Raw genomic sequence first — 54,669 nt, forward strand, 5'->3', positions numbered from 1 at the left:
CCGGCCTGAGCACGCGCGCCTCGCAGGCGGCGAACGGCGACGCGGTCCTGGCCGGGCAGTCGGTGAGCGCGACTGCGCCGACCAGGATCAGCAACACCGTCAGCCTCACGCCGGACTCCACGGCGGACGGGCTGCAGGGCTACGCCACCGGCGCCAACAACTCCGGGCTGTTCGGCCGCAACAACTCGACGGACGGCATTGGTGTCTCGGGGGCGGCCCCCAGCGGGACCGGTGTGTTCGGCGAGAGCAGCAACGGCTTCGGGGTCGGCGGCAAGTCCGACGCGAAGTACGGCGTCTACGGCAAGTCGAACAGCGCCGAGGGCGTCTACGCCGAGTCGACCTCCTCCACGGCTGCGCGGGGCGTCAGCACGAGCGGCGTTGGCGGCTCGTTCGCCGGCGGGCTCTCGGCCATCCGCCTGGTGCCAGCGGCCAGCGGCACGGGCGCGCCGACCGCGGGCGCGCACCTGCAAGGCGAACTGTACGTCGACAGCGCCGGGACGCTCTTCTACTGCACCACGGCAGGGACTCCCGGAACCTGGCAGCAAGTCGCCCTCGGGTCGGGTGGTGGGGGCGGGATGACCAACCCGATGACCACCCAGAACGACCTCATCATCGGGGGGACGTCCGGCGCGCCGGCCCGCCTGGCGAAGGGGTCGAACGGCCAGATCTTGACCGTCAACGGCTCCGGCAACGTCGCCTGGGCCACGCCGTCCGGCGGCGGATCGGGCGACAGCTTCATGGCGCCGCTCACCGCGCCCCCGTCCAGTGGCTGGTCCTGGCTCAATCAGGGATCGTCAACTACCTCACGGGTCAACAGCGCCGAGGTGATCGAGGCACCGGCAGCAACCAGCCACCAGATCCGTGAACGCTACCGCTCGCTTGCGTCGGGCACCTACACCCTGACAACCCTGATCGCGCCAACCATGCTCTATAAGAATTACGTCCTGGCCGGCATCTTCCTGCGCGAGTCGTCGAGCAGCAAGCTGATCTGCTTCGGCGCTGGCTACGCGACAGGGACCTTTGTCCAGGTGCTCAAATTCACCTCGGAGTCAGCGTTCAGCGCCAACTACGTGGCCCATGTCGCCGACGCCACGATCTGGTGGCTCCGCATCCAGGGCAACGGATCCAACCGGATCTGTTCGACAAGCAAGGACGGCCGGGCGTTCGTCGAGATCCACAGCGTCAGCCGGACCGACTTCATCACCCCCGATCAGGTCGGGTTCTTCGTCAACGCCTACAACCAGACCACCCCCAACATCCCGGCCGCTGTTTCCCTGATCTCCTGGAACGGCGTGTCCTGACGGTGCGCGTCCACTCTCATGCGCTTCCCACTTCAGCGGCGACAGCTTGTCCTGCCTCGTCGCCGTTTGCGTATGCCGATGTGCTGGGCCGACAGCCCCTCGACGACGACCTCTCGCCGGATCGCCGAGATTTCTCGCGGAGTCACGTGAGGAGTGAGTGCGCCGGCGCACTCACTCCTCACATCGGGTAGGTCGCGACGGCCACGGCGCAGCGGTCATTGCCGTACGCGCCGCGTGTGCGTGCGTCTCAACCCCAGCGCGGCATCAGGCCGGTACCGGCACCGCGATCTTCGAGCACTCCTCGCGCAGCCGCCGCGCCACGATCGACGCCTCATCGCCCCGCAGGTTGTGGGGATCGACCAGCAGCTTGCCCTGGAACGCCCGCGTGAGGATCGGCGGATCGCCGGCCCGCAGCCGCTCGACCACCTGATCGGGCGTGAGGCCGGTCTTCTCGTCAATCGAGACCAGGATCGTCGGCGTCGTCCAGATGGAGCTGTCCTCGTCGAGGACCGCTGAGATGCCGTGCAGCCCGTCGAGCGCGCCGACGATCTCCTTCGCCTCTTCGACGTGCTTCGCCCATTCGACCGTCCAATCGGTCTCCATGAACAGGTCGAACGCCGTCACCAGCCCGATGATGTCTTCCTTGGAGACCTTGGCCGGGCGGCCAATCGCCCCGTTCGGCGCGCCATTGAGGGCCACGGCTCGGATCAGATCCTTTCGGCCGATCAGCAGGCCGCTGCCCTGCGGACCACGGATGCCCTTGCCGCCGCTGTAGATCACCAGGTCGGCGCCCATGTCGGTCCAGCGGGTGAGGTGTGCGACGGGTGGGAGGGTCGAGGCGCCGTCGACGATGATCGGGAGGCCGTTGCGGTGCGCGATGTCGATGGCGGTCTCGACGGGCACGCCGTTGTCGCCGAGGTACGGCGAGACGATGTACATGATCGCCGCCGTGCGGTCGTCGATGCCGGCCTCCATCTGCTCGGGCGTACAGCCATCCTCGTCGCCGACCTCGATCAGGCGGGCGCCGGCCTGCCGCAGCGCCTGGTCGTAGCGGATGCGGCGGCACTTCTCGATAACGATGCCGTCCTTCAAGCCGGTCGTGTCGGGGAGTTGGACGATGGCGGCAGGATTGTCGCCGGCGATGACGGCAGCGGCAGAGAGGAGCAGTCCGCCGGCCGATCCCGACGTGACGTGCGCCGCCTCGACGCCGATGCGGGCGGCGATGTGCTCCCCCGCCTTCCGATTCAGCTCTTCCATGTCCACGAACGCCGTCGCGGCCTCGGCCATGGCGTCAAGCACCACCCGGGGCATCAGCGAACCACTCGCCATCGTGTTCATGCCGCGTGCGTTGATCACCGGTTGGACGCCGAGACGCTGGTAGACTCCCATGCGACACCTCCTGGCGGCCGATTGTAGCCGGGCAGGAGTGGCGAGTGTAAACAGTCTGCGAACCACCCTTCGGCCTGCCCTGCCGAGCCCGGCGATGCCCTCATACCCTGAACCCGGTTGACAAGCCCATCCTTCTGGAAGGAGCCGCAGATGTCCGCCTCCCTCGACGATTCCCCCGCTCCCGTCAGCGGCGGAATGCCCTCTGAAACGCACCCCCGTCTGAAGTGGATCAGCAAGCTCATCGCCCGCATCTACCTCAAGCTCGTGCACCAGTATGAGGTGCTCGGGCAGGAGCACCTGCCGCCGCAGCCGCCCGTCCTGGCCATCACCAATCACGTCAGCAATCTCGACGTGCCAGCCTTCGCCCTGGCAGACCCGTACCCCGGCTCGGCGCTGGTCGCCAAGGAGGAGTTGACGAAGCCGCCGATCCTCAGGCAGATCATGGCCTCCTGGGGCGCGATCCCGGTCTCGCGGGATGGCCGCGACTCGTCGGCCCTGCGCGAGGTGCTCCGCAAGCTCAAGGAGGGCCGGCTGGTCGCCATCGCGTCCGAGGGCACGCGCAACCTGACCGGCGGCCTGGGAGAGACGAACCCGGTCCTGGCCCGTCTGGCGATCCAGGCCTCGAACCAGGGGGTTCCGCTGGTGCCGGTGGCCGCGGTCGGCACCTACGAGTGCATGCCGAAGGGCGCGAAGTTTCCGAAGCCCGGCAAAGTCAAGGTGCTGATCGGCCCGCGGTTCGACCTGCACCACCTGAAGTCGTTGCCGAAGGACGAGGCCGTCAAAGAAGCGCAGCGGATTCTGCACGAGCGGCTCTGGGTGATGATGCAGTCGGGATTGCCCATCGCGCCGAAGCCGAGCGCGCCCGAGCCGGCCGGTGCGGCCCCCTCGAAGGCCTGAGGACGCGTTCGCCGCGCGAAAGCTGAGAAGCGTGCGGCCCAGAGAGATATCAAAAGGCTGAAAATCGCCATGCTTTCCGCAACGCCGTTCTGCTATCACTCGTCTCTTCATGAAGAGAGGGTGAAGAACCGCGCGTTCGGACCGACTCAGCGGATGGCGCGAGTCTTGCATGGCTCGATTCACGCAGCTGAGGCTTCTGTTCGCCGTTGGCGCTCGCAGCCTCTCGCTCTCAACGCAATCGTGCGGAGTCGGAGGATTCATGCGTATTGGACGGCTGGTGTTAGTCGTGGCGACCCTTGTCGCCATCCTGGTGTTCCCGCTGGTACTCAAAGACGCCGTGCAGGCACTCAAGCTCCCGTCTGCCTATGCAGCGCAGAGCATGGCCGATGCAGGAGGGCGGCTCTATCAGAACGGCAACAACAACGACAATGACGACGGCGACAACGACGATGGCGACAACGACGACGGCAACAACGACGGCGATGATGACAACGACAACAACAATGACGGCAGCGGCGACGGCGACGACAACGAGAGCAACGACAATGAAGGCGAAAGCGAAGACAACGACAACGCCGTCTGCTACGAGAGCCTGAACTCAAACGAAGAGGTCCCCTGCGACTTCGACGACAACGGCAACGACAACTACTACGCACCGGCTCCCGCCCCAGCCCCGGCAGCCCCGTCCGCGTCTGCGCCTGCGCCGCAGGCGAACAACCGCTGCTTCGCGGCTGGTGAGACTGGCAACGTGACCCTCAACCTGAGCGGCGGCGCGGTCGCCGTGCGGGTGGTTGGCCCGGGCCTGCCCCAGAGTTCGTGGATCGAGCTGACCAACGTGAACGACCTCGGCAGCATCCCGGCTCCGCCATCTGGCGCAACCTTGCTTGACACGATGGTCTGGAACATCAACAGCGGCGCTGGCTGCTCCAGTGGCGCGGCCGGTCAGATCTCGGGCGATGTGAACCTGGGCATCACCTACAGCGTCTCGGCGAACAAGTCGAAGTTGCAGATCGTGATGCTCCAGAACGGCCAGTGGATGGAAGTCCCGACCGTCCCGGATCCGGACGCGAACAACCCGTACATCTCGGCGACGATCCGCAACACCGGCACCTACGCGGTGATCCAGAAGCCGTAGCGGTTCCAGCGACCAGGAAGCAGGTCTTCCCTTCTGGGGCGGCCTGCTTCCTGCACACAGCAGGATCATGAGCGCAGCTGCCGCACCACCACGGCACGTCCTGACTCGGCCCGCGGTCATCCACCTGATGACGCGGGCCGAGCCGTTGCTCGCGCCGATCTGCGCCACGGCGCTGCTGCTGCATCCGACGCCGCTGACCTGGCCGGCAGCGCTGCTGGGGCTGGCCCCAACCGCCACGCGGCTCATCGTGACGCGCCGGCCCTGGCAGCCAACTCCCGTGGACGCCCCGCTCTTGCTGCTGATGCTCGGCGGCCTGCTTGGCTACGCCTTCGCGCTGGACTCGCTGACCGCTGGCATTCGCCTGACCGGGCTGCTCGCCGCCGCGATCGTCTTCGCCTGGGTCCGCGAGCAGGTACTGACGCCTGCCCGCGCCGAGCGCGCGACCGTGCTGGTGGTCGGCCTGCTGGTGTTGGCGACGGTGCTGCTGGTACACATCGCCCAGCCGTTTCTGCGGCTGGACCGTGTGCCGCCCCTCGGGTGGCTGGCTGCGTTCCTGGAGCCGTGGGGCCTCTACCGCGTGCTGGTCGCGGACCCGGGCGCGTTGCAGCGCTACCGCTGGTACGCGTCAGGCGCCGGCGCACTGGCGGCAGTCGGCATCGGGACGGTCACCGGACTCGGGCTGGCCGGACTCGGGCTGATCGGGCGGCGGCGCGATTGGCTCGTCGGTCTGGTGGCAGCCGGGTTGCTCTTTGCCGGCTTGCTGGTCGCCGCCGACAATCGCGGCTCGATGGTCGCCGCCGCCCTGACGGTGGGCCTGCTGATCGTCCTCTGGCGTCCGAAGCTTACGGTGGCCGCCCTGCTGGTCGTGTTCGGCGCGCTCGACCTGATCGCGCTCGGCGTCGTCCAGCGCGGCCTGAATCTCCGCACGGTGGTCGAGCGCCTCCAGTTCTGGGAGAACGGCCTGCGCCTCGCCTCCGAGGCCGTCTGGACCGGCGTCGGGTTGGGCACACGTTCTGTCGAACTGGCCTACCGCACGGCTTTTCAGCCGACCTATCCACCCTTCAGCCACACCCACAATATCTTCGTGCAGGGACTGCTGGAGCAGGGACTCCTGGGACTGCTCGGCCTGCTGTTCCTGGTGCCGGCCCTCGCCCGGCTGGCAGTGCGCGCCCGCCAGCTCCCCGACGAACGGCTGCGCACCACGGCGTTTGGGGCCATCGGGGCGATTCTGGCGCTGTTGCTGGCCGGCCTGACGGAGATCGTGGCGCTCACGACGCTGGGGGGCGTGCTGCTGTTCGCCCTGCTCGGCCTGCTGGTGGCCGCAACCGACGGCTCACCGCGGGCGGCCCCGTTGGGCCACCAGGGCGACCCGGTCCAGCACGGCTGGCACGCGAGCGTTCGTGTACGGGAGTGGCTCGCACGGGGGAGTCGACGCCCGTGGACCACCGGCCTGAGCGCCGGCGCGGTCGCGCTGATCCTCCTGCTGGCCGCCGGGGTGGCCCGGCCGCTCATCGCCTCGCCGTTCCTGAACGCCGGCTCCAGCGCACTCTATCGCGGCACGCTGGCCGGCGGCGTGTCGGCCGCCGAAAAGCGGTCCGCCCTGGCCGACGCCGACTACTGGCTCAACGTCGCGCAGGCCATCGATGCTGACAGCGTCGCGGCGGCGCGGAATCGGGCGCTGGCAGCGGCTGCCGCCGGCCAGCGTGACGCCGCCCGCACCCTGGCTGACCAGGCTCTTGCCCTGACGCCGCGCAGTGACCGTCATCAGCTGTTCGGCGTCGGGCGGGCCTTCGTCGCCAACGACGACTGGGATCACGCCATCACGGTCTGGGAACAGGCCGGCGCGGGTCCACAGTTGTATCGCCTGGGGCAGCGGCTGGTGGAGCGGCGGGACAACGCCGACCTGCAGCATGGACTCCGCGCCCTGGCGGCGGCTGCGCGGGCCGGCGCACCGGGCCGCATCGCGCAGGACACGATGGTGCAGGCACTGCTCGCACGAGGAGCGCCGCTGCCAGATGCGCTCGCGTCGATCTGGCCGCTGCTCTACTTCGGCGGCGACATCGAGTACCAGACTCGCCTGGAGATCGCGCGAATCTATCGCACCCAGGGCGACTTCGTACAGGCCGAAAGCTTCCTGACGTGGTTCAGCGACAGGCCGGCTGATTCACAACTGCCGCTCGAACGGGGTCTGCTCCTGCTGGCTCGCGGCGAGTCTGAGCGGGCAGAGACGCTCTTGCGGGAGGCCGTGGCCATGCGCGATCCGGCCCTGCCGCTCCCGGCGGGCGACGACCCCAGCTACTGGCTGGCGACGGCCCAGGCCCGTCTCGGGAAGCACCACGAGGCTGTCAGCACGGCCCGGGCGGGCCTGTCCGCCCTGCCGGCCGAGCAGGCGGACCTCGCCGGGCCGTTCCACCTGCTGATCGCCGACAGCCTCCTGGCCCTTGGCGATCCGTCCGAAGCCGTGCGCGTGCTCGAAGCGGGCCAGCGGGCCGCCCCCAACAACGCGGCAGTGCGGCAGGCGCTCGGCCGGGCGCGAGAGGCCGCGCGCAGCAAGTAGGCGCACGGACCGACACCGCAAGCGCCCTGCAGGGCGCTTGCACGCCGGGGCCGCAGCGCGTATCCTCTCTTTCAGTATGCTGAACAGTCATTCACCATGCTGAAAGATGAGTCGCCGGGCGCCCGGCGCTACCAGGACGAGGTGCCGGCCGTCGCGCGGGCTGTCCGGCTGCTCGAACGGCTGGCGTGCGATCCCCGGCCGCGTTCGCTCTCCGAGCTGGCGCGCGACCTGGAGGTCGGGCCAAGCTCGCTGTTGGCGATCCTTACGACCCTTCGCCACGCCGGACTGGTGGACCGCGATGGGGACGGTCAGTACTTCGTCGGCTCCGGGCTGGTGGCGCTCGGGAACGCCGCTGCCTGCCAGGTTCGGGCCTGCGAGCGTTTCGCCACGATCGCCGACCGGCTGGTCTCGACCGTTGGCGAGACCGCCCTGCTCTGGATGCGCCAGGGCGACAGCTTCGTGCTGGCGGCGGCCCGCGAAGGCACCCAGCCGCTCCGCTTCGTGCCGACGCCGGGGGTGCGCCTCTGCACGTCGGACACGGCCCTGAGCCTGCTGGCCGATGGCGTCGCGCCGCTGGTCGAAGAGGAACTGCTGCCGGGGGTCTGGACGGTCGGCGTGCCGCTCGCCACGAGCGTTGGCGAACACGCCTGCCTGGCGCTGGCTGGCCCGCGCGAGCGTCTCCAGCGGCCGGAGGTCCAGACGGCGCTGCTCGCCGTCGTCGGGCAGGACCCGGCCACCACCCGGCCGCCCCGCGCCGTCCCAGCGTCCCGCGAGGCCGCCACATCCGGCCCCATCGACGACGACGAGCTGAACGCGTTTCTGGCGCAGGGGCTGGTCGCCACGTTGAGCTACGTGGCCGACGATGGGTACCCGGCCACCGTCCCGCTCTGGTACGCCTGGGACGGCTCGGCGTTCTGGCTCACCTCGCGGCCCGGATCGGAGTGGGCCGAGCACGTGCTGCTGGATCCGCGCGTGTCGCTGGCCGTGAGCGAGTCGGCCCCGCCGCTCCGTCGCGTCCTCGTGCGCGGCGAGCTGACCGAGATCGCCGATCCCGCCGGCGAGCGCTGGCGTGAGATCGAGGCGCAACTGGCCGGGCGCTACGCCGGCTTCGACGCCTCGCGCGAGCCGGCAGCGGCCGGTCGCGGACGGCTCCTCAAGCTGACGCCTGGGCGGCTCATCGCCTGGCGCGGTCTCCTTCGCTACCCCAGACCCACGCCCGATCCGGAGCGGCCGGGCACGGCGAACTGGAGGCGCCTCGGATGAGTCGCTTTGTTGACGGACGCTTCCGCCGCCGCGTGTCCCGCGGCATCGGCCTCGTGGCGGCGGCGCTGCTGATCGCCCTGGCCGTCTCCGGGTGCGGTATCTCGTTCGGGCGGCCGGCCACGCCGATGCGGACCTTTCACTTCATGGCCGGCTACAAGCCGCAGGCGAACCTGCCTTTCGTCGGCGTCTACCTGGCGCAGGAGAAGGGCTACTTCGCCGAGCAGGGCCTGAACGTCGAGATCGCGCACTCGGCCGGCCAGGGCGAGCACCTGAAACTGCTGCTGCAGGGCTCGGTCGACGTGACCACGGCGGACGCCGACTCGGTGCTGTCGCGGCGATCCGAGGGCCTGCCGGTGGTGTCCATCGCGGTGCTCGGTCAGCGCGGCCAGCGGGCGTTCGCCGTGCAGGACGGCTCGGAGATCCGCCAGCTCAAAGACTTTGAAGGCAAGCTGGTCGGCTACAAGGTCTACCAGACGCCGGACTACCTGGCGATGCTGGCGATGGCGGGCGTGGACCGCTCGAGGATTCAGGAAGTCCCAGTCGGCTTCGATCCGCGCCTGCTGGCCGCCGGCAAGGTTGACGTCTACCCGGTCTTCGAGTCGAACGAACCTGAGATTCTCAACCGCCTCGGCGTGCCGACTCGCCTCTTCCGCCCCAGCGACTACGGCGTCCCAAACCTGGGCCTGACCTACATCTCGCGCCAGCAGCTGGTGGATTCCGATCCCGCGGCCCTGGAACGGTTCCTCAAGGCGACGCTGCGCGGCATCGAGGATGCGCGCCGCGATCCGGAGGCGGCTACCGACATCATCATGAAGTTCGCGCCGAACGAGGAGCGCGCGCAGCAGCTGTACATGCTGAAGGTCGAGCTGGACATGGCCAACGGTCCGGCCGCGCAGCAGGGCGGCGTCGGCTGGTCCACCACCGAGCAGTGGCAGGCGTTCCACGACTCGCTGCTGACGTACGGCGGCCTCAAGCAGGCGGTCCCCGTCGAGAGCGTCTTCACCAATACACTGCTGCAGGCCGTCTACAGGGACGGCAAGCTGGTCTGGCCGTGATCGCTCCGACGGTCGCGCGGCCGGTCGAGCCGCATGCGTCGCCCGCCGTGCCCGCAACGATGCTCGCGGTGCGGCAGATCTCCCACGTCTACCGGGGCCGGGACGGCACGCCGGTGCCCGCCGTCGACGGTGTCTCGCTCACCATCGGCGACGGCGAGCTGGTCGCGTTTCTGGGGCCGAGCGGCTGCGGCAAGTCCACCCTGTTACGAATCCTCAGCGGCCTGATCCACCCAACCGGCGGCACGGTGTCCGTGGCCGGCGCCCGGCCGGCAGATGCCCGCTCGTCACACGGGATCGGCTGGTTGGCCCAGGATGACGGCCTGCTGCCCTGGCTGACCGTCGCGCAGAACGTCGGGCTGGCCGGCAAGGTCGGGAAGCGGAAGGCCGTCTTACAGCCCGGCGCGGTCGAGGCGATGCTGGTGCAGGTCGGTCTTGCGGAGAGCGGTCGGCAGTATCCACACGAGCTGTCGGGCGGGATGCGGCAGCGCGCCGCCCTGGCCCGGGCGCTGGTCTCGGAGCCGGCCCTGCTGTTCCTGGACGAGCCGTTCGCAAGCCTCGACGAGCTGACCCGCGAGCGGCTCGGAGACCTTCTGCTGGACGTGCGAGCTGCCCGGCGCCCGACCACCGTGCTGGTGACGCACAGCGTCGTCGAGGCGGTGCGGCTGGCGGACCGGGTGATGGTGTTCTCGCCACGGCCGGCCCGCATCGTGGCAGACGTGGCGATCGGCGAGCCGCGCCCCCGCCCGTACGACAGTCCGACGTTCGGGCGGCTGGTGCAGCAGTTGAAAGACACGCTGGCCGACCGGTAGTCGATGCTGCCCGTCTCTCAGCTCCGGCAGGGTTTGCCGACCATCGCGCTGCTCGGGGCCGTCCTCCTGGTCTGGGAATCAGCCGTGCGCCTGCTCGGCGTACCGAGCTTTCTGCTGCCGGCACCGTCAGCCGTCGCCGCCCGGCTGCTCGGCGACCCGGTCTTCTTCGGGCGCGAGGGTTTGATCACCCTGGGCGAGGCGCTGGGCGGACTGCTCATCGGTGGTGTGTTGGCGTTCGGCGCGGGCCTGCTGATGGCCCGCTGGCGCTGGCTGGAACGGGCGCTGCTGCCCGTGGCCGTCGTGGCGAAGGTGACGCCCGTCGTGGTGGTCGCGCCGCTGTTCGTCCTCTGGTTCGGCTTCGGCGCGTGGCCCCGGTTGCTGATCGCCGCGCTGCTCGCCTTCTTCCCGATCCTGATCGGCGCGGTGGCCGGCCTGCGGGCCGTCCCGACTGCGGCCCAGGAAGTGCTGCTGACGCTGGACGCTTCGGCCGTCGAGGAGGCGTGGCTGCTGCGCGTGCCGGCCGCCCTGCCGCAGCTGTTCGCGGCCCTGAAGGTCGCGACGACCCTGGCGCTGCTCGGGGCGGTGGTGGCCGAATGGGTCGGTGGGGACCGTGGCCTCGGCCGTGCGATCCTGCTCGCAAACTCGAACCTCGATACCACCACGGCCCTGGCTGGCGTCGCGACCATCGCCGCCATCGGCATGGCCTTGATCGGCGCGATCACCCTGCTGGAGCGTCGGTACGCCTTCTGGCAGGCGCCGCTCGACCGCTCGTAGCATCTGGCCGCCCGGCGGCGAGCCTCGGCGGATGGATTCCAGACCGGTCTGAACGCCAGCCGAGTATCCTGACTGGAGTGGGATCGCTCGGGAGCGCCGACGCTCGGCCGAGGGGACGGCAGGCAGCCTGACCCGCTCGCCCGAACCTGGACGGCCGCGGCACCCCGAGCCGCATCGGGAGGTCACCTACGATGGCAGCCAGCAAGACGCCGTATCGCGCCGACCATGTGGGAAGCCTGCTCCGGCCGCCGGAGGTGCTGGCCGCGCACGCCGAGCACGCGGACGGCCGCATCTCCACCGAACGGCTCCGCGAGATCGAGGACCGTGCCATCCTCACCGTGCTCGACGTACAACGACAGGCCGGCATCGACGTGCTCAGCGACGGCGAGTACCGCCGCTCGAACTGGGCCGGCGACTTCTCGGCGGCGGTGGACGGCTACGTCTCGGCCACCATGCCGATCAGCTTCGCCTGGAAGTTCGACGCCGACGTCGAGAACGCCAGCGAGGAGGAGCTGGCCGCCTCCCTGGCGATCATGCCCCAGCAGGCCGGGCGGGTCATCGGCGCGCGGCTCAAGCAGCTCCAGCGGCTGACCGGCCACGAAGCACCGTTCCTCAAGGAGCAGGCCGGCGGTGCGTACAAGATCACGATGCCGGCGCCGTCCTACGTGGTGGCGCGCGGCTACAAGCCCGGCATCACCACCGAGGTCTACGGCTCGCGCGCCGAGCTGATGGACGAGGTCGCCGGCATCTATCGTGGCGAGGTCCAGTGGCTGCTCGGCCAGGGCGTGCCGTACATCCAGCTCGACAACCCACACTACCCTGACTATATCGAGGAGAGCCGCCGGCAGCAGTGGCGCGACATCGGGATCGACCCGGCCGCCGCGATCCTCGAGGATATCGCCGGCGACAACGCCTGCCTCAGCGGCATCGACCGCTCCAACGTGACCATCGCCACGCACATCTGCCGGGGCAACGGCCGAAGCGCCTGGCACACCCAGGGCGGCTACGAGCCGATTGCCGAGGCGGTCTTCGGGGGCCTCAACGTCGACACGTTCTTGCTGGAGTATGACTCCGAGCGCTCAGGCGGCTTCGAGCCGCTGCGATTCATCCCCCAGGGCAAGAACGTCGTGCTGGGCCTGATCACCACCAAGACCGGGGCGCTGGAGTCGCAGGACGCGCTGCTCAGGCGCATCGACGAGGCCTCGAAGTACGTGCCACTGGACCGGCTGGCCCTCAGCCCGCAGTGCGGCTTCGCCTCGGTGGACGCCGGCAACCTGCTCTCCTGGGACGAGCAGAAGCGCAAGCTGGAGCTGGTGGCGGAGACGGCCCGGAAGGTCTGGGGCTGAGCCAGGAACAGGCTCGCGGATAGGTGGCTGCCTGACAATTCTACGACTCCCCTTGTCGTCCTGAGCGCAGCGAAGGACCTCACCCGCTGACGCGAGCGTTGACGGTCAGCGGGTAGGGCGAGCGGTGACCATGACCGATACGGCGCGAGTTGACGGTCAGCGGGTGAGGTCCTTCACTGCGTTCAGGATGACAACCCGACATTGCAGGATGACAATTGGCAGTTGCAGAATGGCGTGGCACTGTTCGGGATGATCTGGTTTCTGCCGAGCGGCGCTCTGGCTCAGCACTCTGTTGCCACGTGGAGAGCGTCCGTTCGCGTCTTCGTACGGCGGTGCGGGGGCGGCCGTCCGCGACCTACGCCCGGCCGAGCACCCCGGCCATCCGCTCGATCCCCTCGCGGAGATCGTCGTCCGAGGCGGCGTAGCTGAACCGCACGTGGCCGTCGCCGGCATCGCCGAAGGCGTTGCCCGCCACCACCGCGATGCCCGCCTCCTCCAGCAGCAGCTCGCACAGCTCGGCGCTCGACTTGCCAGTGCCCGTGATGCTTGGGAAGGCGTAGAACGCCCCACGTGGCTCCGGGCAGGTGACCCCCTTGATACCGCGCAGCCCTTCGACCAGGATCTTCCGCCGCCGGTCGAACGAGGCCACCATGTCATCCACGACGCCCTGGTCGCCCGTGTACGCCTGGACCGCCCCGAACTGGGCGAAGGTCGTCGCGCCGGACACCGTGTACTGGTGCACCTTGACCATCAGGTCGCTGAGCGGCTTCGGCGCGGCGATGAACCCGAGCCGCCAGCCCGTCATCGAGTACGCCTTCGACAGCCCGTTGACCGTCATGGTCCGTTCCCACATGCCCGGCAGGCTGCCGAGACTCGTGTGGGTCGCGCCGCCGTAGACCATCCGCTCGTAGATCTCGTCTGAGAGCACCAGGAGATCGTGCTGCTGGGCCAGCTTCGCCAGCTCTTCGAGGACTGCCCTCGGGTAGACCGCGCCGGTCGGGTTGTTCGGCGTATTGATGACCAGCATCCGCGTCCGGGGCGTGATCAAGCTGGCGACCGTCGCCACGTCGGGCACGAACTCGTTCTCGGCGTAGCACGGCACCGGCACGACCGTCGCGCCACACAACTGCGCGCACCACCGATAGTGCAGCCAGGCCGGATCGGGCACCAGCACCTCGTCGCCGGGGTCGAGCAGGGCCAGGAACGCTGCGCCGACCGCCTCGTTCGCGCCGACCGTCACGATGACCTCGTCTTCGGGTCGGTAGTGGAGGCCGCTGTCTCGCTCCAGCTTCTCGGCGATGGCCGCCCGCAGCCGCGGGATGCCGTAGTTGGACGAGTAGTGCACCTGCCCGGCCCGCAGCGCATCGACGGCCGCCTCCTTGATCGGGGCCGGGGTGTCGAAGTCCGGACGCCCGATCTCGAAGTGCAGCACCTTCCGCCCGGCCTTCTCAAGCTGCGTCGCGCGCTCCAGCACCCGGCGAATGTCGGAGAACGGGATGCCGTTCATGCGCGTTGCGCCGCGCACGGACGGGGGATACTCGGGCATAGTGCCTCTCCTCCTGGGCGGAACGGCGCGGTGCGCCCGGCGCCGACCGATCATCATGCTCGCCGCGGCAATGGTAGGCGCGGACCGACAGGCCGCGCACAGCGTCACCGTGTATCGTTGGCAGGGCAGTGCGCCGTGATCCGCGCTGAAGGGAGTCGTGCAATGGTGGCGAAGCTGCTGACTGGCGTCTGGCCGATCCTGGTCACGCCGTTCACGGAGGACGGTCGCCTGGATCTCGCCAGCCTCAGGCGGCTGGTCGAAGGATCGCTGGGGGCGGGCGTCAACGGCGTCGTCGCGCTCGGCGTCAACGCCGAGGCCGCACGTCTCTCGGATGCCGAGCGCATTGTCATCGCGCAGACGGTGGCCGAGGTCTGCCGGGCGGCCAGCCGGCCGTTCCTGGTGACGGTCAGCCACCCGGGCACCGAGGTGGCGTGCCAGCGGGCCCGCGAGGCGGCCGACCTGGGAGCGGCCGGCGTCATGGCCGCCCCGCCCCCGTTCTCACGGTTCGGGCCGCCGATGCTGGCGCACTACGCCGCGCTGCGCGAGGTCGGGCTGCCCATCGTGGTGCAGGACTACCCGCCCGAGACCGCCGTGACTCTGACACCCGAACACCTGGCCGAGATCCTGGCCGTCTGCGGCCCCGGCGCCGGCATCAAGGTCGAAGACGCGCCAACGCCCCCGAAGATCGGACGGCTGCGCGCGCTGGTCGGGCCAGACGTCGGCCTGGTCGGCGGACTCGGCGCGATGTACCTGTTGAGCGAGCTGCGGCGCGGCGGTGACGGCGCGATGACCGGCTTCCCGATGCACGACGTGATGCTGACCATCTGCCGCGCAATGGCCGCCGGCGACGAGGCCACGGCCGAGATGGCCTACCGGCGCTGGCTGCCGCTGATGGTGCTCGGGGCGCAGCCGGGGGTGGGCCTGACCATCATGAAGGAGGTGCTGCGACGGCGCGGGCTGATCGCGCACGCTGGCCTGCGGAAGCCCGGCCCGGCCCTGGACGAGATCGGCCGGCGCGAGCTGGACCGAGTGCTGGCGGCGGCCTCGGAAGCCTGACCGAGCCGGAGGCGAAGCTCGCCACCGGCAAGGAAGGCCAGGAAAACACAAAGGCCGAGCGTCCTCAACAGGATGCTCGGCCTTCTCGCCGTTCGCGGCATGAGAGTTGCTCACTACCGCATGCGTGTGTGGCGGGCTCGAGGGGATTCGAACCCCCGGTCTCGGCCTTGACAGGGCCGCATGTTAGGCCACTACACCACGAGCCCATGCGCCGTACGGCGCAGCGAACGGGATTCTAGCACGCCCCGCGCTGCACAGACAATGCTTCACGAGGCCAATCTCGCCAGATTCGGGAAGACCGCCCGGGTCGGTCAGCACCCAACCTGACGATCCACACGCAAGATCGTGCGAATCTGATCCTGTCGAACCGACGCGCCTGACGGGCAGGCTTCGTTACACTAGAATGAGGACAGGAGGTACGTGTGACGCCGACGACGATCGCGCAGGACGAGCTTGAGGCATTTCTCCAGGTCACGCGCGACGTCTTCCGACGCGCTCAGGCGACATCTCCTCGGGGACGCGCCCTGCTGGCCACGCCGCTGACGGGCAAATACCCGTACGTGTACACGCGCGACCTCGCCATCACCATCGCGGCGCTCTGCGAGCTTGACTCCCTCGACCTCGCCCGCGAGTACTGCCGGTTCCTGCTGCGCGCCCAGGCGGCCGATGGATCCTGGGTGCAGCGCTACGATCCGGACGGACGGCCAGCCCAGGCGGCCGAGCAGCAGGACGCGACGGCCCTGGCCGTCTGGGCCTTGCTGACCTACGTCAAGGCCGCCAACGACGACACCCTGGTGGAGGTCGCGCGGGAGCCCATCGAGCGGGCGACGGCGTACACCATCAACTGCACGCTCAACTCGTATCTGTACCTGGTCGAGACGACCAGCTCCATCCACGAGTCGGATGTCAGCCAGGGATACGAGATCTGGAACAACTGCGCCCACGCGGCGGCGTTCGCCCTGGCGCACCGAGTCTACGGCGGCGAGCAGTACCGGCGGCTGGCCCTGATGATCCGTCGCGCCATCGGGCTGCTGATGGTGCAGGACAACCGCTTCCTGCGCCGACTCGATCCGCACGGCTACCCCGATCCGCGCCCCGACGTGACGATGATGGCCCCGTTCTACTTCGCGCTCTGGTCGCCCACCGAGCGGGCCGTGCTCAACTCGGCGGAGGTCATCGAGCGGGCGCTCTGGAACGTCGAGATCGGCGGATATATCCGTTACCTGCCGTACTCGCCGGCCGAACGGCTGGCGCTGCCGGGGCCGTACCCCCACTTCACCGCCTGGATGGCCCAGTACCACTACGCCATCGGCAACCAGGACCGCGCCGAGGCGATCATGCGCTGGCTCTTCGACAACTCGGAGCAGTACCGCCTGCCGGAGATCGTGGTGCCGGTCGCGTCGGTCCAGCGATTCAGCAGCGAACTGCGTCGGAACATCGACGAGGCGGCGCGGGCGTCACGGATGAGCCTCGGTCCGACCGAGGAGATTCGCACGCGCCGTCACGCCGAGCTTGACGGACTGGTCGCCGACGCCCGCGGCAACGAGGTGGTGCGGTCGAACCTGCCGTACGTGTGGGCGCACGTCGAGACGCTGCGCGCGCTGCGGCGCGGCGGCTACGTCGGACGGTGGGAAGTGGAGCCGAGCGCGCACCGGTCGCACTGACGAGGAGTCGGGAGTCGGGAGCGAGTGTACGGTCTGGCGGCTGCTGACCACCTGGCGCACCCCCGCAATCTCGGCAAGCTGTCCGATGCCGATGGCGTCGGTCACGTCGACTGCCCCGAGACGGACACCCAGGTCACCATCTACGTGCGGCTCGGCCACACTGACGACGGTGTACCGCTCCTGCGCGCGGCGCGGTTTCGGGCGTTCGGCTGCGGCGGCTGCATCATCGCGGCCAGCATCGCGACGGACATGGCGACCGGTCAGCCGTTCGAGCAGGTTCGCGCCCTGACGGCCAGGGCGATCCTCGCCGCGCTGGACGGCGGTCTACCGGCCGAGCAGCGCTACTGCGCCGATCTGGTGGTCGAGGCCCTGCGGCTCGCACTCGAGAGCGCCGCGCCAGCGGCCACCTGAACCTGGGGCGGTCCTACGTCGGCGATGTCAGGGGCGCGGGGCCAACGCCGCTCAGAGAGGACGCCATCCGCACCGCGAGCGTCAGCGAGTCGGACCTTCGCCACTCCGGTCCACACGCTCAGGGCGATTGCATGTTCGTTGGTGTTCCCGCAACGCCATGGCGCGAGAAAGTCGGGGGTTGAAACCCCCGTCTACAGTCATTCCGTCGCTGCGCGACGGACGCCGGAAGCAGCATCGACAGGTCAAACAGGGGCGTCGCGAAGCGACTGCAGGATGGTAGGCGGGGCTTTCAAGCCCCGACCACCCTGCACGACCCGCTCAACGCGCAATCGCCCTGTCCACGCGCTGACGCTCGTGGTGCGGAAGCGCGACGCCCTGATCGGCCGACCGCCCTACTTCTCGACCGGGTAGCCGTGGCCGCGCCAGGCGCTCATGCCGCCTTCGAGGTTGTAGAGGTTCTCGTAGCCCAGCGAGGCGGCCACCTCGGCGGCCACGCCGCTCCGCTGCCCGACCTCACAGACGAAGATCACATGATCGCTGGTGATCTGCGTCGGCGAGCCGATGATCCGGGCCAGCGGGATCAGCTTCGCGCCCGCGATATGGTCGCGCTCGTACTCCCACGGCTCGCGGACGTCGACCACAGTGACCTGGCCGCTCTCGATCAGCGACCGGGCCTCCTCTGGCTGAATGCGTCGAAACGGCTCGGCGAATGTCTGATCGTCGGCAGACATAGTCCCACCTCTGGCTCAAATTGACGAAGTTGACTGAGTTGACTCAGTAACGTCTGTTTCCTGGTCGAACGATACTGCCGCGCTCCGAACAGCGGCAATAGCCCGTCGAGCGTTGGGATGTCGGGCAAAGCGGTCGAGGCGCGGCGGCCGGGCGAGCGACGACCCGCGCGATGGTCCGTCAGCCTACCGACCGGCGGCCCGCTTGCGATTCTCCGCCTTGAGCTGCCCGCATGCCGCCGCGATGTCGCGGCCCCGGCTGGCCCGAATCGTGGCCAACAACCCAAGCTCGGCCAGCCGGTCGCGGAACGCGCGGGCCAGGGCGGGCGGCGTCGGCTGATACTCGGCGTCGGTGGCGTTGTACGGGATCAGGTTGACATGCGAGAGGCGGCGCGGCAACAGCTTCGCCAACTGCTCCGCGTGCGCGGGGCCGTCGTTGACGCCGCGCAGCAGGATGTACTCGAAGCTGACCCGCCGACCCGTTCGCTCGGCGTAGGCGCGGGCCGCCGCCATCAGGTCGCGCAGTGGGAACCGCTGGTTGACCGGCATCAGCGAGTTCCGAAGCTCGTCGTTCGGGGCGTGCAGCGAGATCGCCAGGGTGATCTCCAGGCCCTCGTCGGCGAGGCGGCGCATCTGCGGCACCAGTCCGCTGGTCGAGACGGTGATCCGCCGCTGGCTCAGGTTCATGCCTTCGGGATCGGACAGCCGGCGGACCGCCGCCACCGTCGCCGCGTAGTTGGCCAGCGGCTCGCCCATCCCCATGAAGACGACGTGCGTCGGGCGAGCGTCCGGCGCTTCCCGACCGAACCCGTACACCTGATCGACGATCTCGCCGGCGGTCAGGTTGCGGGCCAGTCCCATGCGGCCGGTGGCGCAGAAGGTGCAGGCCATCGCACAGCCGGCCTGCGTCGAGACGCACACCGAGAGCCGCTTCGCACCCTCCGGCGAGACGGCCGGAATGGCGACCGTCTCGATCTCCTGGCCCTCGGCCAGCCGGACCAGCCGCTTGCGGGTGCCGTCTTGCGAGACCGCCTGCACCACCAGCTCACCAGACTGCAGGCGATACTGTTCGGCCAGCGATGTCCGCAACCGAGCCGGCAGATCCGTGATCTCGTCCCACGAGCCGACCAGCCGACTGTGCAGCGCCTTGTACAACTGCTTCGCACGGAACGACTTCTCGCCCAGCTCGACGAGGGCTGCCTGAAGCGCGCCCTGATCGAGATCGAGGACGCACGGCAACGCCGACGAGGCCGCGCCAGGGATCTGGACGGCGTCCGGGGGCGTCGGGAGGAGCGGCAACGGCTGAGACATCAGGAGAAGTATGGGCGGGACCGTCAAGGTCACACCACAACGACGGCGCTGCCGCCGTGGTCTCGGGCGCGGAACGGTGGCCGGGAGTGAGGGCTTCGGTATCCTTTGGCGAGGGGGTGTGCAGTGGGATACGTCGAAGAGATGCGGCAGGCCATCGGCAGCCGTCCGATCATCCGCCCGGGCGTCCGCGCGATCATCCGCAACGAGGAGGGCAGCGTCCTGCTGCAGTTGCGGGGCGACTTCCACATCTGGGGTCTGCCAGCCGGCGGCATGGAGATCGGCGAGACGGTCGTCGAGGCAATGCGGCGCGAGGTCTTCGAGGAGACGGGCCTGACGGTGCTGCGCGCGCGGCCGTTCGGCATCTACTCGAACCCGGCCTACACCATCACCTACCCGAACGGCGATCAGGCCCAGCCCTACGCGACGGGCTTTCTGGTGGACGAGTGGACCGGCACGCTGACCGTCGACGGCGACGAAACCCTGGAGCTGCGCTGGTTCCCCCTGGACAGCCTGCCGCCGCCAGAGCAGATCCTTCCCGCCCACCGGCGCGTCTTTGGCGACCTACAGCGCTTCTTGAACAGCGGGGAGTTCACCGTCGATTAGGTCACGCCATCACGCCGGTTGCTGAGCGGCCGGTTGACGTTCTGCAAGTGGCGTCCCTACCATTCCCGTATAAGCCGGACAGGCTGGCGATCGCAGAACGATTTATGGATCGGCCCTGACTCGCCGTGATGGGGGCTGAGGCGCGTCTCAGCGTTGTTTGCGCCTCCCCGCAAGGCCCGTTCACCCCGTGAATCACGCGACCTTCCGCACCGCACGTATCAGGTCACGGTACGCTACGTCACGCAAGGAGCATTGTCCGCATGGTTGCTGCAAGCAACGGCTCGTCGTCTGCCGGCGGGTCTGGCGCCCATAAGTGGGTCTACCTCTTCGACGAGAGCAGCCCGGACTCTCGGAACCTGCTGGGTGGTAAGGGCGCAGGCTGCGCCAGCATGACCCAGGCCGGACTGCCGGTCCCTCCAGGCTTCACCATCACCACCGAGGCCTGCGTCTACTACTACAGCCACAGCAACGACTTCCCGGAGGGCCTCTGGGAGCAGACGCTCGCCGCCCTGGCGAACGTCGAGCAGAAGATGGGCAAGAAGCTCGGCGATCCGAACGACCCGCTGCTGGTCTCGGTGCGGTCCGGTGCGCGCGTCTCGATGCCGGGCATGATGGACACCGTCCTCAACCTCGGCCTGAACGATGTGAGCGTCGAGGGCCTGTCCAAGCTGACCAGCAACCCGCGCTTCGCGCTGGACGCCTACCGCCGCTTCATCAGCATGTTCGGCCGCATCGTCCAGGGCATCGACCCGCTCAAGTTCGACCACGTCCTGGACGAGGCGAAGGAGAAGGCCGGCGTCAAGACCGACCCTGAGCTGACCGCCGAGAACCTGCGCGGGGTCGTGGCCGAGTACAAGAAGATCGTCAAGGCCGAGACTGGCAAGGAGTTCCCGTCCGATCCGCTGGAACAGCTTCGGCTGGCGATCCAGGCCGTCTTCGGCTCCTGGATGGGCAAGCGTGCGGTGGACTACCGCCGCGCCGAGAAGCTGCCGGACGACTGGGGCACCGCCGTCAACGTCCAGACGATGGTCTACGGCAACATGGGCGACGACTCGGGCACCGGCGTGGCGTTCACCCGCGACCCGAACACCGGCGAGGCCGTCCTCTACGGCAACTTCCTGGCGAACGCCCAGGGCGAGGACGTGGTGGCGGGCATCCGCAACGCCGAGCCGATCACGGCGATGGAGGCCCACAACCCCGAGGTCTACCGCCAGTTCGTCCAGATCGCCGGGCAGCTTGAGACGACCTACCGCGACATGCAGGATCTGGAGTTCACCGTCGAGCGTGGCAAGCTCTTCATGCTCCAGACCCGCAACGGCAAGCGGACCGGTCGGGCGGCCGTCAAGATCGCCAAGGACATGGTCGAGGAGAAGCTGATCTCGACCGACGAGGCCCTCCTGCGGGTCGAGCCGCGCCACGTCGTGCAGCTGCTGCTGCCGCGCTTCGACGAGGCGGCCAAGGCCGCGGCCGACGCGGCCGGCAAGCTGATCGCGAACGGCGTCGCGGCCTCCCCGGGCGCGGCCGTTGGCGAGGTCGTGTTCGATCCGGACCGGGCCGAGCACCGGGCGCAGACCGGCGCGCGCGTGATCCTGGTTCGCCCCGAGACGGCCCCAGACGACTTCCACGGCATGATCGTGTCGCAGGGCATCCTGACCTGCCGTGGCGGCACGTCCAGCCACGCCGCCGTGGTGGCGCGCGGCCTGGGCAAGCCGTGCATCGTGAGCGCCGAGGCGATCCGGGTTGACCTGGACGGGCGGACGTTCACCGTCGGCGAGACGGTGGTCAAGGAAGGCGACGTGATCTCCATCGACGGCAGCACCGGCGAGGTGATGCTCGGCGAGGTGACGACGGTCCAGCCGAACTTCGCCGAGGACGAGGATCTCCGCACGGTCCTCGGGTGGGCCGACAAGCGCCGCCGGCTGGGCACCTGGGCCAACGCCGACCGCGAGCGCGAGGCGTTGCACGCTCGTGAGCTGGGCGCTGAGGGCATCGGCCTCTGCCGCACCGAGCACATGTTCGAGGAGGCCGAGCGCCTGCCGGTCGTGCGCCAGATGATCCTGAACGCCGCCAAGGCCCGCGCCGGCGAGGAAGGCCCGAAGGCGCTCTACCTGGAGGCTTTGGAGACGCTCCTCGGCTACCAGAAGGGCGACTTCAAGGGGCTGCTGCGGGCGATGGACGGCCTGCCGGTCATCATCCGCCTGCTGGATCCGCCGCTCCACGAGTTCCTGCCGAAGTACGAGGATCTGCTCGTCGACACCACCGAGATGCGGATGAAGGGCGAGACCGGCCCGGCCTACGACGAGAAGATGGAGCTGCTGCACGCGGTCGCCACGATGCGCGAGGCGAACCCGATGCTCGGTCTGCGGGGCTGCCGGCTCGGCCTGCTCTACCCGGAGATCAACGAGATGCAGGTCCGCGCCATCTTCGAGGCGGCCGTCGAGCTGAAGCAGGAGGGCAAGGACCCGCATCCGGAGATCATGATCCCGCTGGTGGGCGACGTCCGCGAGCTGCGTCGGGCCAAGGACCAGCTGGAAGAGGTCGCGCGGGAGGTCGTCGGGAAGGCCGGCGTCCAGCTCGACTACAAGTTCGGCACCATGATCGAGGTGCCGCGCGCGGCCCTGACGGCGGGCGCTATCGCCGGCGAGGCTGAGTTCTTCAGCTTCGGCACCAACGACCTGACCCAGACGACCTACGGCTTCTCCCGCGACGATGCTGAGGGCAAGTTCCTCGGCTTCTACCAGGATGCCAAGCTGCTCACCAACAACCCGTTCCAGGTCATCGACCCGGACGGCGTGGGCAAGCTGATCCGGATGGGCGTCGACGACGGCCGGGCCACCCGCCCGACGCTCGAAGTCGGGATCTGCGGCGAGCACGGCGGCGATCCGGAGTCGGTCGAGTTCTGCCACAACGCGGGGCTGAACTACGTCAGTTCGTCGCCGTTCCGGATCCCGGTGGCGCGGCTGGCGGCGGCCCAGGCGGCCATCCGCGACGCCGACGGCTCAGCCTCGCGGGTCAGCACCACGGCGTAGTCTCGCTCGGTCGCCATAGACAAAGCCCCCGCGCTTCCTCGTGAGCGCGGGGGCTGTTCTGGTTCCACCATGTGTGGCCATCAGGATCGCGTGGGATGCGTCGGCTGTCAGTCCTCGGTTCTGGGTACGGGCCGTGTCGACTCGACCCGCCGAAGAAGCTCCGCCAGGGATATGACGCCGACACCCTCATCGGCCAGATGCGCCATCAGGTCGGCATCTCGTTTGATGTGGTCGTCTCGCGTAACCAAGTAGTCGGCCCGTCCTCGTACAGCCGTCTCAAGGATGGCATCGTCATCTGGATCTCGGCAGATCCGAAGCATCCCATCGGTGACCACGTACACGGAACTGAACAGGATCTCGTGCAAGACAATGTCGATGTGGGACGGTTCCAGTTTGAGTCGGCGGAGGATACGCGGTCTCCGCACGACATCCTGAATCTCCTCGACAAGGTAGTCCGAGAGAACGAGCAGGATGGAGCGGTCACGGACCAGGGAGATCAGGCGCGCCGGCACGCCAACAGGGTTGATGAACGCCGAGATCCAGACGTTGGTGTCAATGACGACACGAAGCAGCGCGTCACCCACGTGTCATTCGGCGCGCCCGTATCGTTGTCGAACCCACTGCGAGCCTCGCTGTACAGATCGCGCGGCACGTCGTTCTCATTGTGCCATGCCGTCGGCCAGGCCGGTAGGCGAAGTCCGAAGCGCTCTTGCCTTCGAGTGGTACCCTTCTAACAGTACCTTGACGCTGCGTCCACGGGAGGTTCCGGTGCTCCACTTCACACCTCATCCCGAGGTCCGGTCCCGGCTTGAGGAACTGGAGGACCAGACCCTCTCCAGGTTCGCCGCGCGGAGCGTCGATGCCTCCGGCCGCCGCTGGCCCCAGGAGCCAGATCCGATCCGCGCGTCCTACCAGCGCGACCGCGACCGCGTCATCCACAGCAAGGCGTTCCGCCGGCTGAAGCACAAGACCCAGGTCTTCATCGCGCCCAAGGGCGACCACTACCGCACTCGGCTGACCCACACGATGGAGGTCACCCAGGTGGCCAGGACCATCGCGCGGGCGCTCCGGCTGAACGAGGATCTGACGGAGGCAACGGGCCTCGCGCATGACCTTGGGCACACGCCGTTCGGGCACGCCGGCGAGGACGCCATGGCCGAGATCCTCGGGCACTTCCGCCACAACGAGCAGAGCGTGCGGGTGGTCGAGTACCTGGAGCGGGAGGGGCGCGGCCTCAACCTCGCGGAGCAGGTCCGGGACGGCATCCTGCGGCACTCGAAGCTGCGCGAGAGCGTCGCCGCCGAAGGCTGGGGCGTCGCCAGTACCCTCGAAGGGCAGATCGTCAAGCTGGCCGACAGCATCGCCTACCTCGCCCACGACATCGACGACGCCATCCGAGCGGGCGTGATCACCACCGAGCGCATCCCGGTCGAGTTCCGTGAGGCGTTCGGCACGACCACCGGCGAGCGGATCGAGGCGCTCGTCAGCGACATCGTGGACTACAACTGGCGCGTCGCGACCGGCGACGGCGCAACCTGGCACGATGCCGTCGGGAACGGCGTCGCTATCGGGATCAGCCCATCAACGCTGCAGCTGTTCAACGGCCTGCGCGAGTTCATGTTCAGCACGGTCTACACGGCCTCCGACGCCAAGGCCGACAACCCGAAGACCGTCTTCGTGATCCACGCGCTGTTCGAGCACTTCTGTCGCCATCCCGAGCAGATGCCGGCCGAGTTCCGGGAGAACCCGCGCGACGAGCCGCTCGAGCGCCGCGTGGCCGACTACATCGCCGGCATGACCGACCGCTACGCCGTGAAGGTGTTCGAGCAGTTGTACGTGCCGCGCGAGTGGGCGGTCTTCTCCTGACGGCTGCCCACATCTGCCGACTGCCCACACCGCCGCGAATCCAGAATCCGACGAGAGGGAACCATGACCGGTGACGCGTTGAGGCCCTGGACTGAGCAGGCAGCCCTTGGGATGTTCCCGGCGCTGATCGAGGCGGCACGGCGCGGATCTGCTGACATCGGTCGATTGCTGACGGCGATCCTCGACGACGGCCTGAACGCGCCGCCGATGCTGCTGGCCCGATTCGGTCCCGTTGCCGTCTGGGGCCAGGAGTTCCTGTTCCTACTGGAAGCTGACCAATCAGCGGCGGTCGCCATCGACGGTGGCCCACCGCTCCCGATGGCGCGCATCGAGGGGACTCGGTTCTGGTACCGGCTGGAGACGCTCCGGCTCGGGACCACCCACAACCTCATGCCCATCGTCGATGGGCAGAGCCAGGGCGGCTTCGGCGGCTCGATGCCACGCTCGGTGGCCGGCTACAACCCGGAGAGCTATCCGCTGCCTGGCGCACCGCACGGCACGCTTTCGGACAAGCGCACGGTCACCAGCCGGATCTACGGCGGCGCGACAGCCGACTACTGGATCTACACCAATCCGGGCATCGACACGGCCCGAGGCGCGCCGGTCACGGTCTGGCTGGACGGCCGCAGCCACGTGGGCAGCTTCGGTCTGCTCGGGGTGCGGCTCCAGACGGTCACGGACAACCTCGTCCATCGCGGACTGATCCCGCCGATGGTTCACGTCCTCTTGCAGCCGGGGACCGGCGGCTCGCGCGTCCCATCGCGCCTGCTCGCCGGCCAGACGCCCGAGCATGCCCTGCGGAGCGTCCAGTTCGACACGGTCTCGGACGAGTTCGGGCGGCACGTACTCACCGAGGTGCTTCCGGACGTGGAGGCCGTCGTCAAGCTGCGCCAGGACGGCTACTCGCGGGCCATCGCTGGGGAGTCGTCGGGCGGGATCGCAGCCTTCAAGACCTGCTGGTTCGCGCCGGACCAGTTCAGCCGCGCCATCTCGACCATCGCCAGCTACACGGCGCTCCAGTGGCATCCCGACCAGCACCTGGACGGCGGCTACATCTTCCCGTTCCTGGTGCGCCGCGAGCCTCGGCGCAACATCCGCGTCTGGCTCTCGGACGGCATCGAGGACATCGACGTCGAGAGCAGCGTCGATCTGATGGGCGTCTACGAGGCCGGCAGCTGGCCGCTCTCGAACATCCAGATGGCGCAGTCGCTCAAGACCCGCCTCTACGACTTTCACTTCAGGTACGGGACGGCGTCGCACAACTCGGCGCAGTACGCGCTCGACCTGCCGGAGACGCTGCGGTGGCTCTGGCGGGGCTACGATCCGTCCACGACCTTCGAGACCTACGAGCAGGAGGCGTCCGAGCGCGCGAAGCCTCTGTACCGCGTCCAGATCGCCAACCGCGACGCCTGGTAAGGGCGTCTCCGAGTCGAGCCGACCATCAGGTCCACAACGATGCCCGACGCGTCTGTGATGGATGCGTGTTACCGTCAGGGCTGACAGGGGTTCCCTCCGTACCTTACGTCAGGGCATCATTCGGTCAAGCGAGGCCAGCCGATCTCGCCGATGTGACGCGCTGCACCCACCGACTACGAGGACGCCCGTGCCAGACTCGACGATTGACGAGATCAAGCGCCGCCTCGACGTGGTCGACGTCATCGGGCAGACCGTCCAGCTCAAGCGGGCTGGCAAGGGCTTCAAGGGCCTCTGCCCCTTCCACGGCGAGAAGACGCCGTCCTTCTGGGTCACGCCTGAGCGCGGCACCTGGCACTGCTTCGGCTGCGGCGAGGGCGGCGACATCTTCTCCTTCATCCAGAAGCGCGACAACCTCAGCTTCGTCGAGGCGCTGCGTTTTTTAGGCGAGCGAGCCGGCGTCGTAGTCGAGGAGCGGACCCGCCCTGACCCATCGGAGAAGCAGGAGCGCGAACGCCACTTCGCCATCCTCGACGCGATGGCCCTCTACTACCGGGGGGCGCTCACGGGCGAGGCCGGCGCGGCTGCTCGCGCGTACATCGAGAGTCGCGGCCTGACCGACCAGACCATCGACCGCTTCGGGCTGGGGTACGCCGACGCGCCAGGGCGCGGTCTCGAACGGCACCTGACCCGCAACGGCTACAGCATCGACGAGTGCGTGGCGGCCGGCGCGCTTGGCCGCTCCGAGGACGGCGCGCGCGTCTTCGACCGCTTCCGCGACCGCGTCATCTTCCCGATCCGCGACGTCGATGGCCACGTCATCGGTTTCGGCGGGCGCGCGATGCGCTCCGACCAGCAGCCGAAGTACCTCAACTCGCCCCAGACCGATATCTTCGACAAGGGCAGCCAGTTGTACGCCCTCGATGCCGCCCGCGACACGATCCGCAAGCAGGGCGCGGCCATCGTGGTCGAGGGGTACATGGACGCCCTGATGGCGCACCAGGCCGGCTTCTCGAACGTCGTGGCGACGCTGGGGACGGCCATCACCGAGCGCCACGTCCAGGCCCTGCGCCGCCAGAGCGCCCGCGAGATCATCCTCTGCCTCGACAACGACGCGGCTGGCCTGCGCGCCGCCCTGCGCGGCTCGGGCGTGGCCCACGACAGCACCCGCGACGAGGCCCCTCGCATCGACTTCAGCCTGCTGAACGGCTCGGAACGCTCGCGGGGCCGGGACGGCACGCCGGCCATCTTCGTCGAGCGCCGTACCATCCTCAAAGCGTTCTCGCTGACCGGCGGGAAAGACCCGGACGAGGTCATCAAGACCGATCCCGAAGCCTGGGTCCGCGAGTCCACCGCCGCGAAGCCGATTGTCGACTTCGTGTTCCAGAACCTGCCGCGCGTGTACGACCTCAGCACCACCGAGGGCCGCCGCGAGGCAGCGCGGGCGGCCGTCGGGCTGATCTACGACGTGTCCGACCCCATCGACCGCGACCAGTACCTGATGAAACTGGCGGGCATCATCGGCACCGGCGTCGATCTGCTGCGCGAGTTTGCGCGGCGCACCATGCACGTCGTGTCGCGGAACGAGGCGGCCCCGCAACGGCCAGCCAGCCCGCTGGGGCAGCCGACCGCTCCGACTGGGCCGGCGGCCCCCACCGCGCCGCCGACGCCTCCCGATCTGCCGACCTCGCTGGTCGATCCGGGCGAGCGGCTTCAAGACTTCGTGCTGGCGCTGCTGCTCAGGATCGGCATGGTCGAGATCTGGCCGGAGCCGAATGACTTCGAAACCGGCGTCCATCGGGCGATTCTCCAGCAGCTGCAAGACGGCCCGGCCTGGCCTGATCCTGAGACGGCACTGGCCCGACTCGAAGAGGCATTTGGGGAGGCGGCGGCTCCAACGCTCGATCGCGTGCGTTCTCGCGACGAACTCAACGCCGGAATCTCACTCGACGATCTGCGGCGGGAGTACGACGTACGCCGTCTGGAGTTGCGAAAGGGGCGTCTGTTCAGGCAACATGACGCACTCAAAGCGGCCCTGCTGGAGGAGGAATCGGGGCAGAGTGTTGCGGAACGGCAAGCGTCCATCGAATGGCTCAATCAGGTAGCCAGGAGCATTTACGAGACGTTCGCCGAACAGCGGCAGCTCGGGGTCGTGGGTACTGCGTCCTGGAGCATCCGGCGCGGGCAGGAGGTCCTTGGTGGTTGACGATCCGCACAACAGCCGAGTCTCGCGAGAGAGGTCGGCCACAGAGACGCTCCAGCCGTTTGAATCGGACCAACTCGCAACGCTCCACGCCGGGGCGACCACCCTCGAGCCGCTCACCGACATCGAGGACGCCGACGACCTCGAAGTCTCCGACCTGGGGCCGGACGGCCTCGGCCCGAACGGGCTGAGCGCTGACGACCTCGAAGCCGAGACGCTCGTCATCGCCGGCGACGATCCATCGGTGACCGACACGCCGGTGCTGATCGGACCTGTCGCAGCCGAGGACAACGTCACCGGCATCGGCTGGATCAACCCGACCGACGCCGATCTCCTCCTCGAAGAGAGCGAGGCCGATCCGGTCATCGCGCTGGCCCTGGCGAACCGCTCGCAGACCGATGGCGAATCGACCCCCGAAGCGGTGGTCCGGCCGGAGGAGACGGAGGGTCTTGAAGACCACGTCCGCATGTACCTCCGCGAGATCGGGCTGGTCCCGCTGCTGTCCTGGAGCGGCGAGAAGCGTCTCGCGCGACGGATGGAAGAGGGCGCGCTGCTCGAACGGCTGGCCGGCGACGTCGAGGAGATCGGCGTCGAGTCGGTGGCCGTGGAGCTGATGGCCGAGCTGGAGCGCCGCTTCGAGGCCCACTTCTCGCTGCTGGCGCACTGGTTCGCGGATCTCGTCCCAACCGGCTCCGGCTACCGCGCGGCGATGACCACCCTCAGCGAGACCGATGAGCTGCCCGCCGAGCGCTGCCAGGCGGTTGCACTGGTCTGCGGGCGTGCGGCGGACGAGCTGCGCGAGTCGCTGATCGAGCTGTCCACACTCTGCCGCATCCTGCCAGACGATCTCCTGGACTGGGTGGCCGAGCGCCGGGCGGCCGGCGAGACCCGCACGCTCTGCCCGATTGTCGGGCGGGTGCTGACCGTCGATTCGCGCTCGCTGGCCGACCATTTCGGCTGGATCCAGTTCGAGGCCGAGCGCGCCCGCGCCGCCCTCACCGAGGCCAACCTGCGCCTCGTGGTGAGCGTCGCCAAAAAGTACATCGGCCGGGGGATGTCGCTGCTGGACCTGATCCAGGAAGGCAACATCGGCCTGATTCGCGCGGTCGAGAAATTCGAGTATCGCAAGGGCTTCAAGTTCTCGACCTATGCGACGTGGTGGATTCGGCAGGCGATCACCCGTGCCATCGCGGACCAGGCCCGCACGATCCGCATCCCCGTCCATATGGTCGAGACGATCAATCGGCTCAGCCGGCTGACTCGCCGGCTGGTCCAGGATCTCGGGCGCGAGCCGACCTCCGAGGAGCTCGGCGCTGAGATGGAGATCTCGCCGGACCGCGTGCGGGACATCCTCAAGGTGGCGCAGGATCCGGTCTCGCTCGAGACGCCGATTGGCGAGGAAGAGGACAGCCACCTCGGGGACTTCATCGAGGATCAGGGCGCGATGGCCCCATCGGACGCGGCCTCGCACCAGCTGCTCAAGGAGCAAGTCGAGGACGTGCTCGACTCGCTGACTGGACGAGAGCGGCGGGTGCTGCAGCTGCGCTTCGGGCTGGACGACGGCCGCCAGCGGACGCTGGAGGAGGTCGGGCGCGAGTTCGGCGTCACGCGCGAGCGCATCCGGCAGATCGAGGCGAAGGCCCTGCGGAAACTGCGCCACCCGAGCCGCTCGAAGAAGCTGCGAGACTACCTCGAGTAGGCAATAGGCGTGCACGTCTGGTCTATCGCGTCCGGCAGCTCTGGCAACGCCTACCTGCTGCGCTCCGAGAACACCACCCTGCTGGTCGAGTGCGGTATCCCGCTCGGCCGGATCAGGGCGTTTCTCAAGCAGCAGGGCATCTCGCCGTACGATCTCGACGGCATCCTGCTCACCCACGATCACACCGACCACACCCGCTCGGCACGGCAACTGTCGGACGCATACCGCGTGCCGATCTACGCCACGGCCGGCACTTTTCGGCACACCCTTCTGAAGGACGCCGAGCATGCCCGGCCGCTGATCGCCGGCCGCACGCACGAGCTTGGCGACGTGGCCGTGTTGCCGTTCAGCGTGCCCCACGACGCCATCGAGCCGGTCGGCTTCAAGATCGCAGGGCACGCGGCCACCGTCACCGTCACCACCGATCTCGGACACGTCCCGGTCGAGGTGCAGCGTCAGCTATCGGACAACGATCTGCTGATCTTCGAGGCCAACCACGACGTGGACATGCTCCAGGCCGGACCGTACCCGTACTTCCTGAAGCGACGCGTCCTCGGCGAGCACGGCCACCTCAGCAACCGCGCCACCGCCGAGGCCCTGGCCTCCTGCAAGGACCGCATCGCCCCAGAGATCTGGCTGGCGCACCTGAGCCCCACCAACAACCTCCCGCACCTCGCGCAGGCCGTCATCTCCGAGCATCTCGCCAGCCGCGATCTCGGGCACGTGGCCGTGCGGGTCGCCGAGCGTCACCGGCCCAGCCTCTCCTGGGAAGCCACTCCGAGAGCCCGCCAGCTTATGATGTTCTGACGGGACGTTGACCCAGCTTTCGCCCAGCGAACATCCCTAGATCGCTACGCTGTCCGTTTTTCAGGTGGCTGCACGATCTGACCGTCGTGCGCAGGGCGGCAGAGAGGGCTGTATGTGGCGACAGGCGCAGGGCGATTCGCTTCGGCAGGCCATTGGCCTGTTCAGCGTGCTGCTCGGCGCGCTGCTGCTCGTTGCCCCGCATCAGTTCTCGGCGGCGGCCTTCGGCCTGCTTCGGCCGTACCATCCGCTGCTTGGCGCGTGGGTCATCGGCTCCGGCCTGCTGCTGATGGCGAGCACGTTCCTTCGCACGCCACGGTCGACGTTCGTCGCGACGCATCTGCTCGCCGCGGCTCCGCTGCTCGCCTTCGGGGCCGCCTTCGTGGCGTCTGGCAACTGGCACGGCGCGGTGATGTGTATCGTCACCGGCCTGACAACCGCCCTCCTCGCGAAGCTCCCCACGGACGAGTTTCCGGGGAGCGACCGGCCGATCACCGCACTGGCGCTCATGCTTGGCGCCGTCGCGATCGTCCTCGGCGGGGGCATGGCCATCAACGTGGCGATCGGCACTGCGCCGGCTCCGTTCCAGACACGCATCGGCTGGATGTCCGCGATCTTCCTGCTGACTGGCAGCATCACGCTCTTCACCCAGATCAGCCAGCCGATTGAGAACCCGGTTCGGAAGATCGCCAAAGCCGTCTTGGGCCTCGCGTTCCTCGCGCATGCCTGGCTGCTGGCCGGTCCCATCGGCGGCATGGTCGGCGCGCTCTACTTCCTGACGTTCGGGGCGACCCTCATCATCCTCCCGTGGGTGCGCCGCCATCGGTTCGTAAGCACGACGTCGCTCCAGGTACAGCTCGCCGTGGCGATGATCGCCATCACGGTCGTCGCCATCGCACTCACCGCTGGCATTCTCGGCGACCGCGAAGAGCGGAGCAGCGTCGCCGCCCAGCTCGAGGTGAACGCCCGGCTGGCCGATTCCCTGGCGTCAAGCGTGGACAGCTACCTTGCCATCCACAGCAGCACCATCGTCGCACTCGCCGCTGACCCCGCCCTGCGGTCCAGCTCGACAGACGGCCTGAACGCGATCCTTCGTTCGCACACGCGCGCGTTCGGCAGCGATGTCACCTACCTGATCTGGGACTACGACGGCCACCAGGTCGGTCGGGGCGACGACCGGCCGTTCACGTCGCTCGGCCCAGATGCCACAGGCCTCTCGCCAGCCGTCACCCAGCCGCTCATCAGTCACGGCATGTCCCGCCTCCGCAACCGCCCGATCATCTTCATCAGGACGCCGATCCGCGACGAGTCGGGCGCGTCCTCGATGTACCTGAACGCCACCATCGAATCGGCACAGCTTACGCGCCTGCTCCAGATCGCGAGCAGCGCCGACGCACAAGCGTACGTCATCGACGAGCTGGGCGAGCCGGTCGCTCACCCGGCCTTCGACCGAGAACCCGACGCCGCCCCCGGCGGACTCCGTCTCCGACCGGCGCTCCGGCCGGTCCTTGCGCGGCTGGAGCATGAGGGCGCGCTGGTGGACGACGCCCCTGTTGGGCAATCGCTGGTCGGCTATGCGCGGCTCGACACCGTGCCATGGACGGTCATCGTCGAGCGTCCGGCCGCCCAGGCCCTCGCGGAGGCCCACCGATCCCGCGAGCTGGCCTACGGATTCCTGGTGGCCGCCATCGCCGTGGCCGCCGCCGCCGGAGTCGTCGTGTCGCGGAGGATCACCCGGCCCCTCGCGCACCTGAGCCGAGTCGTCGAGCAGCTGGCCGATGGCGACTCACACGCACCGATTCCGTCCGAGGGCGCATCCGAGATCCAGACGCTCGGCGGCGCCTTTACGTCCATGCGGGACCGCCTGGCGGAGCGCACCGCCGAACGCGAGGCCGCGCTGCAAACGGCCCGTGCCACCGAGGAGCTGCTGCGCCGGTTCGTCGAGCAGGCTCCCGTAGCGGTGGCGATGCTCGACCGCGATCTGCGCTACCTCGTGGTGAGCCGTCGCTGGATCAGCGACTACGGGCTGGACGGGCAGCAGCTGATCGGTCGGGGGCACTACGAGGTCTTTCCCGAGGTTCCCGACGACTGGAAGGCCATCCACCGGCAGTGTCTTGCTGGGACGGTGATCTCACGCACTGAAGATCGGTTCGTGCGCTCGGATGGCTCGGAGCAGTGGTTGCACTGGGAGGTGCAGCCGTGGCGCAACGCCGACGGAGAGATCGGCGGGCTGGTCCTCTTCAGCGAGGTCGTAACCGACCGCGTGCGGACCCGCGAAGAGCGCCGGAGCTTGATGATGCGCGAGCGAGTCCTCCAGTGGCGCACCGCCTTCCTGGCCGACGCCAGCCGGCGGCTCGCCGAAAGCCTCGACCTCGACGCGGTGCTCGATCAGGCGACGCGCCTGCCCCTCCCACGCCTCGCCGATGTCTGCCTGATCGACCTGACGGACGAGGACGGATCGCTGGTCTGCCGCGTCGCCAACCACGCCGAGCCAGACTGCCAGCCGGAGATCCAGTCGTTGGTTGGACAGCGGGTCGCGCAAGACGAGCCAGAATCCATCCGGGCGGCCGTGCTGCGGACAGGGCAGCCGCGCCTGAGCCTGACCTGCGGCGCGCCGACATCCGCGGGCCGGGCCGGTGCGAGCGGCAGCTGGGCCGCGATCGCTGCGCCGCTCAACGTGCGAGGCCGCATGCTTGGCGTGATGACGCTCGGCGTCTCGCTCCAGAATCGCACCTACGACGAGGCCGACCTCGATCTCGCGACCGAGCTTGCCCAGCGCGTCGCCCTGGCCGTCGAGAACGCCCGCCTCTACCAGCAGATCGCCCGGTCGAATCACCAGCTGGCCGAGACGATCCACTCGCTGGAGGAGACTGCCGAGCAGGCGCGCGCGCTCGCCGTGGCGGCCCAGGCCGCCGACCGCGCCAAGAGCGACTTCCTGGCCGTCATGAGCCATGAGATCCGCACACCGATGAATGGCGTCATCGGGATGGCCGAGCTGCTCCTGGACTCTGGCCTGGACGACAACCAGCGCGAGCAGGCGCAGACCATCGCGTCAAGCGCGAACGCCCTGCTCACCATCATCAACGACATTCTCGACTTCTCGAAGATCGAAGCCGGGCGGCTGGAGCTGGAGCGGATCCCGTTTGACCTGCGCGAGACCGTCGAGGACGTGACGGAGCTGCTGGCGGCCAGTGCCTTTGGCAAGGGCATCGAGCTCCAGGTGGAGCTGCCCCCGTCCATCCCAGCCGACGTCCTCGGCGACCCGAACCGTCTGCGCCAGATCCTCACCAACCTGCTCGGCAACGCGGTCAAATTTACGACCGTCGGCTCGGTCTCCGTGCGTGTGAGCCTCGACACGCTGACCGACGACGAGGTCATGCCACGATTCGAGATCCGCGATACAGGCATCGGCATCGAGCACGAGGCGCTCCAGCAGCTCTTCCAGCCATTCACACAGGCCGACGCCGGCACCAGCCGCCGCTACGGTGGGACCGGGCTCGGGCTGGCGATCTGTAAGCGGCTCGCCGAGCTGATGGGCGGCCAGATCGGGGTCGGCTCGACGCCTGGGATCGGCAGCACGTTCTGGTTCACCTGCCGGCTCGGCATCGCGCCGGTCGCATCCACGGAGCGCACGCCTCTTGACGGCGCCGAACCCGGCTGGCTGGCGCGGCAGCGCATCCTGGTGGTGGACGATCTGCCGACCAACCGCGCGACGGTCCAGGCCCAGCTGGGAGCGCTCGGCATCGAGTCATCCGCCGTCGAGGATCCGAGGATCGCCGTCGAGCTGCTGCGCGGCGCGGCCGCCGGCGGACATCCGTACACCTGCGTCCTGCTGGACTTTCAGATGCCTGGCCTGACTGGCCTGGAGGCCGCTGCCCTGATACGAGCCGAGGCGACGCTCGCACACGTGCCGCTCATGCTGCTCGGCTCGGGCCTGGACGACCAGCGGCGGCGCGAGGCGCTGAGCGCCGGGTTCCTGGCCGTCATCGAGAAACCTGTTCGCCGCCGTCAGCTGATGCGGGCGCTGAGCCGGCTCGCCCCCACCGAACCGCCACCACGGGTCAACCTCGGGCACGATGCCGCCGGGCAGCGCCCGGCCCGCCCCGTGGTGCTGGTGGCGGAGGACTCGCTTGTCAACCAGCAGGTGGCCATCGGGCTGCTGGGCAAGCTCGGCGTCGATGCCGTCGTCGTCGGCAACGGCCGCGAGAGCATCACAGCGCTGGCCAACGGTCACTTCGATCTCGTCTTCATGGACTGCCTGATGCCCGAGATGGATGGCTACATGGCGGCAGCGGAGATTCGTCGCCTGGAACAGCAGGAGGGACGGCGGCGCGTTCCGATCGTGGCCCTCACTGCGAGCGCGCGCCAGGAGGACCGGGACCAGTGCCTCGCATCCGGCATGGACGACTTTGTCTCGAAGCCGATCCGAGGGGCCGGCCTGGAGACCATCCTGCGCCGCTGGCTGCCGGCCGCGGGCAAGACACCTGGGAGCGAACCGGCCCGAGGCCGCGAAGACGCCGCCACGGGCAACGCGCCGGAGGCCGGCGCTGCCCGCCGCCCGACCGTCAGCTTCGATCCGGACGCGCTGGAGCCGATCCGCGAACTGGAAGGGGAAGGCTCATCCGCCCTGTTCGACGAGATGCTCGCGCACTTCCGCGTCGACGGATCCGAGCGACTGGCCGCCCTGCGCGCGGCGCTGGCAGCGGCGGACTGCGACCAGCTGCATCGGTTGGCGCACACGATGAAGGGCGAGGCGATGGCGTGGGGCGCCCGTGAGCTGGTCGAGGCGGCGATCCGGGTCGAGACGCTGGCGTACGATGGCCAGTTGCTTGAGGTGCCAGTCGCCCTGATTCGGCTGGACGCCTACTTCTGGGCAACGGTCGCGGAACTGGAAGCGATCCGCCCCTCGATGGCCGGCCGAGCGAGCGCGCCGCGGCGGTCCGTGTAGGGCATCTGGGCCCGGCGGCCGGAGCGACCGGCCGCGAGTTCTTGTCTGACAACCTTCTGACGAGTTACGGTGTCGAATCAACGGCGAGCGTCCGGACGGAAGATTCAGACCCGTCTGATACAATCCCTCCGAGTCGGCCCGTCGCGCACCATCGCGGCCTCTCCCTGGGAGCGCGTGAGAGCGGTCAGTATCGAGCCGCGAGTATCCGACATCGGCGGGTGAGTCCAGTATGCCCTCGCGTCCGCGCCCTGGTACCAGCGACGAAGTTCGTCGCGCATTCATCGAGTTCTTTGCCGAGCGCGGCCACGTCCACCAGGCGAGTTCCAGCCTCGTCCCGTTCAACGATCCCAGCGTGCTGCTCACCACGGCCGGCATGCAGCAGATGATCCCGTACATGCTCGGGCGTGAAGTGCCGCCGGCCATCCGCATGACCTCGATTCAGAAGTGCTTCCGCACCGGCGACATCGACGAGGTCGGCAACCCGCGCAACCTGACCTTCTTCGAGATGCTCGGGAACTTCTCCATTGGAGACTACTTCAAGGAGAGCATCATCCCGTGGTCGTGGGAGTTCATCACCGAGCGGCTCCAGCTTCCCGCGGAGCGGGTGTACGTCACCATCCACCCGACCGACGACGAGGCCCGACAGCTCTGGCTGAAGATCGTCCCGCCCGAGAAGATCACCGATCTGGAAGACAACTGGTGGGGCCCGCCAGGGGCCGAGGGGCCGTGCGGCCCCGACTCTGAACTCTACTACGACATGGGCGAGGAGCTGGGCTGCGGCAGCGCCGACTGCGCGCCCGGCTGCGACTGCGACCGCTACCTGGAGTTCTGGAACCTCGTGTTCATGCAGTTCTTCCAGGATCGGCAGGGCAACCGCACGCCGCTCCCCAAGACGAACATCGACACCGGCTCCGGCCTCGAACGCGTCACCGCGATCATGCAGGGCGTCACGACGGTCTACGAGACGGACCTCTTCCGCCCGATCATCGACGACGTGGCGGCCATCGCCGGCACCTCGTTCGGGCGCGACGAGCACACCGACTACGCCCTGCGGGTCGTCGCGGATCATGCGCGCGGCGTGACGTTCCTGGCCTCAGACGGCGTGGTCCCCGGCAACGAGGGGCGCGGCTACGTCATGCGGCGGATCGTGCGGCGAGCCGTGCGTTACGGACGGACCCTCGGCATCGAGCGGCCGTTCCTGGAGTCCATCGTCGGGAAGGTCATCAGCCGGATGGCGGCGGCCTATCCCGAGCTGGAAGCGGGCCGCGCCGGCATCATCGAGACGATCACCCTCGAAGAGGCCCGCTTCGCGGAGACGCTGGCGGCCGGCACCGAGCGGCTGAACGAGTGGATCGCCCAGGCGAAGGCCGCCGGTCGGTCCGCCGTGGATGGGCGGCTGCTGTTCCAGCTTCACGACACGTTCGGCTTCCCGTTCGAGCTGTCCGAGGAGATGATCGCGGAGGCCGGTCTCTCCGCCGACCGCCCGGGCTTCGACGCCGCGATGGAGGAGCAGCGCACCCGCAGCCGGGCCGGCGCGCGGTTCAAGTCGATGGCCGAAGTCCTGGCCAGCGAGGGGCCGGGCGGCGCGCCCGAGAGCCAGTTCCAGTGGGAGCGCCCGCTGACCCTGCCCGGCGAGATCGTCGCGATCGGCGTCCATGAAGACACTGTCGGGCTGCGCTGGGATCTGGACGAGATCAAGCAGGGCCAGCACGGGCAGATCCTGCTGCACGGCGTGACCCCGTTCTACCCTGAAGCCGGCGGCCAGGTCGGCGACCGGGGCGTGATCCGCAACGAGCACGGCATCTTCCGGGTCACCGACACGCGCAAGCTGGACGGGGCACACGTTGTGCACATCGGCCACCTCGAATCTGGAACGCTGAGCCGCACGGTGAACCCCCAGGTGATCGCCGAGGTCGACCCTGTCCACCGCGCCCCGACGGCGCGGCACCACACGATCACGCACGTCCTCCACCGCACGCTCAAGGACGTGCTCGGCGAGAACACGTCGCAGCGCGGCTCGCTGGTTGCCCCACACGTCGCCCGCTTCGACTTCAACTACCCCCGTCCGGTCTCTCGTCAGCAGCTGGAGGAGATCAACGCCCGCATGAACCACCACATCCTGGCCGACGAGCCGGTGACGTGGTCGATCATGCAGATCGACGACGCGCGCAAGTCGGGCGCGATGGCGATCTTCGGCGAGAAGTACGGCAACGAGGTCCGCGTGGTGGACATCGGCGGCTGGAGCCGCGAGCTGTGCGGCGGCACCCACGTCCACCGCGCGGGCGAGGTCGGGCCGGCCTTCCTGCTTCGCGAGTCCGGTCTCGCGAGCGGCATCCGGCGCGTCGAGGTGCTGGCGGGTGAGGCCGCGTTCACGCACGCCTGGAACCAGCAGGAGCGGCTGCTCTCGCTGGCACGGACGGTCGGCGCGCCCGTCGATCAGCTCGAGGCGAAGCTCACCTCGCTGGTCGAGGAGCTGGATCAGGCGAAGCGCGACGCCGCGAAGCTCGAAGCGCAACTGGCGGCCGGCCGGGCTGCAAATCTCGTGGACACCGCCGTCAAGGTGGGTGAGGTCAACGTGCTGGCGGCGAAGGTCGAGGCGTCGAGCCGGGACGGCCTGCGCGACATGGCCGATCAGCTCCGGGCAAAGCTCGGCACCTCAGTGGTGGCGCTCGGCGCGAGCTTCGACGGCCAGCAGGCGTTCGTCGTCGGGGCCAGCCGCGACGCGATCGAGCGCGGCATCAACGCTGGCGACATCCTCCGGCAGGCCCTGGCCGCCGCTGGCGGCAAGGGCGGTGGCCGCCCTGACTTTGCCCAGGGCGGTGTGAAAGAAGCGGACCAGCTCTCTGTGGCGCTTGCCCAGGTAGTGCCGCTTGTCGAGCGTGCGGTTGGAGGGGCCTAGACCCGTGGCGACAGCATCCGCGACACCTCCGGGAGCAGCCCAGGAGGTGATCTTTCTGGACCTTGACGACGACCTCGGAACGGTCAGGGCAAAGCTTGAGTCCTCCGCCGCCGACGAGGTCTACGTCGTCATCCCCAAGAGATCGCCGATCCTCCGGACGCCGCTTGAGTTCCGGATCCTCGCCCGCCTGACGCATCAGCTCTCCTCGGAGACGATCATCGTCACGGGCGACGGTGGACGGCGCTCGCTGGCCCGCCAGGAGGGGCTGCGGACCCGCCGGTCCGTCAACTCGCTGCGGCACCTGTCACGGCCGCCGGGCACGCGCTCGTGGGGCCTCCCGAGCCTGCCGGACTGGATTCCGCTGCCGTCGTTCGCGGGGCTGATCCTGACGGCGCTCGTCGGCGCTATCGCGGCGGTCGTCGTGTTCGGCGTCGTGCCGGTCATGAAGGTGACGGTCTCGCCCCAGATCGTGCCGCAGCAGCAAGAGATCGAGATCATGGTTGACCCGAACGTCAAGACGGTCGATCTCTCGCGGCGGCTGGTGCCCGGCGAGATCCTCCAGCAGCGCGTCGAGGTCGTCGGTTCGATGCCGGCCAGCGGCGCCAAGAAGGTCGGGCGGGACAAGGCGCGCGGCGAAGTGATGTTCATCAGCCAGAACAACCAGCCGGTAACCATCCCGCGTGGAACAAACCTCTTCGCGACCAACGGCGTCCGCTTCGTGACGGATCAGGATGTCCAGGTGCCGGCGCTCAGCCTTGGGACCGCGCGCGTGGGCATCACGGCGGCGGATGCCGGCCCGGCCGGCAACGTGGACGCGCGGGCCATCGTGCGGGTCGAGGGCAACGGCATCGCGAACATCACGCCGCGCAATGACCGGCCCGTCGCCGGCGGCACCGACCGCGACGGCCGGGTCATCACCACGGACGACGTGGCCAAGCTGCGTGAGCAACTGCAGAACCGCGCCCGCGAACAGGCCCTGGCCGAGTTGTACGCCCGCGCCGGCAGCGAGAAGTCGCTGGTGCAGCAGAGCGTCCGGCTCCAGCCGGAGGGCGAGTCGTTTGAGCCGGCTGTGGACACCGAGGGCGACCAGGTCAATGGCCGAGTGACGATGCTGGCGAAGGCGGTGATCTTCGCGAACGCCGATTTCAACGGGCTGGTGCAGAAGACCTTCCTGGCGATGGCTGGCCCCGGCTTCGACCTGCCGCTGAGCCAGCTTGGCGTCGGCACGCCCGAGGTGCTGGGCGTGGACGACACGAAGGTCCGCATCAAGACGCGCTCGCAGGCCGGGCTGGTGCGCCAGGTCAACGGCGAGGATCTGGTGGAGCAGCTGCGCTGGAAGAGTCCATCCGAAGCCCGCGCCATCCTCTCACGGATCGACGGTCTGAGCCCCAGCAACGCCCCGAGGGTTGACCTCTCGCCGGACTGGGCGCCGCGCGCCTACCGCGTCGAGGTGACCGTGCAGGCGCCTCGGTGAGGTGACGACGCCTCCGGGCCGGATCCTGGCCATCGACCACGGCACGAAGCGGATCGGCGTCGCCATGAGCGACGAGCTTGGCATGCTGGCGACGCCCCTCTGTATCCTCCAGCCGCGCGCGGCTGACCGCGCCGAAGCGGTGGCCGCGCTGGTCCGCGAGCACAGCGCCGTAGAGATCCTGGTAGGCTACCCGCGCACCCTGCGCGGCGAGGCCGGGCCACAGGCGCGACGGGTGGAGCGGTTCGTGCAAGCGCTGCAAGCGGTCGTCAATGCACCGGTGAGGTTATGGGACGAAGGGTACTCGACGGCCGAGGCGACGGCCCGAATGGCCGCCGGCCGCAAGCCGTCCGCTGGACGCCAGCAGCCGAGGCGTCAGCAACCGATTCACGTGGACGCCGTGGCCGCGGCGGTCCTCTTGCAGGAGTATCTGGACTGGCGACGCTCTTCAAGCTCCTCTTCGCGCTGATCGCGGTCGGCCTGATCGCGGCGGCTGGTGTCCTGGTCTACGGGATGCTCGGCGGGATCGGCAGCCTGCCGGGCCTCGTTCGCGGCGGCATCAGCCAGCTTGACACGCCGGTCAGCAGCGACTCGCGCCTGGTCACGTTCACCGTCAAGCCGGGTCAGTCTGCCATCGACATCGGCGAGGCGCTGCAGCAGGCCGGGCTGATTCGCTCGCCGATCACCTTCCGGGCCGCCGTCGAGGCGCGCGGCGTCGGCGCGAAGATCGAGTCTGGCGACTATCAGCTCAGCCCCTCGATGACGACCGCCGAGATCGTGGCGGTGCTCTCGAAGGGCGCGAGCCGCACCGGTATCCTCGTCACCATCCCCGAAGGCTGGCGCGCCGAGCAGGCGGCACAGAAGGCCGAGGCCGTGGGCGTCGGACGCGCGGACGACGTGCTGACCCTGGTGCGGGCGGGCGCGGGGGCGGGGCTGCCGCTTGCCGAGCAGCCGCCGTCTGGCGCGTCGCTGGAAGGCTACCTCTTCCCGGACACCTACGAGGTGGCGAAGGGGGCCACGCCGCGCGCCCTCGTCGAGATGATGGCGAAGCAGTTCGACAAGTCGGTGACACCGGCGCTGCGCCAGCGCCTGCAGAATCGTGGCCTGTCGCTGCACCAGGGCATCACGCTGGCCAGCATCGTGGAGCGCGAGGCGGCGATCCAGGCCGAGCAGCCGGTCATCGCCAGCGTCTACCTGAACCGGCTGAAGCGGAACATGCCACTCCAGGCCGACCCGACCGTGCAGTTCGCGGTGGCCTCTGGCAATCTCGCGGAGGCCGTCGGCTTCGGCTTCTGGAAGCGCGAGCTGACTCGGGACGATCTCCGCAACCCCTCGCCGTACAACACCTACGTGCAGCGCGGCCTCCCGCCTGGGCCGATCTGCAGCCCGGGTCTGGCCGCCCTCGAGGCCGTCGCCAACGCCGCCGACACCGAGTACCTGTTCTTCGTGGCGAAGGGCGACGGCAGCCACGTCTTCGCGAAGACCGACACCGAGCACGCGGCGAACGTTGAGCGCTACCAGCGGTGACGTCTCAGGGCGAGCAGGCGCGCATCGCCGCCTACTACCAGGAGCGCGAGGCGGCCGGCATGGCCGCCCGCTACTCGCTCTTTCAGCCGGGCAGCCTCTTCCGGATGCAGAGCTTCGAACGGGATCTGCTGGCAGCGCTCACCCGCCACGGGCGGACGGCGCTCCGGCAGTATCGGATGCTCGACGTGGGCTGTGGCGACGGCGCATTCCTGCGGCGGCTGGTCAGCTGGGGCGCAGACCCGGGGCTGCTCAACGGCGTGGATCTGCTGCCGGAGCGCGTGGCGGCGGCTCAGCGGGTCGATCCGGGCATCGACGTGCAGCAGGCCGACGCCAGCGCGCTGCCCTTCGAGCCGGCCGCGTTCGACCTCGTTTTTCAGCACACCGCCTTCTCGTCGATCCTTGACGACGGGATGCGCCGGGCGGTGGCCCGTGAGATCGAAAGAGTGCTGCGGCCCGGCGGCCTCATGGTATCCTACGACTTCCGTGTGGCACGGGATCGGCGGAACACCCGTCCGCTGCGAGCAGCCGACCTTGCGGCCCTGTTTCCTGGGTACGCTGCGGACGTTCGCCGCGTGACGCTCGTCCCACCGCTCACCCGGGCGCTGGCCGGTCGGAGCTGGCTGTTGTGTGAGATCCTCGAAGCGATCCCGCTGCTGCGGACGCACGAGCTGGTCGTCCTCACGAAGCCGTAGCCGCGAGCGGCAGGAGGATGCATGATCGCCCAAGGTCTGGCGCTGGATGGCGGCTCGCCGATCCGCGCAAGCTGGCTGCCGTTCCACCGTCCGCGCATCGAAGAGGACGAGATCGCCGAGGTGGTGGACACCCTGCGCGGCGGCTGGCTGACCACCGGCCCGCGCGCCAAGCGCTTCGAGCGCGAGTTCGCGGACTACGTGGGCGCGCAGTACGGCGTGGCGGTCAACTCCGCGACCGCCGCCATGCACCTGGGCCTGGAGGCCATCGGCATCCGCCCCGGCGACGAGGTGATCGTCCCATCGTACACGTTCACCGCGACGGCCGAGGTCGTGCTCTACTTCGAGGCCCGCCCGGTGATCGTGGACGTAGACCCGGTCACCCTGAACATCGACCCGGCCGCCGTCGAAGCTGCCATCACCCCGCGCACGAAGGCGATCATGCCGGTCGATATGGCGGGCGTCCCCTGCGAGTACGACGCCCTTCGCGACATCGCAAAGCGCCACAACCTCGTGCTGCTGGGCGATGCCGCCCACTCGCTGCCAGCCTACTACAAGGATGAGATGGTCGGGACGCTCTGCGACCTGACGGCGTTCAGCTTCTATGTCACCAAGCCGCTGGCGACGGGCGAGGGCGGCATCCTGGTGACCAACAATCAGCAGTGGGCCGAGCGCGCCCAGGTCATGAGCCTGCACGGGATGAGCCGCGACGCCTGGAAGCGCCACACCAGCGAAGGCTCGTGGTACTACGAGGTGGTGGCCCCCGGCTTCAAGTACAACCTGACGGATGTCGCGGCGGCCATCGGCCTGCGCCAGTTGACCAAGCAGCAGCGCTTCCTCGACGAGCGGCGCGCCATCGCCAGCCGCTACACGGCAGCATTCAGTGCCATGCCCGAGCTGGAGCCGCCGACCGAGCCAGCGCACGTGCAGTCGTCGTGGCACCTGTACATGCTGCGCCTGAACCTCGACTTGCTGCGGGTGGACCGCGCCGAGGTCATCCGGGCCATCAACGCCGAGAACATCGGCACCAGCGTCCACTTCATTCCCTTGCACCTGCACCCCGCGTACCACGAGCGGTACGGCCACACGCCGGAGTCGTTCCCCGTCGCCTACCAGCAGTACCAGCGGGTGATCTCGCTGCCGTTGTTCCCCGGCATGACGGACCAGGACATCGAGGACGTGATCGCCGCCGTGACGCGGGTGGTGCGCCATTACCGGCGCTGAATCAGTTCCTCGATGGTCGTCTGCGGTGCTCCGATTGGACTCGGTCTCACTGTGACGGCGCACACGCCGTCATCCTGGGACGGCACGGCCGTTCCCGAGCCGGCGCTCAAGCGCCCGCTGGATCTGCTGGCGGCCGGCCTCGGCCTGCTCGCGCTCGGGCCGGTCCTGGCCGGCATCGCCGCCGCCATCAAGCTGGACTCGCCCGGCCCGGTCCTCTACCGCGCGACTCGCACCGGCCGGTTCGGCCAACCGTTCACCATGTACAAGTTTCGGACGATGCAGACGCGCCAGGATCACACCGCGACCCGTATCACCACCCACGGCGACCGCCGTATCACGCGGGTCGGCCGCCTGCTGCGTTCGGCGCGCCTGGACGAGCTGCCGCAGCTCTGGAACGTCCTGACCGGCGACATGAGCCTGGTCGGGCCGCGCCCAGAAGACCCGCGGTACACGGCCCTCTACACGGGGGCAGACCGGCGGGCGCTCGCCGTGCGGCCAGGGATCACCAGCCTCGCGGCCCTGCTCTACCGCGACGAGGATCGCCTGCTGGTGGGCGCGGACTGGGAGCGCGTCTACGTGGGCGAGGTGATGCCGGCCAAGCTTGCCATCGACAACGCCTACGTCGAGCGACAGTCGGTCTGGCTGGACGTGAAGATCCTCCTGGCGACGGCCCTGGCCCCGCTGCGCCTCGAAGGCTTCATCGACCTCAAGGGCGAAGTCGAACGGCTGCGCGGCCGGCAGCCTGTGCGGCAGACCGGCCAGGAACCGGCGACGGCGTGAACGTCCAGTCCTGGTGGCGACGCGGCCAGCCAGCGAGCCGGGGTCCGGAATCTGGCCAGGGCGGCGCCAGCCCGGCTCTTGCCGGCGGCGAGGACCGCACGGCGGCCAGCACTGACAACGGCGGGGCGTCGCTGGATGGACCGCCGCTGACGGGCTTCCGCCGCGCAGCGGCGCGGCTGGTGGCGCTTGAGCCGTGGCTCGCCCCCATCTGCGCGCTGATCCTGCTGCTGGCCCCCAATCCGCTGATCTGGCCAGCCGCCCTGGTCGGGCTGCTCCCGAGCGCGGCCCGGCTGGCGACCACGGGCCGTCCCTGGCGCGCCTCGGCCTTCGATGGACCGCTGCTCCTGCTGGCAATCGGCGCGCTGCTCGGCGGTTGGGCCAGCCTCAGCCGCGACGGCGCACTGATCCGCCTGACGGGCATGCTCGGCGCGTTCTTCCTCTTCGCCGCCGCCCGCGAGCACCTGCGAGGGGCAGGCACGCTGCGCTGGCTCGTGCCGGGGCTGCTGGCGAGCGCCGTCGTGAGCAGCCTGGCGCTGATGGTGCTGGTCGGGCCGTTCCTGCTGCTCGATCACGTGCCGCCGGTCGCCTGGATCGTCAACGCGGTGGATCGCTGGCAGCTCGGCGCGTGGTTCGTGGATCAGGATTGGCTGCTCCAGCGGTATCGCTTCCGGGCGTCGGGCGTCGGTGCGCTCGGCGTGATGGGGCTGGCGCTCGCCTTCGCCATGTTCGTCGGGCAGGGCGGCTGGCGCGCACGCACCATCACCCTGCTCACCGTTCCCGTCTTCCTGATCATGCTGGTGGTGGCGGACAATCGCGGCTCGATGCTGGCCGGCGCGATGACCGTCGGCGCGATGGCGACCGTCTGGCGGCTCCGGCTGCTGCCGCTGGTTCCGCTGGCGAGCCTGTTGACCGTCCTCTTCCTGGCGTTCGGCCCCAACGACCGCGGCCTCAGCCTCAAGACGCTGGCCCAGCGATTCTGGTTCTGGGAGAACAGCGTCTACCTCGCCCGCGAGGTGCCGCTGACGGGCGCTGGGCTGGGGCTGGAGTCCGTCCAGCTGGTCTACCGCGCCTACTTCCTGCCAGCCTACCCGCCGTTCAGCCACGCCCACAACATCTACCTGCAGGGGCTGCTGGAGTACGGGGTATTCGGGCTGCTCGGCCTGCTCTGGTTCGGACTGGCGACCCTCTGGGTCGGGTGGCGCGCCCCGGCCGCCGGCGACCGCTGGACCATGGCCGGCCGGCTGGCCGGCTTCGGCCTGTCGGCGACGATGCTGACCACGGGCCTCAGCGAGATCGTGATGCTGACGACGTTCGGCAACGCGCTGGCGTTCGGGGCGTTCGGCCTGCTGGCGGCCACCTCGGACCGGCCACCGGCGACGGCTGCGGCTTCGATCCCCCGAAGGCGCGCCGCCAGACTGCCGCGCTGGCAGCGCGTCGGCGCGGCAGCCGCCGCCGCGCTGGCCCTGGCGGCCATCCTGGCGGTGACACCCCTCGGCCCCGCGCTGGCGGCGCGGGTGTTGCTGAACGCCGGGACGGCCGATCTGAATCGCGCCACGCTCTCCGAGAGCATCGACAAACGCGCCCGGGACCAGGCCCTGGACCGGGCCACCGAGACGCTTCGGCTGGTCACCACGCTGAACCCGGACGACCTGGCCGGGCAGCGCAACCTGGCATTGGCGCTTGCCGCCAACGACGACAGCCGGCGCGGGCGGGCCGCAGCCGACCGTGCCCGCGCCCTCACGCCGGCGAACAGCCGCGCCGACCAGTTCCAGCTGGGCCGGATGTACACCAGCCTGAACGCCTGGGGTGACGCCATCCGAGCCTACCAGGCGGCCGAGGCCGCGCCGCAGCTCATCCAGCTTGGGAATCGGCTCCTGCGCCTCCGCAACTTCGACCAGGCGACGAACGCCTTCATCGCGACGGCGCGGGTGGACCCGACCAGCCGTGGCGCGTACGAGGGCGTCACGCGGGCCGTGCGCGACCGCAAGGGCTCCGCCGACGACGCTGTCGCGGCACTCGGTCCGCTGCTGGAGCGGGACTCGAAGACTGAGTATAGCGCGCATCTCCAGGCGGCCCAGATCTACCGCGAGGCCGGCCGGCTCCACGAGGCCGCCGACCAGCTGGTCCGCGCCGAGGAGCTGTACGGCGGCCCGGAGCTGGCTTTCGAGCTGGGGCGGCTGATGCTCACGGGCGGCCTTCCCGAACGGGCCGAGCCGCTCCTGCGACGCCCGGTCAAGGAACAGCCGTACGAGCCAGACAACTGGCTCTGGCTGGCTCGGGCGCTGGCCGCGCTCGGGCGGGACGAGGAGGCCATCGACGCAATCCGCCAGGGACTCTCGAAGGTGGATACGTCGGGGCAGTTCGCGCCGCCGGCTGAGAAGCTCCCGGAGACGGCCGCCGTCCGGGCCGCCGAGATCAAGCGGTCGGAGCGCGCCCCGATGCTTGGCGTCATGGCCGAGAGCATGCTGCGCCTGGGGCGGGCCGCCGACGCCCTGCCAGCCCTCGACGAGGCCGTTGCCGCCGTCCCGAAAGATGCCTGGCTGACGGGATTGCGCGCACAGGCGCAGGCGGCCGAACAGGGCGGCCAGGTCAATCTCGCGCTCAACCCGTCGTTTGACCGCGACGGCTCCTGGACGCTGCGAACGGGGGAGTGGTGGCTGCGCCCCGGTCCCCGCAACCTCGTGAACGAGTTGCCGGCCATCGCCGACGGCGTCGCGGCGATCGCGCAGCCGGAGACCGGCACTCGAACGCTGGTGCAGGAGGTTCTGGGGCTGGAGCCGGGGCGGCGCTATCGGCTGACCGTCCGCCTGCGCGGGCAGGGGCTCACCAGCGACTCAGTCCGCGTCTCGATGGTCAATCACCGCACGACCCGCGAGGTCGTGCGGATCGTGGAGCAGCCGCAGACGCCGGGGGCATGGCAGACCGTCTCTCTGGACAGCGCCGTCTCGGAGGACAACCTGACCGTGATGATCGGCTTCGGGCCGCACGCGCCGGCCGGCGCGCAGATCTTCGTGGACGAGGTGACCCTGACGCCGGCCGACGGTCCACGTTCGGCGACGGCCCCGAGCCGCCCAGGTGGGTAAGCCGGTCGCCAGCCGATAGCCCGTTCGGGGAAAACTGCCAGATGTGCGACCGGAGTGTCGCAAGAAACCAGCCCTCTCGGCCGTTCCGTCGCGTTGTTCATGATGAGGGTGACGGGGTGTCCGGTCAGGTCGCCTGCCCTCCAGGGAGCGCTCGCGACAATGAGTCTGACCATGCAGCCCGGCAACGGCCTCGCCAATGGTGCGTTCAACGGGTCGTACGATACGCCGATTGACACGACCGACTTCTGGCCGAAGCCGCCGGAGACGATCGAAGAGACCGGGCTGGTCGTCCCGATGGTCGAGGATCACCTCGTCCGCCTGCTCTACTTCAGCCAGCAGGCCACGGGCGCCGAGCTTGCGGGGCTGTGCGGCATTCCGTACGTGGCGCTCCAGGGTCTCATCCACGGGCTGGTGCGCGACCACGTGTTTGAGATCGTCGGGCAGAAGACGCTGGTCGAGGCTGGCTACCGCTACCAGCTCGCGCCGAACGGCCGCTCTCGCGCCGACGAGTCGCTCCGCCGGACGTGGTATCGCGGACCGCTGCCGGTCCCACTGGAGCGGTACGTAGAAGCGATCCGCGAGCAGTCCATCGGCGAGGTCGTGATCCGCCGGGACGCCCTCCGCACGGCGTTCTCGGACCTGGTCATCAGCGAGGCGTTCCTGGACCGCATCGGTCCAGCCGTCAACGCGGCGCAGTCGATCTTTCTCTACGGCGCGCCGGGCAACGGGAAGACGGCCATCGCCGAACGGATCACGGCGATGATCGGCGGCGCGATCTTCATCCCGCACGCGGTGGAGGTAGACGGCTCCATCGTCATGCTCTACGACGAGCTGAATCACCACGCCGTCAGCGACGAAGGCTCTCGCCGCTACGACCGCCGCTGGCAGCGTATCAAGCGACCCGTGGTGATGGCTGGTGGCGAGCTGACACTGGCTTCGCTCGACTTGATCTGGAACGACATCGGTCGGTTCTACGAAGCGCCGCTCCAGATGAAGGCGACCGGCGGCACGTTCCTGATCGACGACTTCGGTCGGCAACTGGTCCGGCCGGTCGATCTGCTCAACCGGTGGATCGTGCCGCTGGAGCGCCGTATCGACTACCTCACGCTGATGACCGGCAAGAAGCTGGAGATCCCGTTCGACCAGCTCCTGATCTTCTCGACCAACCTGAACCCGGCCGACCTCACGGACGAAGCGTTCCAGCGGCGCGTCCGGTTCCGGATCCCCGTGGACGATCCGACGATGGATCAGTTCGCGGAGGTCTTCCAGGCGGTCTGCAAGGCGAAGCGCGTCCCCTTTGACTTCGAGACCTTCGAGTGGCTGGTGGAGACGTGGTGGAGGCCGTACGAGCGCCCGTTCCGGATGGTGCAGCCCCGCGATCTGGTCAACCAGCTGATCGCCATCGCCAAGTACCTGGGCGAGCCACCGGCGATGGCGCCCGAGCTGCTGAACCGCGCCTGCCGCAGCTACTTCGTCGTGGACACGACGCACGCGAAGACGGCGGCGCACGGCGTCTGACCTGCCGCCGACGCCCCACCCTGATGCTGTCCCAACGAACGTGTCTGGAACGCCCCCATGATTCCCGGACACGTCGAATGATGCTGCACGAGGGCGAGCGGCACGCCATCCGACCACCTGGCTCGTCGCGTAGGGGCGCGCGACGGGCCAGGTTCCCCCGTCGCTGGAACAGGCCGCGGCTCAGCCGGCGAGGCCGGCCCGCTCCAGCACCCGCTGCGCCCGCGCGACCATCGGCACGTCGATCAGCTTGCCGTCGAGATTGATCGCCCCGGTGCCGCCGGCTACGGCGTCGTCATACGCCTGGATCACCCGCTGCGCCCAGGCGACCTCGGCATCGGTTGGCTTGAAGACCGCGTGAATGGTGGCGATCTGCGATGGGTGGATCGCCTGCTTGGCGGTGTAGCCGAACTGCCGCCCCTCGACCGTCTCCCGTTCGAGCCCCTGGGGATCGTCGATAGCCGTCCAGGGCGTGTCGATGGCGAGGCGGCCGGCCCCGTGCGCCACCAACGCCACCTGTGCGCGGGGGTAGCGCGTCTCGATGCCGTCGCGCGTCCGCTCCACACCGAGATCGAGGGTGAAATCCTCAGCGCCGAACGCCAGCCCCAGCACGCGGGGCGAGGCCGAGACGATCTCCGCCGCGCGCAGCGATCCCAGGACCGTCTCGACGATGGGCACGATCCTGATGCCGCCCATCGGCAGCCCGAGGCGCAACTCACACTGGGCCAGCAGCATGTTGGCGACCTGAATCTGCCCGATGCTTTCGGCCTTCGGCAGGAAGATGCCGTCGAGACCGGGCGCAACGACCCCCTGCACGTCGGCGGCAAAGAACGCTGAGCCGACGGCGTTGACGCGCACGAAGACCTGAAGCCCGCGCAGCAGCGGCCCGTCCAGCCGCTCGCGGACCGTTGTGCGCGCGAGCGGCTTCTCGGCCGGCGGGACGGCGTCTTCCAGATCGACGATGACCGCATCCGGGCGGAACTCGGCGAGCTTCTCGTAGAAGCGCGCACGGTGCCCAGGCACAAAGAGCAGTGAGCGTAGCACAAGGGCATTATGGCGAGGGCCGGCCGTGCGCGGCCAGACGCGTTCTGTCCAGCCGTGGGCAGATCAGGCCGGCGTGGCCGCCCGCACCTCGAACAGCGTGTCGAGCGGCAGCGTGAGCGCGTGGTCGGCCAGCGACCGCTTGACCTGGATCAGCTCCTGCCAGTCGGCCGGCGTCGCCACGCCCTGCCCCACCACCTGCCACAGCTCGAAGAACCGGAATGGGATCAGGCCGGGCCGCAGCTCAAGCTCGACCCGCCGGCCGTGCGCGCCGGTGACCTCCCAGCTGTACGCATGCGCAGCGAGCGGATTGTGCCGTCCGCCGGGCCGGCTGGTATCCACCGTATACGCGCCACGACTGACTGCCCGCGTGACCATCTCGAAGGCGTCGCGGAAACCGTTCCCTGGATGCCCCGACACGATGGCGATGTCAGCCCGTCGGGGCGTGATCGACGGATAGAGCGCCCCGAGGGCCGCCCGCAGCACCTGGAAACCGAGCGCGGCCCCGCCGATGGAGTGCTGGCCATGATACTTTTCGACATCGGCGAAGCTCAGGGTGATGAGATCGTCAGCGTCCATGATCTGAATGGTCGGACCGCTCACCGGACATGCTCCTCGTGGAATGACTTGCAGGGGATGACGGATGGCGCGTATCTTAGCACACGGTAATAGTCATCATAAGAACATGCTACGGTCAGATGGGGCGCAGCGCCGCGTGACGCCTGATCGCGGGAGTCGACCGTGTTTCGCGTCTCGTCCACATCGATAAGCCGCCGCGCGCTCCTGGGCCGACTGGCTGGCGGCAGCGTACTGCTGCTGGCCGGTTGCCAGTCTGCGCCGCCTGCCACGCCGCCACCGGCTGCGCCGGCCTCGCCGTTGCCCGCCGCGCCGGCCGCTGCCAGCCCGGCCTCGGGCAGTCCAGCCCCGGCTGGCCCGCCAGCGGCCGGAGCCGCTGTCCCCTCGCCGGCGAGCGCGCCATCACCGTCTGTCGGCGGCTCCCCGGCCGCGGCTGCCTCGCCGTCGCCAGCCGCCTCGCCGGCCGCCGCGTCCGCGGGTGCGGCGGCCCCTGCCGCGTCCTCGGCCCAGGCCCGCCCGAATCTGCCGCCGGCCGACGTGGTCAGGATCGCCTGGCAGGACGTTGGCGCGCCGACCCCGTTCCGCATCACGGTGGCCGGCCCGGGCGGCGCGGTCCTGCTGACCTACCTCTACGACACGTTGACCTGGAAGGATGAGCGCGGCATCATCCCGTGGCTGGCGGCCTCGTGGACGATCTCGCAGGATGCTCGCGAGTACCTGTTCACGCTCGCGCCCAACGTGCTGTGGCATGACGGCAAGCCGCTCACAGCCGAGGATGTCGCGTTCTCGTTCGAGTACTTCGGCAAGACGCCGTACCGCTGGATGACCACGGGGATGGTGGAGCGGGCCGAGCTGCGGGGTACAGACAAGGTGCTGATCCAGCTGCGCCAGCCGTACGCCCCATTCCTGGAGGATGTCGCCGGCATCGTGCCGATCATCCCCCGCCACGTCTGGGCCGCGGTGACCGATCCGGTGGCGTTCGACGGGCCAGACGCGTCCGTCGGCAGCGGGCCGTACCGGCTGGCCGAGTACCGAGGGGGGCAGGGCGCCTACCGGCTGGTGGCGAATCCGGCGTACTTCAAGGGCGCGCCGCGCGTCGCCGAGATCCAGCAGTTGAACGTCCCGCCCGAGACGCGCATGCAGGCGACCCTGCAAGGGCAGTTGGAGCTTGCCCAGAGCCTGGACCGCGCGGCCGTCCGCCTCTTCGACGGCAACCCCCGCTTCCGCGCCCACCTGACCCCGCCACAGTCCATCGTCCGGCTGGTGGTCAACACGAAGAAGGCCCCGCTCGACCGCGTCGAGGTGCGGCAGGCCATCGTCCACGCCCTCGACCGTGCGAAGATCGCGGAGGCGGCCACGGGCGGCGAGCCGATTGTCGGCTACGACGGCGTGATCCCGCCCGGCTCGCCGTGGCACAACCCGAAGGCGCGCAGCTACGCATTCGACGTGAGCAAGGCCCGCGAGCTGCTCAAGGGTCAGGCGATCGCGCTCGATCTGCTGGCCGATCCACCCTCGCGCGAGCCGGACCTGATGGTCCCGATGCTGGCAGCGGCCGGCATCACGCTGAACGTCAAGCGCGTCGACGCCAAGACCCGCACCGACCTCCAGCGTGAAGGTCAGTTCGACCTGGCGCTGACCGGGCACATCGGCGTGGCCGGCGACCCTGATTTCCTGCGCCGGTGGTACTCTGGCGAGGAGACGAACGACTTCGCCCTGGGAACGGCGTTCTCCGACCCGGAGTTCGACCGTCTTGGGAAGCAGCAGGCGGCCACGCCGGGCATCGAGCAGCGGCGGCCGCTGGTGGACCGCATGCAGGAGATCATGGCCGAGCAGCTGCCGACCATCGTCATGTACCACCGGGTGTTCATCTGGGCCTACGACAGCGCCAGGATCGCGCCCATCGACACCTGGGGCGGCCTGATCAACGGCGTGCCGTTTCCCCACAACAAGCTCGCCTTCCTCAACCGCTGACGGATGGCAGGGCTGCTGGCCCGGTACGTCGTGCTGGCTGGGGCGGTCGTCCTCCTCAACTTCCTGCTGCCGCGCTTTCTGCCGGGCGATCCGCTGGATTTCGGGACAGATGAGGGCGTAGACCCCAGCCGCCTCACGCTGACAGCCGAGGGGCGCGCCAGGATGGTGGAGGTCTACCGCCTCGATCAGCCATTGCCGCGGCAGTTTGTCGGCTATCTGAGCGATCTGGGGCGGCTCGACTTCGGGCGGTCTATCGGGCGCGGGACGCGGGTGGCTGACCTGATCGCCCAGCGGTTGCCCTGGACGCTGGGGCTGATGGGCGTGACGGCAGTTCTGTCGAGCCTGCTTGGACTGGTGCTCGGGCTGGTGGCGGCGTGGCGTGGTGGCCGGATCGACGCGACGATTGTCGGGGTCGCGACCAGCCTCGCAGCCCTGCCCGAGCTGCTGGTGGCACTCGGGCTGCTGGTGACGCTGGCCGTCGGCGCTGGCTGGTTCCCGCTGTACGGCGGCCAGACGCCGTTCGCGGGTGCAGCCGCCAGCAGCCTCGGCGGGACGGCTGCCGTGGCGAACCCGTTCGCGACGCCGGAGACCGTGACGGCGACGGTGACCTCGGCCGGACCCGGCCTGCTGGCGACGGCCCTCGACATCCTCTGGCACCTGACCCTGCCGGCCCTGGCCCTGCTGATCTCGACGACGGCCGCCTTCGTGCTGGTGGCGCGTGGCACGGTTCGCGCTGAGCTTGCCCAGCCGTACCTGACGGTCGCTCGCTCAAAGGGTCTGGACGAGTGGCGCATCCTGCGGACCCACCTGCTGCCGAACGCCGCGCTGCCGCTGGTGACGCTCTTCGGTCTGCGTGTCGGCCAGATCCTCGGCGGGGCGGTGGTGGTGGAGCGGGTGTTCGCCATCCCGGGCCTGGGCCTGTTCGCCTACGAGGCGATCCGCGCCCGGGACTACCCGATCCTTCAGGCCGTCTTTCTGATCGCGAGCCTGTTCGTGCTGGCCGTGCAGCTGACGCTCGACCTGATCTCCCGTGCCCTCGCATCGCGTCATGCCGGCTGAGCGCCGAGGAGCCCGCCGGCCGGTCGTGGGCGGACGCGGGCAGATAGTCGCAGGCGCAACGGTGCTGCTGACCCTCACCGTACTGGCGCTGCTGGCCCCGCTCGTCGCGCCGTACGATCCACGTCTGCCCATCGGCCGGCCGTTCGAGCCGCCGAGCGCCACCCATCTGCTCGGCACCACCGACATCGGGCAGGATGTCCTGAGTCAGTGCATCTGGGCGGCTCGCTGGACGCTGACCATCGCGCTGGCGACGACGCTGATCTCGACGGTCCTTTCCTGGTCGGCAGGGGTCACGGCGGGCTTCTGGCCGCGCCTGGACGGCCCGGTCACCGGCCTTGCCGATCTGCTGCTGGCGCTCCCGGGCGTGCCACTGGCGATGCTGGTGGTGACGCTGGTCGGTCCGAGCCTCGCGGCCATCGTGGCAACGCTGGGCGCGCTGTCCTGGCCGGGCTTCGCGCGGATCGTCCGATCCCAGGTGCTGGTGCTTCGTGGGCGGCCGTACGTCACGGCCAGTCGGGCGCTCGGCGCAACCGACGTTCGCCTCGCGATGCGGCACATCGTGCCCGGCACGTTCGAGCTGCTGCCGGCCAAGATCGTGCTGACGGTCAGGTTCGCGGTGTTCGGCGAGGCGACGCTGGCGTTCCTGGGCCTGGGCGACCCGGCGACGCCAAGCTGGGGCGGCATGCTCGGCTGGGCGTTCAACGATCCGCTCCTGTTCACACGCCCGACGTGGGGCTGGCTGGTAGCGCCGCCGGCCGTGCTGATCACCCTCACGGTGCTGGCGGCGACCTGGATCGCGACAGGCGTCGAGGCGGGCGGCATCCAGACGCATGCGACCGGTCGCGCACGACAGCGGTCGGACGCAGCCGCCGGCCGGCCCAGGCGAACGGCCTGATAGTCGCCAGCGCGGGTGTTGCTATGGCCCCCTTCAGGTCGGATAGAATTCGTGGCGCGGCGAGGTAGCTCAGCGGTAGAGCAGGGGACTCATAAGCCCTTGGTCGGGAGTTCGAATCTCCCCCTCGCCACC

38 protein-coding genes, 2 tRNA genes and 2 pseudogenes are annotated in these 54,669 nt (G+C 69.2%); 34 read left to right on the forward strand and 8 right to left on the reverse strand.

Annotation, left to right across the window (positions count from 1 at the left end; translation table 11 throughout):
* Window positions 1–1,301: hypothetical protein (locus IT306_00040; GenBank protein MCC7366781.1), on the forward strand; the 1,301-nt coding region annotated here is incomplete at its 5' end.
* A 264-nt stretch (window positions 1,302–1,565) separates the two neighbouring features.
* Here the strand turns inward: IT306_00040 and IT306_00045 are convergent.
* Complete coding sequence (locus tag IT306_00045) at window positions 1,566–2,690, reverse strand: aminotransferase class V-fold PLP-dependent enzyme (GenBank protein ID MCC7366782.1); 1,125 nt, start codon at window positions 2,688–2,690, stop codon at window positions 1,566–1,568.
* 150 nt (window positions 2,691–2,840) lie between these two features.
* On the opposite strand from IT306_00045, the gene IT306_00050 reads away from it, so the two are divergent.
* From IT306_00050 to IT306_00085, 8 genes are all read left to right on the forward strand, one after another.
* Complete coding sequence (locus tag IT306_00050) at window positions 2,841–3,587, forward strand: 1-acyl-sn-glycerol-3-phosphate acyltransferase (GenBank protein ID MCC7366783.1); 747 nt, start codon at window positions 2,841–2,843, stop codon at window positions 3,585–3,587.
* Window positions 3,588–3,846: 259 nt separating this feature from the next.
* Window positions 3,847–4,722 (forward strand): hypothetical protein, encoded by an 876-nt coding sequence (locus IT306_00055; GenBank protein MCC7366784.1) that lies wholly within the window; start codon window positions 3,847–3,849, stop codon window positions 4,720–4,722.
* A gap of 67 nt (window positions 4,723–4,789) precedes the next feature.
* Complete coding sequence (locus IT306_00060; protein MCC7366785.1) at window positions 4,790–7,279, forward strand: tetratricopeptide repeat protein; 2,490 nt, start codon at window positions 4,790–4,792, stop codon at window positions 7,277–7,279.
* Between the two features lie 96 nt (window positions 7,280–7,375).
* Window positions 7,376–8,542, forward strand: a complete 1,167-nt coding sequence (locus IT306_00065) for a helix-turn-helix domain-containing protein (protein MCC7366786.1) — start codon at window positions 7,376–7,378, stop codon at window positions 8,540–8,542.
* Complete coding sequence (locus IT306_00070; GenBank protein ID MCC7366787.1) at window positions 8,539–9,597, forward strand: ABC transporter substrate-binding protein; 1,059 nt, start codon at window positions 8,539–8,541, stop codon at window positions 9,595–9,597. The genes IT306_00065 and IT306_00070 overlap by 4 nt, the downstream gene beginning before the upstream one ends.
* Before the next feature lie 59 nt (window positions 9,598–9,656).
* Entirely contained in the window at window positions 9,657–10,406 is a 750-nt protein-coding gene (locus IT306_00075) for an ABC transporter ATP-binding protein (GenBank protein MCC7366788.1), read from the forward strand.
* A 3-nt stretch (window positions 10,407–10,409) separates the two neighbouring features.
* The gene (locus IT306_00080; GenBank protein ID MCC7366789.1) at window positions 10,410–11,180 is read left to right on the forward strand and encodes an ABC transporter permease subunit; all 771 of its coding nucleotides are present in this window, start codon (window positions 10,410–10,412) and stop codon (window positions 11,178–11,180) included.
* A 191-nt stretch (window positions 11,181–11,371) separates the two neighbouring features.
* The gene (locus tag IT306_00085; GenBank protein MCC7366790.1) at window positions 11,372–12,526 is read left to right on the forward strand and encodes a 5-methyltetrahydropteroyltriglutamate--homocysteine S-methyltransferase; all 1,155 of its coding nucleotides are present in this window, start codon (window positions 11,372–11,374) and stop codon (window positions 12,524–12,526) included.
* A 355-nt stretch (window positions 12,527–12,881) separates the two neighbouring features.
* On the opposite strand, the gene IT306_00090 is transcribed toward IT306_00085, so the two are convergent.
* Window positions 12,882–14,072, reverse strand: coding sequence for a pyridoxal phosphate-dependent aminotransferase (locus IT306_00090; protein ID MCC7366791.1), 1,191 nt, complete (start codon window positions 14,070–14,072; stop codon window positions 12,882–12,884).
* Window positions 14,073–14,234: 162 nt separating this feature from the next.
* Between IT306_00090 and IT306_00095 the strand changes: the two genes are divergently transcribed.
* The gene (locus IT306_00095) at window positions 14,235–15,128 is read left to right on the forward strand and encodes a dihydrodipicolinate synthase family protein (GenBank protein ID MCC7366792.1); all 894 of its coding nucleotides are present in this window, start codon (window positions 14,235–14,237) and stop codon (window positions 15,126–15,128) included.
* Window positions 15,129–15,257: 129 nt separating this feature from the next.
* Here the strand turns inward: IT306_00095 and IT306_00100 are convergent.
* Window positions 15,258–15,334: transfer RNA gene (locus IT306_00100), tRNA-Asp, on the reverse strand.
* 216 nt (window positions 15,335–15,550) lie between these two features.
* Here IT306_00100 and IT306_00105 point away from each other — a divergent pair.
* The gene (locus tag IT306_00105) at window positions 15,551–16,792 is read left to right on the forward strand and encodes a hypothetical protein (GenBank protein ID MCC7366793.1); all 1,242 of its coding nucleotides are present in this window, start codon (window positions 15,551–15,553) and stop codon (window positions 16,790–16,792) included.
* Between the two features lie 24 nt (window positions 16,793–16,816).
* Window positions 16,817–17,203, forward strand: a complete 387-nt coding sequence (locus IT306_00110; GenBank protein ID MCC7366794.1) for an iron-sulfur cluster assembly scaffold protein — start codon at window positions 16,817–16,819, stop codon at window positions 17,201–17,203.
* Window positions 17,204–17,595: 392 nt separating this feature from the next.
* On the opposite strand, the gene IT306_00115 is transcribed toward IT306_00110, so the two are convergent.
* Both IT306_00115 and rlmN read right to left on the reverse strand, forming a co-directional pair.
* Window positions 17,596–17,934, reverse strand: a complete 339-nt coding sequence (locus IT306_00115; GenBank protein ID MCC7366795.1) for a rhodanese-like domain-containing protein — start codon at window positions 17,932–17,934, stop codon at window positions 17,596–17,598.
* Between the two features lie 183 nt (window positions 17,935–18,117).
* Window positions 18,118–19,242 carry a 23S rRNA (adenine(2503)-C(2))-methyltransferase RlmN gene (rlmN, locus tag IT306_00120; protein MCC7366796.1) on the reverse strand — a complete coding sequence of 375 codons (1,125 nt, stop codon included), beginning with the start codon at window positions 19,240–19,242 and terminating at the stop codon, window positions 18,118–18,120.
* A gap of 123 nt (window positions 19,243–19,365) precedes the next feature.
* Here rlmN and IT306_00125 point away from each other — a divergent pair, with 123 nt between their 5' ends.
* Together IT306_00125 and IT306_00130 are read left to right on the forward strand one after the other, a co-directional pair.
* A complete protein-coding gene (locus IT306_00125; GenBank protein ID MCC7366797.1) occupies window positions 19,366–19,845 on the forward strand; it encodes an NUDIX hydrolase in 480 nt (159 codons plus the stop codon).
* A 260-nt stretch (window positions 19,846–20,105) separates the two neighbouring features.
* Complete coding sequence (locus IT306_00130) at window positions 20,106–22,874, forward strand: pyruvate, phosphate dikinase (GenBank protein MCC7366798.1); 2,769 nt, start codon at window positions 20,106–20,108, stop codon at window positions 22,872–22,874.
* A 107-nt stretch (window positions 22,875–22,981) separates the two neighbouring features.
* On the opposite strand, the gene IT306_00135 is transcribed toward IT306_00130, so the two are convergent.
* The gene (locus IT306_00135) at window positions 22,982–23,458 is read right to left on the reverse strand and encodes a putative toxin-antitoxin system toxin component, PIN family (protein ID MCC7366799.1); all 477 of its coding nucleotides are present in this window, start codon (window positions 23,456–23,458) and stop codon (window positions 22,982–22,984) included.
* Between the two features lie 85 nt (window positions 23,459–23,543).
* On the opposite strand from IT306_00135, the gene IT306_00140 reads away from it, so the two are divergent.
* The 16 genes and pseudogenes from IT306_00140 to IT306_00215 all read left to right on the forward strand — a co-directional run bounded on the left by IT306_00140 (window position 23,544) and on the right by IT306_00215 (window position 48,998).
* Window positions 23,544–24,740: a deoxyguanosinetriphosphate triphosphohydrolase gene (locus IT306_00140; GenBank protein ID MCC7366800.1), complete on the forward strand. Its 1,197-nt coding sequence runs from the start codon at window positions 23,544–23,546 to the stop codon at window positions 24,738–24,740.
* A 63-nt stretch (window positions 24,741–24,803) separates the two neighbouring features.
* Window positions 24,804–26,156, forward strand: coding sequence for an esterase (locus IT306_00145; protein ID MCC7366801.1), 1,353 nt, complete (start codon window positions 24,804–24,806; stop codon window positions 26,154–26,156).
* 187 nt (window positions 26,157–26,343) lie between these two features.
* Window positions 26,344–28,359 (forward strand): DNA primase, encoded by a 2,016-nt coding sequence (gene dnaG, locus IT306_00150; protein MCC7366802.1) that lies wholly within the window; start codon window positions 26,344–26,346, stop codon window positions 28,357–28,359.
* 463 nt (window positions 28,360–28,822) lie between these two features.
* A pseudogene (locus IT306_00155) lies at window positions 28,823–28,921 on the forward strand (hypothetical protein).
* A gap of 435 nt (window positions 28,922–29,356) precedes the next feature.
* Window positions 29,357–30,055, forward strand: a pseudogene (gene rpoD / locus IT306_00160) (RNA polymerase sigma factor RpoD).
* Window positions 30,056–30,064: 9 nt separating this feature from the next.
* Window positions 30,065–30,862 carry an MBL fold metallo-hydrolase gene (locus tag IT306_00165; GenBank protein MCC7366803.1) on the forward strand — a complete coding sequence of 266 codons (798 nt, stop codon included), beginning with the start codon at window positions 30,065–30,067 and terminating at the stop codon, window positions 30,860–30,862.
* A gap of 112 nt (window positions 30,863–30,974) precedes the next feature.
* Entirely contained in the window at window positions 30,975–35,807 is a 4,833-nt protein-coding gene (locus tag IT306_00170; protein ID MCC7366804.1) for a response regulator, read from the forward strand.
* A gap of 229 nt (window positions 35,808–36,036) precedes the next feature.
* On the forward strand, window positions 36,037–38,706 hold the full coding sequence (gene alaS / locus IT306_00175; GenBank protein MCC7366805.1) for an alanine--tRNA ligase: 2,670 nt from the start codon (window positions 36,037–36,039) through the stop codon (window positions 38,704–38,706).
* Window positions 38,707–38,752: 46 nt separating this feature from the next.
* Window positions 38,753–40,180, forward strand: a complete 1,428-nt coding sequence (locus IT306_00180) for a baseplate J/gp47 family protein (protein ID MCC7366806.1) — start codon at window positions 38,753–38,755, stop codon at window positions 40,178–40,180.
* 1 nt (window position 40,181) lies between these two features.
* A complete protein-coding gene (gene ruvX, locus IT306_00185; protein ID MCC7366807.1) occupies window positions 40,182–40,646 on the forward strand; it encodes a Holliday junction resolvase RuvX in 465 nt (154 codons plus the stop codon).
* A gap of 44 nt (window positions 40,647–40,690) precedes the next feature.
* Complete coding sequence (mltG, locus tag IT306_00190; protein MCC7366808.1) at window positions 40,691–41,704, forward strand: endolytic transglycosylase MltG; 1,014 nt, start codon at window positions 40,691–40,693, stop codon at window positions 41,702–41,704.
* The gene (locus IT306_00195; GenBank protein MCC7366809.1) at window positions 41,701–42,396 is read left to right on the forward strand and encodes a class I SAM-dependent methyltransferase; all 696 of its coding nucleotides are present in this window, start codon (window positions 41,701–41,703) and stop codon (window positions 42,394–42,396) included. The genes mltG and IT306_00195 overlap by 4 nt, the downstream gene beginning before the upstream one ends.
* A 21-nt stretch (window positions 42,397–42,417) precedes the next feature.
* Entirely contained in the window at window positions 42,418–43,617 is a 1,200-nt protein-coding gene (locus tag IT306_00200; protein MCC7366810.1) for a DegT/DnrJ/EryC1/StrS family aminotransferase, read from the forward strand.
* Window positions 43,618–43,629: 12 nt separating this feature from the next.
* Complete coding sequence (locus IT306_00205; protein MCC7366811.1) at window positions 43,630–44,397, forward strand: sugar transferase; 768 nt, start codon at window positions 43,630–43,632, stop codon at window positions 44,395–44,397.
* Window positions 44,394–47,480 (forward strand): O-antigen ligase family protein, encoded by a 3,087-nt coding sequence (locus tag IT306_00210; protein MCC7366812.1) that lies wholly within the window; start codon window positions 44,394–44,396, stop codon window positions 47,478–47,480. Before IT306_00205 ends, IT306_00210 begins: the two co-directional genes overlap by 4 nt.
* A gap of 159 nt (window positions 47,481–47,639) precedes the next feature.
* The gene (locus IT306_00215) at window positions 47,640–48,998 is read left to right on the forward strand and encodes an ATP-binding protein (protein MCC7366813.1); all 1,359 of its coding nucleotides are present in this window, start codon (window positions 47,640–47,642) and stop codon (window positions 48,996–48,998) included.
* Window positions 48,999–49,178: 180 nt separating this feature from the next.
* Here the strand turns inward: IT306_00215 and IT306_00220 are convergent, their stop codons facing one another.
* Both IT306_00220 and IT306_00225 read right to left on the reverse strand, forming a co-directional pair.
* Complete coding sequence (locus IT306_00220) at window positions 49,179–50,039, reverse strand: CoA ester lyase (protein MCC7366814.1); 861 nt, start codon at window positions 50,037–50,039, stop codon at window positions 49,179–49,181.
* Between the two features lie 63 nt (window positions 50,040–50,102).
* The gene (locus tag IT306_00225; protein ID MCC7366815.1) at window positions 50,103–50,615 is read right to left on the reverse strand and encodes a hypothetical protein; all 513 of its coding nucleotides are present in this window, start codon (window positions 50,613–50,615) and stop codon (window positions 50,103–50,105) included.
* Between the two features lie 162 nt (window positions 50,616–50,777).
* Between IT306_00225 and IT306_00230 the strand changes: the two genes are divergently transcribed.
* From IT306_00230 to IT306_00245, 4 genes are all read left to right on the forward strand, one after another.
* A complete protein-coding gene (locus tag IT306_00230; GenBank protein MCC7366816.1) occupies window positions 50,778–52,583 on the forward strand; it encodes an ABC transporter substrate-binding protein in 1,806 nt (601 codons plus the stop codon).
* Window positions 52,584–52,586: 3 nt separating this feature from the next.
* Window positions 52,587–53,642 (forward strand): ABC transporter permease, encoded by a 1,056-nt coding sequence (locus IT306_00235; GenBank protein ID MCC7366817.1) that lies wholly within the window; start codon window positions 52,587–52,589, stop codon window positions 53,640–53,642.
* Between the two features lie 61 nt (window positions 53,643–53,703).
* A complete protein-coding gene (locus IT306_00240) occupies window positions 53,704–54,537 on the forward strand; it encodes an ABC transporter permease (protein ID MCC7366818.1) in 834 nt (277 codons plus the stop codon).
* Window positions 54,538–54,595: 58 nt separating this feature from the next.
* Window positions 54,596–54,667, forward strand: a tRNA-Met gene (locus tag IT306_00245).
* Window positions 54,668–54,669: the final 2 nt, after the last annotated feature.

This window comes from Chloroflexota bacterium (assembly GCA_020850535.1).
Lineage (GTDB): Bacteria > Chloroflexota > UBA6077 > UBA6077 > JACCZL01 > JADZEM01.

Coding starts and splice junctions, on each gene's coding strand:
- IT306_00065 (MCC7366786.1), top strand. CDS start 7,376: ATGCTGAAAGATGAGTCGCCGGGCGCCCGGCGCTACCAGGACGAGGTG.
- IT306_00170 (MCC7366804.1), top strand. CDS start 30,975: ATGTGGCGACAGGCGCAGGGCGATTCGCTTCGGCAGGCCATTGGCCTG.
- IT306_00140 (MCC7366800.1), top strand. CDS start 23,544: ATGCCGTCGGCCAGGCCGGTAGGCGAAGTCCGAAGCGCTCTTGCCTTC.
- IT306_00200 (MCC7366810.1), top strand. CDS start 42,418: ATGATCGCCCAAGGTCTGGCGCTGGATGGCGGCTCGCCGATCCGCGCA.
- IT306_00055 (MCC7366784.1), top strand. CDS start 3,847: ATGCGTATTGGACGGCTGGTGTTAGTCGTGGCGACCCTTGTCGCCATC.
- IT306_00090 (MCC7366791.1), bottom strand. CDS start 14,072: ATGCCCGAGTATCCCCCGTCCGTGCGCGGCGCAACGCGCATGAACGGC.
- mltG (MCC7366808.1), top strand. CDS start 40,691: ATGCTCGGCGGGATCGGCAGCCTGCCGGGCCTCGTTCGCGGCGGCATC.
- IT306_00115 (MCC7366795.1), bottom strand. CDS start 17,934: ATGTCTGCCGACGATCAGACATTCGCCGAGCCGTTTCGACGCATTCAG.
- IT306_00205 (MCC7366811.1), top strand. CDS start 43,630: ATGGTCGTCTGCGGTGCTCCGATTGGACTCGGTCTCACTGTGACGGCG.
- IT306_00070 (MCC7366787.1), top strand. CDS start 8,539: ATGAGTCGCTTTGTTGACGGACGCTTCCGCCGCCGCGTGTCCCGCGGC.
- IT306_00225 (MCC7366815.1), bottom strand. CDS start 50,615: ATGGACGCTGACGATCTCATCACCCTGAGCTTCGCCGATGTCGAAAAG.
- alaS (MCC7366805.1), top strand. CDS start 36,037: ATGCCCTCGCGTCCGCGCCCTGGTACCAGCGACGAAGTTCGTCGCGCA.
- rlmN (MCC7366796.1), bottom strand. CDS start 19,242: ATGTCTCAGCCGTTGCCGCTCCTCCCGACGCCCCCGGACGCCGTCCAG.
- IT306_00060 (MCC7366785.1), top strand. CDS start 4,790: ATGAGCGCAGCTGCCGCACCACCACGGCACGTCCTGACTCGGCCCGCG.
- IT306_00045 (MCC7366782.1), bottom strand. CDS start 2,690: ATGGGAGTCTACCAGCGTCTCGGCGTCCAACCGGTGATCAACGCACGC.
- IT306_00215 (MCC7366813.1), top strand. CDS start 47,640: ATGAGTCTGACCATGCAGCCCGGCAACGGCCTCGCCAATGGTGCGTTC.
- IT306_00085 (MCC7366790.1), top strand. CDS start 11,372: ATGGCAGCCAGCAAGACGCCGTATCGCGCCGACCATGTGGGAAGCCTG.
- IT306_00075 (MCC7366788.1), top strand. CDS start 9,657: ATGCTCGCGGTGCGGCAGATCTCCCACGTCTACCGGGGCCGGGACGGC.
- IT306_00050 (MCC7366783.1), top strand. CDS start 2,841: ATGTCCGCCTCCCTCGACGATTCCCCCGCTCCCGTCAGCGGCGGAATG.
- IT306_00095 (MCC7366792.1), top strand. CDS start 14,235: ATGGTGGCGAAGCTGCTGACTGGCGTCTGGCCGATCCTGGTCACGCCG.
- IT306_00235 (MCC7366817.1), top strand. CDS start 52,587: ATGGCAGGGCTGCTGGCCCGGTACGTCGTGCTGGCTGGGGCGGTCGTC.
- IT306_00130 (MCC7366798.1), top strand. CDS start 20,106: ATGGTTGCTGCAAGCAACGGCTCGTCGTCTGCCGGCGGGTCTGGCGCC.
- IT306_00080 (MCC7366789.1), top strand. CDS start 10,410: ATGCTGCCCGTCTCTCAGCTCCGGCAGGGTTTGCCGACCATCGCGCTG.
- IT306_00145 (MCC7366801.1), top strand. CDS start 24,804: ATGACCGGTGACGCGTTGAGGCCCTGGACTGAGCAGGCAGCCCTTGGG.